This is a genomic window from Imperialibacter sp. (assembly GCF_040222385.1).
Lineage (GTDB): Bacteria > Bacteroidota > Bacteroidia > Cytophagales > Cyclobacteriaceae > Imperialibacter.
Window position 1 is genome coordinate 57,672 of the sequence record NZ_JAVKDF010000017.1, and the last position, 54,908, is coordinate 112,579.

Below are 54,908 nucleotides of genomic sequence, written 5' to 3' on the forward strand. Positions count from 1 at the left end.
ACGAGAAAGTTTACGCCCGCCAAGTAAAGGAGCAGATCGACAGCTTGCTTCAAATGGGTGTTGAGCCAGGCAAAATCACTGTCGTTGGAACGTCTAAGGGCGGATTCATAGCGCAGTATGTTTCGACCTATGCCAGAAATGAGCAGCTGAATTTTGTGTTTATCGGTAGCTCTTATGAAGGGCTGGTGGAGCAAATTCCTGACATTGACCTGTGCGGCAATATCCTGGCGATCAACGAAAAGTCTGATCGGGGATCGGTATCTCTGGCTGGCAGGATAGAGAAATCCACCTGCCACATCGAACACTTCAAAAACATAGAGCTCAACACTGGCAAAGAGCACGGTTTCCTCTTCCCGCTGATGAAAGAATGGTTTGAACCCACTGTGAAGTGGGCCAGGGAAGATTACCAATAGCATAACCGACGATGCGCTGGTGGGTGAAGACACCCCACCAGAACTGCGATATCATCCTGCCTCACTTCAAATACTTATCCGCAAAATTAATAAACTGCGCCCAGTCGTAGAAAGTAAGATCATGAATACCGGTGCGGTTGTGGTACGATAGCGGCCAGGCAATAATGGGACTATCCGGCTTTGGTAGTGTACCAGGCAGGTTCGACTGGGGGCTGTAAAGATTGAACACCGGCTCAGTATTTCGCATTGCCAGGTAGGTGCCCGTTGGGTCGGCCCAGAGGTCTTCCGTGGCATTGGTGGCATACACGGGCCGTGGGGCCGCCAGTGCAATCAGCATGTGCTGGTCGACAGGAAGCGCAGCCTCATTGCCGTTGTACTTTTTGTAGTTGGTGTTGAACCAATGCGGAAAGGCGGTATTGATGACCTCCACTGTTTCCCCAAAATTCCTTTTCGACAGCGCTGCTCCTGTGTTCCCTGAGCAATTAGTAACACACATGGCAAAGCGCTGGTCTTGCGCTGCTGCCCACAAAGAAGCTTTTCCTCCACGGGAGTGACCGACTACAATGACTTTCTTGTGATCCACCAAGTCTTCTTTCTCGAAATAATCCAGCACCCGACTGGCACCAAACGCCCAGGCGCCAATGGCTTTCATGCCGTTGTCTCTGGTGAGCTCATCAGGGAAGAGCCTCAGCAAGCCGTTCTGGTAAGTGTCTTTGTCATCTGGCGCAGCATCGCTGACGTGGAAAGCGGCAATGCCATAGCCCGCAGCAATCACCTGCTCGGCTGGCCAAAAGCCCATGATGGTATCTCGTGAAGCCAGGGTATTTTTTGGGCTGCGGTTATTGATCAGCAGAAAAGTGGGCACTGCCTTTTTAGCCTGCTGGGGTGTAAATAGCACCACATGGATGGTGGCCTGCTGTCCGTTGTTGTAAATGGTCACCTCGGTTTCCTTCAGGTGCGCCGCCCCCTGCATCACACCAGACTGATCATTGACGACCTTAAACGAAACACTGTCGAATACTTTCGGCATGGTGCCATACACATTATTCTCAAAGAGTTGCAGCACCTCTGCCCTTCTGGAGGCTTCCCATTGGTTCTTGTTCTTGACTGTCTTTCCCTGACTGTCGACCAGCAGTGGTGGGAGGGTGTAGGTGCCTGCTTTTGATTCGTCGTAGTTTTGGGCCAAAGCGGGTTGTAAAATGAGAAGGGCTAAGGAAATTAGAATTAGTGATCGGGTCATAGCGCATTTGGAAAGTGGAGGGTAAAAGGTACGAAAATAGCAGGAGGTTTAAAGGATGCACGTCACCGATCTGAAAGCCCCTAGAGCCGACGAGGCAATAAGAAAATGAACAAACTAGGTGATTTGGGCGGTTGCGCTATGTCAATTCGCAAACTTGAACACCCTAGCAATATCATGAATGACGCAAATAATATTAGAAGAGGTAGACAGTTCTTATATTCGATTTCTACTACCAATTCTTGCGAATGAAGAATAGCTTTTTGATTGCTTTGACTATGGCAGTCCTGTTTCAGGTTCGGGGCCAACCAGCTAGGTTCATTTATTCCGGTGCTGTGACTGACACAGTACACTATTTCACGCCAACCCTGAAACGCCTCATCTCTGAAGGAAAAATTGACACTGCGGAAAGGGTGGATGAAAAATTCGTATTCTGGTCAAACTTAGAGCGAAATAGGATCAGACTTTTGCTTTTTGAAGAGCCAGTAATTGAAGAGGCGGAGTCCGTAATGCTTCGAGTTTGTTATTTTCCGTGCCACGATGTCAGTAGAATAGTTAGAATTCAGAGTTCTCCAAATGGGTATCGGGCGGTTTGTAAGACCGAAACTGACAATTCATATAAACTATCATATTTCAATCAGGAAAAATTAACTAGCCGCGAAATCTCGAAATTGCGAAGGGAAATCAAAAAAATGGGAGAAGAAGTGTGGCCAACTTACAAGAATGACATTTTTAAGAAATCGGCGATCACAGATTCTCTGAAGTTTAGATTTCAGACCAGTGAATTTGTACTAGACAGTTCGCTATTTCAAAGAAATCTTGACCTCATAACTTATCTTAAAGCTAGGGAATTAGAGCCTTTCATTTCAGAAAATATAGAGATGTACAGCCGTTCGCATTTTTGCGCTCCCGAGTGGATCCTTGAATGGAAGGAGCATGGACAGTATTATGTGATTAAAAGAAGCAACCCAAGTTTTGACCTGGAATCCCTTCTCCATGAATTTCTTCGCATTTGCGACGGCGCAAACTAGTTGCCGAAACAGGAATTAAAAAATCCTACAGACCAGTTGAACACCACTTGCTCCAAAACCTTCCCCCAAATTCCTGTGTTTTCCCTATATTGAAACCCTACTTACTTCACCTACTTATGACACGCCGCTCCACCCTTTTTATCTTCCTGCTTCTTGCCGTTTCCAGTATTTACCAACCGGCTTTTAGCCAAGGTGCTCAGAAAACCTTCGTTTACGGCGATGCCCTGCCCGATGCCCCGGAGTTATCGACGAGAGGCAGCTATGCAGTAGGTGTGCAAACCATAGAGGTAGTCAACAAAAATCAGGTGGATGTGCTTAGCTATGCCAAAGACAGTCTGGCTCGGTACGACAGAAAGCTCACACTCGAGGTGTGGTACCCCACCGGTGCTCCGGCCGCAGTGATTACCTACGATGAGGTAATGGGCCAAAATGGCAACCCTAACCGCCCCATCATCCCTTTTACCTTTTTGGGCAGAGCTACCCGCAAAGCGGCACCGTTACTCAAAGATGGCCCTTACCCCCTGATCATTGTTTCGCATGGTTATACAGGTTCCCGCTACCTGATGACCTACCTCACCGAGAACCTGGCTTCGAAAGGCTATGTGGTGGTGGCCATCGACCATATGGAATCTACGTTTAAAGACGCCGCTGGCTTCCCCAGTACTTTGCTTAACCGCTCACTGGATGATCTTTTTGTGCTGAATGAAATCGCCAGACTGAGCAAGGACAAGAGCTCCTTTTTGGCGGGCCTTGTCAATACTGACAATACAGCCCTTGTTGGCTATTCGATGGGGGGCTATGGCGCTGTGAATGTGGCTGGAGGTGGCTACAGTCCGCAAGCAGTAGGGCTATTTGGGGGCATGACGGGTGGTAGCAAGGCCTTGTCAGTCCGAATGAGAGGCAATGCAGCCTTTGAAGCTTCCATCGATCCGAGGATCAAAGTGATTGTGGCCTTTGCGCCCTGGGGCATGGAAAGAGGGCTTTGGGATGCCGAAGGACTGGCTGGCATCAAGATTCCGTCGCTGTTCGTGGCGGGGAGTATGGACGATGTGTCAGGCTACGAGAAGGGCATCAAAGCTATTTATGAGGGAGCCGTCAATTCGGATCGCTACCTGCTTACTTATATTGACGCACGCCACAATGTGGCACCCAATCCTCCACCGGCAGAGGCCATGCAGCCTGGATTGAATATCGACGAGTATCTGCGCTATGCCGACTCCGTTTGGGACATGCGCCGGATCAACAATATCAACCAGCATTTTGTCACGGCCTTTCTCGGCATACATTTGAAGGGCATGGCCGACTACAAGAAATATCTGGATGTACCTGTTGAATCCAGCGCAGAAGTGTGGACGGGTTTCAAGCCGAGGACTTCCATTGGCTTGCAGATGGTGCATAACGCACCAGAAAAGTAACGAGCGCCCTTCTAGTCTTTCTTTTCAAACAGTAACTCCAGATAGTTTTTGAAGTGCTTGAGCTGTTCCGCCGTTATTTTAGGATCATTCAACGCCTTTGAAATAATGAAGGCCCCTTCGAGAATAACAACGAATTGATCGGCGAGTGACTTCTTATCGGCAGGCATTTTCATACCGTGCGTTTTGATGGTTTCATCCAGCATTTCTTCCAGGGCCTTTCTCCAGGTAAGTATAGCTGTCGATATTTTTTCCTTTATCTCATCACTGAACTGACTCGGCTCATAACTATAAGAACCATACAGGCAGCCGGGGTAGGGTGCCTCAAGAGCCGCCATCATATCTACATAACGCTGAACAAACTGAAGCAGTCGCTGCCGTGGGTCACCTATTAAAGAGGCAGTTTCCTTCAAGGCGTCGTTGAGGTCAGCCAGGTCTTCGGCTGAAAAAACATCCATTAAAGTCCTGGCCAGGTCGGCTTTCGATTTGAAGTGATAGAAGAATGCCCCTTTCGTTATTTGGCTGCGCTCCAAAATTTGGTCAACCGAAGTACCTGCAAAGCCGTTTTCCAGCACAAGCGTTTTCGACTCTGCCAATATTTTGTCTCTCGTGGGCTTTCCGTCTCTTGCCATTGAGGCAAAGTTAAAAAAATAAACAGACTAGTTGGTATAATTAAAATTGTATTTATATTTGCACCAACTAGTCTGTTTAGTTAATCTATTTTTTTACAATTAAAATTTTTTTTATGCCCAATCCTTTAGAAATCCTTCTTGACCCCGTATCGCTGATTGTTATCGGGGTTTACGTGCTGCTTTACACATGGGAGCAACTTTTTCCCAGGAACAAAAACATGCCCAAAATCAAATATGCAACGCTGAGAGGTTTCATTGCCTTTGCGATTTTTTTTTACCTGGGTTCCTACCTGCCTTATTTTACCGATGAGTTTTTAGCCAGTTATCAGCTGATAGACCTGGCATGGATGCCAACCGCTGCACAAGTAGGCATCGGGTTGCTGTTTTACCAGTTCCTGCTTTACTTCTATCACAAGGCCATGCACCAGTCGGATTTTCTGTGGAGGCTCATGCATCAAATGCACCACAGTGCAGAAAGAATTGATATTCCGAGCACCTATTACTTCAGTGTGATGGATATGGTCGGATTCACATTGCTGGGAAGTTTTTGTTTTGCATTTTTTATGGGCTTATCGGCCCCGGCGATCAGCATTGTTATTTTTTCGCTGAATTTTTTAAGCCAATTCCAGCATGCCAATATCAAAACCCCCATGTGGCTGGGCTATTTTATTCAAAGGCCTGAACAACATGCGGTGCATCACGCCAGAGGCGTGCACAAGTACAATTATTCCGATTTTCCGATTTACGACTACATCTTCGGAACGTTCAAAAATCCCGACGATTACCAGGGGGGAAACGGATTTTATGACGGTGCTTCGGCCAGAATTGGCGAGATGCTGCTTTTCAAAGACGTGTCTGCCCAACCTGAGGAAAAGCAGGTCGGAGCTTAGCTGGAAGGGTAGTTATACAGATATAGCTACCCTTTTTTCCGTCTTACTTTTTGCATACGCATCTCCATTGGGATGTTTTAAGCCTCCGCTTTTTTGGAAGGCTTTTTTTCTGTCACGGAAAAAATTTTCGACTCAATTATTGCGCAAGTAAATGCTTGCGTATATATTTGCAAGCAAACACTTGCATATTATGGAGGCCAGACGAGATGTATTTCAGGCAATAGCAGACCCTACCCGGCGGGAGATCATCGGCATGGTGGCCCACCAGTCGCTCAATGTAAATTCCCTGGCGGAGAAATTTGATGTGAGCAGACAGGCGGTGTCGCTTCACGTGAAAATCCTGCAGGAATGCGGGCTGATCTCTATCCGCCAGCAAGGCAGGGAGCGCTATTGCGAAGCGAGGCTGGAGGGCCTGGCGGAAGTGTCACAATGGATTGAACAATACAAGCAATTCTGGATGAACAAATTCGATTCACTCGATAAATACCTGACCAAAATTCAATCAGAGAAAAATACCGACAAATGAATGCTGCAACAATTTCAGACAAAGACAAGCTAAGGCTGTCTTATGAGTTCAATGCTCCCAAGGAGCTAGTTTTCAATGCCTTCAGCACAGCCCAGGCCCTCAACGAATGGTGGGGTCCTGTGGAAACTAAAAACAGTGCTATCAGCCTCGACTTCAGGCCCGGTGGTGTCTTCCATTTCAAAATGGATTTCAATGGCAACGTGAACTATGCCAGGTTTTTGTTCAAAACCATTGAGCCCTACGACTTGCTGGAGTTTTCCAATGCTTTTGCGGACGAACAGGCTAATCCAATTCCAGCGCCCTTCGACGTAACGCTTCCGGTGGAAATATTCTATAGCCTCCGTTTTACGGAAACAAATGGAAAAACTACGATTCACCTGACCGGTGAGCCCATCAACGCCAGCCAGGCAGAAATAGAGGGCTTTGTCTCGATCAATGAAAGCATGCACGAGGGATTTGGAGGCACATTCGGAGCACTGACGGCCTTCCTGGACAAACGAAAATAAACAGAACATGGCAGAGAAAATTACAGACACTTCGGACAGGGAGCTCCGTATTTCCCGGCTGTTCGACGCCCCCATTGAACTTATGTGGGAGGTGTGGACTGACCCCAATCACCTAAAAAACTGGTGGGGGCCTAACGGCTTCACAACCGACATCAGTCAGATGGACGTGGAAGTCGGTGGTCAATGGACGCTGGTGATGCATGGGCCGGACGGCACCGATTATCCCAACGAAAGTATTTTCAAAGAACTAGTCAAGCACAAAAAGATTGTGTATCAGCACGTCTCTTCTCCATCGTTTCTAACAACAGTAGAGTTTGAAAGCCAGGGGGCCAAAACTCTGATGAACTGGCACATGCTGTTTGAAAGTCGGGAGCAGTTTATACAGGTAGTGAAGGAGCACGGTGCCGACGAAGGCTTGAAGCAAAACGTCGAAAAACTTGCCGTTTATCTGACAAAGTTTGGCTCCAAATGATGACAACAATGAAAAAAATATTTCAACCAATACTGCTGGGCCTTGGTGTGGCGGTTGCCCTGCTGGCCTCCTGCGGCAAAAAAAACGCTCAACCGATGGAATCATCAACTCCAACTGAAAAGGCCGTATTTTTCGAAAGTGGCTATTCGGATGTCAACGGCCTGAAGATGTACTACGAAATTCACGGAGAAGGAGCACCACTCGTGCTCATCCATGGAGGCGGTTCAACTATCCAAACCTCTTTTGGCAACATCATCCCTGACCTGGCAAAAAACCACAAGCTCATAGCTGTCGAGCTGCAGGCCCATGGCCACACCAGCGACAGGGGTGCGCCGGAAACTTTTGAGCAGGATGCCGATGATGTGGTGACACTGTTGCAAAACCTGGGCATTGCTAAAGCTTCCTTTTTTGGCTTCAGCAATGGCGGCAACACCACCATGCAAATTGGCATCCGCCATCCGGAGATAGTAGACAAACTAGTTATTGCTTCGGCTTTTTTCAAACGAGAGGGTATGCTACCGGGATTTTTTGACAATATGGAGAACGCTACACTGGAGAATATGCCAGCTGATCTGAAGGCCGCTTTCTTAGAAGTAAATCCCGATTCTACCAAGTTGCTGGCCATGTTCAATCACGACAAGAACCGCATGCAGGGCTTCCAGGATTGGGATGAGGCTTTGCTGCAGTCTATTCAAGCTCCGTCGCTGGTCATCAACGGTGATCAGGACGTGGTGCAAAACAGCCACGCTGCACTGATGGCAGCACTCATTCCCGGAGCCAGGCTGATGATACTGCCTGGTAATCATGGCTCGTACATGGGACAGGTGGAAGGCGCTTACAAGGGCAGCAAAACTACCGAGCTGACGCTGGCAGTAATAGATGAGTTTTTGAATGGTGAGTAGCCCGGGTTTGTGGTGCCCAAAGCGCTAGCTGGTGGCAACACAGGAAAGGCTTGGAGGAGTGGACTTGTCTTAAAGTAGAAGATTCCTACGGGATGGCTGGAGGGGCGAGCGGTTTTTGCGACTGCAATAAAAATACCCCTCTGGTTCTATCAAAGAGCAGAGGGGGTTCTGGAAATCCTTTTATACAGCTTTTGGTTTAAAACCGATAGCCAGCTGAAAGGCCAAAGCCTGTGTTTTTTACGTTGGTTTTATTGTCCGATATTCTGTTATCGTCTGGATTGATCTTCACCATTCCAAGCTGCGAGTTGAGTTGAAAAAACAAACCGCCGACCATCTCATACCCAAACAGAATATTTCCCCCAAAATCGAGCGGCTTAAAATAGGGTGTTAACAATCCATCACCGTCATTAACTTCATTGGTGAATTCAATGTCATTATTGACTTCGACAGAACCAGATACGTACGTAGCCTTACCACTCACAGCATACCCCACGTAAGGCCCAAAGCCTAACATAATATAGCCATTGCCCACCTGGCTTTTGTACACCAGATTCAAAGGCAGTTCCAAATACGAGAGCCTGTAAGTGCTTGTCACTTGTCCCGTTGTGTTTTTGGCTCCTTTGGTGCTGAACATTAGCCCTGGCTGAAAGTAAAACTCCGGAGCAATAGGTATTTGAACATTGAGGCCAGCATGAAAACCCGCCAGCAAATCATTTTCAAGTTTGTCTCCGTTGAAATCTTTTCCATTAAAATTCTGGAAGTTGACTCCACCAAGAATGGCCACGCCGCCATTTTCTGATTCAGTGCTTTGAGCCATGGTCGCTGACGTGGCGAAGACCAGGGCAAGTAAGGTATATAATTGTCTTGCTTTCATTTTGTTGTCTTTTGATCGTTTGAATTAATTGGAAGCTTCTTTGGCAGCTTCTGCCTTCATTTTTTCGTTGGCAGTGATCAGGAATTCAACCCTGCGATTTTGAGCTTGTCCGCTAGACGTACCATTGTTGTATTTCGGTACCGATTCGCCAAAACCTTTGATGCGCACCCGGTTGTAGCTGATTCCCTGGCTCCTTATATAATTTGAAGAGGTGCTTGCCCTTCTTTCCGACAAGCCCTGATTATAAGACTCAGACCCTTTACTGTCAGTATGCCCCTGCACTTCAATATCAGTGTCGAGATAAGCGTTGAGCACCTTCACCAGCTTATCCAGCGAAGTCTTTGATTCAGAAGAAAGGTCGGATTTATCAAATCCGAAGAGCACGTCGCTGCTAAATTCGACCACAATGCCTTCTCCTACCCTCTCCACCTTAGCGTCGGGAACGGTTTTTTCCAATTCGGCCGCTTGCTTGTCCATTTTGTTGCCAATCAACGCACCAGCGGTACCTCCGACTGCTGCCCCGATTATGGCACCCAACGCAGTGTTTCCTGATGCCCTGCCAATAACGGCACCCATGGCACCTCCACCAACAACGCCAACAGCTGCCCCTTTCTTGGTTTTGTTGGCAGCGCAGCCAGAGAAAACTAAAGCCACGCTTAAAAAGAAGATCAAACTCTTACTTGAATTTTTCATACTTAGCTACTTAATGATTGATGCGGCAGGGGATCACCTCGAAGTATTCAGATTGGATAAGACCCCACCTTTGGAGAGAAGGAATATTTTTATCAAAAGTAGGCGCAATGACGCTGCTGCGAGTTACACATGTCCCCATTAGAGTTGTATAAATCACGCATTGATCGAAGCGCAGAGTGTGCGCTACTGCTAGAAAATCTCAGGGCCTTTTTGACGTGGCGGATTCCTTTGAGTGCTTGCCTTTGGAATGTTTGGCTACTTCGCTTCCGAAAACGACATAATAAAAGAGTTCGCTTTTGGAGTCATTGTGTTGGGCATCGGTTTAATTGGCATGCTGAAGGCTGCTATTGAGATGTTTGAAAACCATAGGAAGGACAAACAACGAAGCCCAATGAATGAGTAGTCCCTTTGGAAACTTACTTTGAAGAGCTTGGCCTAAAACTTATAGCCAAGCGACACCCCAAAGCCCATATTTTTTATGCTGGATCTGTCACCGGGATATTGATTGTATGTTGGGTTGATTTTGACAAGGCCTTGCTGAGTGTTAACCTGAAAGAACAATCCACTGGACATCATATACCCAACGAACATATTGGCACCAACATCCATCCGTTCAAAATATGGAGTCCAGGATAAGCCATCGTCTTTCGCCGGATCGGTAAACTTGATATCACGTGAGAATTCGACTGCACCACTACCAGTAGTAACATGGCCTCCGAAGCCACGAGCAACATATGGGCCAAAGCCAAGCATTATGTATCCGCTGCCCCACGGCTTTTTGTACACCAGATTCAAGGGCATTTCGAGGTAGGACAGCCGGATAGTGGTTTTTGTTTCCCCAACACCTTTGGATCCCTTGTTGATAATGAGAAATCCCGTTTGAAAATGGAAGTCGGAGCTCACAGGTATGTTAATATCCATGCCAAAATGAGCGCCTGGGAGTAAGTGATTTTTTTGAATGCGCCCATCGGAGTCTCTCTCTTCAAATTTCTGCAGATTGGCTCCGCTCCTGATGGCAATTGACACCCTTTCTGATTCAACACGTTGAGCCATGGCTAGTGAGGCGGTGAACATCAGAGATAGTGTAAGAATGTATAATCTTTCTCTCACTTTTGTGTTTTTTTGAGTCAGGTAGTAGCACTTATAAGCAGTCACCCTTTTGACCGTGTCCACAAATCTAATCATTTCCGAAAGCTATCTGTTTTGGAAGTCAACTGGCCTATCAGGCACAATAGTAGCATCATACGTCGCTCCCGCTGCCACCTGCACCATGGTGATACGCACTTTGGTGGGGAAAAAGTGTTCATGGTCGGCTCGCTTGTGGGCGTGGCCTTGCCCCCCGCTGTCGTCTTTGATCACGAGATCCATTTGTTTGATGCCTTCACTCCAAATAATGGATTCATTTTCCCAAAAAGAAGTCATGGAAACGTCCAATTCGTAAACGCCCTCCTTCGTATACAAGCCAGTATTAGTGCAACCGTAGCCGTTGCCCTGGCCTTTGTTGGGAATATAACACAGCGTCCACTGTGTGGGATAACCACCGGCAGGCTTTTCCATCACTTCCAGACGGATATGAACCGTACCATTGCGGTAGTCGACAGGGGAAGTCCAATCGGTGGGCCGCTGGGCATTCAGCATATCGCCTTTTACGTAATAGTGCGATTTGCTGGGGATGGAATTGTCGGCGTTCTCTTTGGTGTACGTGAATTCTGTGTCGAAAAGAAGGAATTGCTTCGGCTGCTGTGCCAGGAGTAGTGTGGGGAAGGTCAGGATGAACAGAAGTGAAAGTTTTTTCATAGGATGTTGCTTAAACAGGTAATGTGCAAGAAAGATAGTTAACAGAATTGATATACGAGGTAAAAACTGATCGATGAATGATGTCTTCTAAAGGATCGTTTGCAGATAGAACCCTCCAAAGTGTCGAAAGCATGTTGCAGTAATCGCTGCTATTTTATACCCGATTGGGTATATCTATTTCTGTCTTCATCAAGACTATACCCTAAAGGGTACAATCTCAAGCTTATCTAACTATTTTATACCCTTTCAGGTATAAAATTGAAAATGTTTCTTATATTTATACCCGAAAAGGTATAATTTATGAGCACAGACTTAAGCCAATTCGTTAAAGACAAAAGAAAATCGTTAGGACTTACCCAGGAGGAGCTATCTTTAAAGGCTGGTGTGGGACTGAGGTTTGTGCGTGAGATGGAACAAGGGAAGCAATCTTTGCAAATGGACAAAGTCAATCAGGTCTTGAAACTCTTTGGATATGAACTCGGGCCGACAGTTATTAACAGAAGCAAGCTACTCGATGAAAAAAGCTAGAATATACATGCATGACGAGTGGGCAGGGGTGCTGACGGAGGACAATGATGGCTACCATTTTGCCTACCAAAAGGAGTACGTCACTGAAGGAGGAGAGCCCATCAGCCTGACCATGCCACTTAAAGAGAAAGCTTACCACAGCGCAATGTTGTTTCCTTTTTTTGATGGCTTGATCCCTGAAGGTTGGCTGCTGGAAATAGCCGAGAAGAGCTGGAAAATCAATGCCCGTGACAGAATGAGCTTGCTATTGGCCACCTGCAATGACTGTATCGGGGCTGTTTCTGTTGAACCAGTAGACGCTGAAGAGAATGAATAGAAAATCATGCCTCTATTGCTACCAGCCTCTCAATGGAGAAGACCTGGCGACTCAAGCAGGGGATGCTGGTTTCCATCCATCGTGTAGTAAGAAGTTTTTTGGGACGGCTGCCCCTCCTGAACTACCCTTCACAGAGAACGATATGTTAAAACTTGCGGAACAGGTTATCAAAAGCCACAAAGCAGTCACTGGCGTTCAGCCGAAGCTCTCTCTGAATATTGAGAAAATAAAAAATAGTGAGGTTCCGGAAAGGTTTACCATAGTGGGGCTATGGGGAGAGTACATTTTGAAGCCGCAGACAGAAGCATTTAAGCACCTGCCGGAAAATGAAGACCTGACTATGCATATGGCAGCCCTTAGCGGAATCAATACAGTGGAGCATTCGCTAATAAGTCTCAAATCAGGGCAGCTGGCCTACATCACCAAACGAATAGATAGAAAAAAGGCATCAGGAAAAAGTGTCGCTGCCAGAAAACTGCATATGGAAGACATGTGCCAACTGACGGAAAGGCTTACCGAGCACAAATACAAGGGGTCTTACGAACAGATTGCGAAAACAATCCTTAGGTACTCAGCAAACCCAGGTCTCGATGTGATCAATTTCTACGAGCAGGTCATCTTCTGCTTTCTAACAGGCAACAATGACATGCATCTCAAGAATTTTTCCTTGTTGAAATCCGACGGAATGGATTATAATCTTTGCCCCGCCTATGACCTTGTAGCATCGGCCCTGGTGTTGCCGGAAGATGACGAAGAACTTGCGCTGACGTTAAACGGAAAAAAGAAAAAACTGAAAAAAGCTGATTTCGACACTGCTATGTTATCTGCCGGCATCAAAAAAAAAGCCGTAGACAATATTTACAGGAGATTTTCCAACTCGCTAGCCCGGTGGAGGAATTTCATTGAGATAAGCTTTTTGCCTGAAGACTTGAAGGTCAATTTCCAGGAGTTGATCAACGCCAAATCTAAAAGACTCGACCTGTGATTCGGAAAGCTGCTATGCTACCACCCCATCCTCTTCTTCAGCTCCGTAATATGCGCCAGGTGATGCCGACCATGCCACGAGTACATGGCCAGCACGGTGCCCAGCCTGGAGGTCTTTCCGGAGGCAGGGTGCACAAAAGTTCTCTGGTAGTCTTCTTCAGACATCGCTTTTAATAGCACCACCCATCGCTTGTGGAGCATTTCCAACAAATCGAGAGAAAGGTCTATTTCTCCATGGGCAGCATCAGGCAACTCCGCCCATAGCTGTTCTTCATAGGGCCTGATGGTTGGGTTGTCTTCGGTGAGCGCCAATCTGAAACGCATATACGAATTCATGTGGCTATCAGGGATGTGGTGCACTACCTGCCGCACCGTCCAACCGCCGGGGCGGTAGGGAGTTTCCAACTGGTTCTCAGAAAGGCCCACGACTGCAGTCCTCAATTGCGAGGGCAAATGGGTAATGTCTTCTATCCAGTGGCTGCGCATGCCGGACGAAGTGTCTTTTGGCGGGACAAAATCTCCTATGGGAAATTTGAGTGCTTCGAGGTTTTCCATAAAGAACCGATGTAAAAAATGATGGTGAAGTTAAAAAGAAAGGAACGAAGAACAGCCAGGAGTGGTTGTAATTTGAAAATACGATAGACTATCGTATTTTTGGATAAAGCAATACCAAATGAAAGTAACAGCCCTGATTTCTAATGACTTAATTGATGAGGTAAGAAAGTTCAGTCACGGTAAAAACATTACCGAAAGCATCACCATTGCCCTTAAAGAGTGGGTGGCACAAAAAAAAATTGAAGAAGTCACCCATTTAGTAACTGAAGCCCACCTGGTCTTTCAAAGCAATTTTTCGGCTGAAAAGGCACGAAAGCTCAACAGAACATCAGCCTGAAAATGATATTGGTCGACACGTCAGTTTGGATAGAGTTTCTCAAAGGCAAAACACCAGAACTCACGGATAAAATGGTGCTTGAGCTAAGAAATAGAAATGTATTGGCAGCAAGTCCTGTTTTTGGAGAGTTGTGGCAGGGAGTGAAAAATGACCGTGAGAAAAGCATTGTTGATACCTACTGGCGCAACCTCCCGAAAGAAGACGAAACCGAGCTTTTCATTGAAGCCGGAAAGCTGTCCAACCAATACAGGCTTTTCAGTAAAGGAATTGGGCTGATCGACTGTGCCCTCATTTCCCTGATCTTAAAAGGAAACCACCATTTGTGGACATTGGATAAGAAGCTCGCAACGGCTGCGATGGAAATTGTTGAGCGGTAAACCCTCAAACCACCTGCTTCTTCCCAATTTTCTCCATAATCACCTCCGCATGCACCCTGGAGTTTTCAATAAACCATTTGTTGGTTTTTAGGCCTCCGCAGATGACCCCTGCCAGGTAAATGCCCGGCACGTTAGTTTCCATGGTCTCGGGATTGTGCACAGGTGTTAGAAAATCATCTTTCCCAATTTCAATGTTCATGCTTTTGAGGAAGGTGAAGCTGGGCTGGTAGCCCGTCATGGCCAGCACAAAGTCGTTTTCCAGCGTCTTCATTCCCTCCGGCGTCATGATGTCAACTTCCGTTTCCCGGATGGCCACCACCTGCGACTTGAAATAGGCCTTGATGGAGCCTTCCTTGATCCGGTTTTCAATGTCCGGTTTCACCCAGTATTTCACACGGTCGCCAATTACCTCGTCCCGGATCACCATCGTCACTTCTTTCGCCCCCTTCCGGTAGGTTTCCAGGGCCACATCAACGCCTGAGTTGGCTGCTCCAATCACAAGCACCTTCATCCCAAAATAGGGATGCGCCTCTTTATAATAATGTTGCACTTTGGGCAAGTCTTCGCCTGGCACGTCCAACAGGTAGGGTAAGTCGTAAAAACCGGTAGCCAGGATTACATTGCGGGCCTCAAAGGTGGCTTTGGAAGTGGTGATGACAAAGTAGTCTCCCTTCTTTTCCACAGCATTGACTGGTTCGTACAACCGGACGTCCAATTTCCAGGAGCTGGTCACCCTGCGGTAATACTCCAGGGCCTCTGGTCGGGTAGGTTTGGGGTTGTGAGAAATAAACGGCACCTCCCCTATTTCCAACTTGTCGGAAGTGGAAAAGAAGGTCATATTGGCCGGGTAGTTGTAAATGGAGTTGACCAGGCAACCCTTGTCCACAATCACATAACTCAAGCCTCTCTTCTGAGCCTCAATTCCACAAGCCAGACCAATGGGGCCTGCCCCTATCACAAATACATCTAACATCAGTAATATTTAAGACCTAACCTTATGCCAACCCCAAATTGGGCCAACAGGTTTCATCTGCAATGTTCAATTAGCTATCGCCATAAATTTTATAGACACCCTGCCTCAAAGCATCGCCTTCCTCCGAGCAAATGAAGCCAATGGTCTTGGCAATTTTTTCAGGTTTCACCCACTTGTTGAAGTCGGCGTCGGCCATGTTCTTTCTATTGGGAGGCGTATCGATGATGCTGGGCACCACAATGCTTGAAGTGATATGTTTGCCTTTACCTGACTCGTTCAGGATGTCGGACAGATTGAACAGCAGCCACTTCGAAAGCGCATAAGGCAAGGTGTCTTTTCCGGCAGAAGCCTGAAGGGCTGGCCTGGCACCGACAAACACCAATCTGCCTCCGCCTGCTTTTGCCATCGCTTGAAACGCTGGTCTGGCAGTGAAATATGCCGTATGAAAATTCAAATGGAGCATTTTGTCAAGTTCGGCACCACCAGTGTCTTCAATATTCCCCATGGCAAATCCACCCACCAACATAATCACTGCATCGAGGCGGCCATGTTTGGCTACTACTTTATCAATGGCATCTGAGGCGGCTTTTTCGTCGGTCAAGTCGGCCTCGACAAACTCGGCTTTGGTCTCACCCACAGGCAAGCGACCTGGCACCGCAGTACCCACCACCTTGTAGCCTAAGCTTGAAAACTCATTTACAACAGCTTCGCCAAGATTTCCTCCGGCTCCTGTAATCAGCACAACTTTCTGCATAACAATTTCTGTTTTGCCTGGTCAAAATAAGATATTGCAAGATGTAATATTTGAGTCTCCCATGCCAGCAGACAAGACGTCGTTTTTCCAGGATGTGTATGAAGTAGCCCGGCTGATTCCCAAAGGGCGGGTGACCAGCTACGGCTCCATTGCTAACTATCTTGGCACCAAAGGCAGCTCCCGCATGGTGGGCTGGGCAGTCAACAGCGCTGGCATGCCCGATGATGTGCCTGCACACCGGGTGGTGAACCGGGTGGGTGTACTTTCCGGCAAACACCACTTTGGAGGTTCCAGAATGGAAGAACTACTGAAAGCTGAAGGCATCGAGGTGAAAAATGACAAGATTGTAGGGTTTGAAAAGTTATTCTGGGATCCGATGAAAGAACTAGAGTAAAGGGGGAAGCACCAAATGGCAAAAGACAAATAGCAAGTAAGCTCCAAGTACTAATTACTGAATTTCAAAACAACAACGCCTCCCTTCGTATCTATTCATCCACTTTTTCTAAGCACAAGCGGGCAAAAGACAAATAGCAAATAAGCTTCAAATACCAATCCCTGAAATTCAAAACCAGCGCTCCTGCATTTCTTGCCACCTGATGCGTCTTGTGAGTAAACATAGCCGAATACTAATTTTTATAGTAAATTATACCAATATTTTTTGCATATTGTTTTAGTGTTGCTAAATTTGATAGTAAATACTACCGCTATGAAAATGTTCTATAAAGTTCAGCTTCCTGCATCACAGCCTGTAGCTTCCTATGTGCACCAATGCAAGCTGTATATCCAGCAGAGAGCTGGGAAGTTCAAGTTCATTACCTCAGACGCACATATTTCACTTTTTTCCTTTGAAGCTGATGTGGCCGACGAGCAGCAGCTAATCAAAGCATTGAGAAAGGCCAGTACTTATCTGGACACTTTTGATGTGTCACTCAATGGCTTTTCGCACTTTCCACAAAGTCGCACGCTATTTATCAAAGTGGAGAACGCCAGGCTGTTGAAGGAAAGGAACAGACTTTTTCATGATACCTTTGTTTCCATCACAAAAGACATGGGCATCGACATCAGTAATATGACGTTTACCGATCATCCGCATATGACGATTGGTGCCGATTTTGATAGCAAAATCTATGGGTCTCTATACAATGCGTTTGTTCAGCATCGTTATCACCAGGACTTCAAAGCCGAAAGTGCCTTACTTGTAAAGTACATTGGCAGAGGAAAAAATAAGGTGCTTTCTAAAGCACCATTTCAAAAAGTTTCCAAACATCAACCACCTTTTAATGAAGCGCCAACCGCCTCAAATGAAAAAGGTCAAATGACATTGGAATTCAATTAGCTGTGTTAGTACCAGTGTGGGGAAGCTCACACTGGAACGCCTATTTTTTCGCCGTTCGTTGCGGGTGTGAAGACACACCCTCTAACGAATTAAACTACAGAAGCTGTGTTCTCGACCACATTCGCTATCGCTAGACTATCCTTTTAACACCTTTCGTTTGAAGGGGGTGTCTTCACACCCAAATAAAATGTCAACATTAGATGGAATTGAACAACATCTACTTTTACACCACGACTATCAAAGACTGGAATCTCCTCCTTGCGAACGACGGGTATAAAGACATAATCATTGATAGCCTTCGGTTCCTGGTTCAAAACAAGAAACTGGCCGTTTACAGCTTTGTTATAATGCCCAACCATTTACACATCATATGGGAAATGGTAGACACAAATGGAAAGGAACTTCCGTGTACGAGCTTTGTGAAATTTACAAGCCACATGATTTTCAAAGACTTGAGGACAACCAACCCTCAACTACTTGCTGGTTTCAAAGTTCAGGCAACTGATCGGTCGCATAATATTTGGATGGCCGATTATTTAGCGATCCATTTATACTCCGATAAATTCATCCACCAAAAGCTCACCTATATCCATAATAACCCTTTGCAGGAACATTGGCGGCTGGCAGAAAGGTCAGAAGACTATAAATACTCTTCGGCCAGGTTCTATGAAACCGGAATTGATGAGTTTGGGATACTGACCCACATTGGCGAAAGAATATGAACACTATGATCCAGTAAATCGCTGAACAGGTGGAAGTGTCGACCGGAACGGGTGTGAAGACACACCCGGAACCACCTCCTCACACGGAAACGTCTATTTTTCTCTTGCTGCTAATCACCCAAAGCCCCAGAAATGTCAGCAACCCATTCAAAAGCAAAATCTCAAACCCAAACTTGTATCCCCACAAAAGGCTTTCGGAACTGATGTTGATGAGGTAAGACAATAACGGCGAGAGCACACAGATCACCGGCACATATTTGTCAGTGAGAGGCCGCTTAGTAAACAAACCAAACGAGAACAGTCCGAGCAACGGGCCATAAGTATACCCCGCAGCCGTGAACACTGAATTGATCACACTCGAGTCGTTGATGGCATTGAAAATAAGGATGACGAAAAAGAGCAGGAATGAAAAGCCCAGGTGAACGAGCATCCTAACCTTATCATTGTTTTTTACCTCTTTTTTCTCAAAACCCAAAAAGTCGACACAGAAGGAAGTGGTCATTGCCGTGAGGGCTGAGTCGGCGCTACTGTACGCAGCAGCTACAATGCCCAGGAGAAAGAGCACCCCGGCGAAAGTATTAAAATGACCGAGCGCCAACATAGGGTAAAGATTGTCGGTGCGGTCAGGAATAGGAATGCCCGTGGCTTCCGCATACATAAACAGCAGCGCACCCAGGCTCAAAAACAAAAAATTAACGATAACCAACACCACGCAAAACCAAAACATGTTTTTCTGGGCATCGCCAATATTCCGGCAGGTGAGGTTCTTTTGCATCATGTCCTGATCGAGTCCAGTCATCACAATGGCAATAAAGGCCCCCGCAAAGAACTGCTTGAAGAAGTTCTTACTACTCTGCCAATCCCATTCAAATACCCGGAAGTAGTCGCTTTTCACGACGGTCGATCCAATGTCTGCTATTCCAATACTTAGCTCGGTGCTGATCAGGTAGATGCTAACGATAACTGCCAGGATCATGAACCCGGTCTGTAAAGTATCGGTCCACACTACCGTTTTTATTCCGCCTTTAAAAGTATAGAGCCATATCAACCCGATGGTGATAAGCACACAAGCCCAAAACGGAATGCCAAACGAATCAAAAATCGCTATCTGCAAAACACCAGCGACCAGAAACAGCCTGAAAGACGACCCAACTACCCGGCTGAGGAGAAAGAAGAAAGACCCAGTTTTGTAAGAAGCCACGCCAAACCGCTGTTCGAGATAGGTATATATCGTAACAAGATTGAGTTTGTAGTAAAGAGGCATTAATACTGTGGCAATGATTAGGTAGCCTGGCAAATACCCCAACACTACCTGAAAATACGTAAAGCCGCTGTTGCCCACCTCGCCTGGCACGCTGATAAAGGTGACCCCACTCAGAGAGGCTCCAATCATCCCAAAAGCCACCAAATACCAGGGAGATTCTCTGTTCCCAGTGAAAAATGTCGACGAAGTAGCGCCTCTGGAGGTAAAGTAGGAGATGACGAAGAGCAGTAAAAAGTAACTTCCAATGACTGCTAGAACAAGAGTAGGTGTCATATCTATCGGGATGTCAGTTTATTTTCCTAATTTTGCAGGATATTCGAACCAAATTAACGAACAGAACCTTACTCTGGCAAAGTAATTCATCTGGAATAATTAATTGGAATACTAAAATGGACTGCCTTCCAGAAACGTTCAAGGCGGCGACTGAGGCTGGAAGAACAACAATTCATTTAAATTACAAAAGACTATGAGTTATCAACCGCAAAAAGAAGATCTGGTTGAGGTAATGGAAGACCTTGAGTCAACCGATTTACAGGACTTAATTGTCTACAACGACGACTATAATACGTTCGATCATGTAACCAATACATTGATCAAGGTTTGCAAGCACGATAAGCTGCAAGCGGAGCAATGTACCTGGATCATCCACTACAAAGGCAAGTGCGGCGTGAAAAAGGGCTCTCTTCCCGAGCTAAAGCCTATGAAAGAAGCCATTTTAGAGGCTGGCATCAACGCTGAAATTCTTTAACCCCTGCATGGAATTTCCTTCTAAACTCATTGAAGAGGCCGTAGAACAGTTTTCGCAATTTCCTGGCATTGGCAAAAAGACTGCTTTGCGACTTGTGCTTTACCTTTTGAAGCAGGAAAAAGATCAGACCACCCGCTTTACCCAGGCTCTCAGTAACCTAAGAGAAAACATTCGCTACTGTGCAGAATGTCACAATATTTCGGACACCGAGGTATGTAGCATTTGCACCAGCCACCGCCGTGACCGCTCGCTTATTTGTGTAGTAGAAGATATTCACGACGTGCTGGCGATAGAAAACACCTCCCAGTATAACGGACTTTACCATGTGCTCGGCGGCATCATCTCACCCATGAACGGTGTGGGGCCTGATGAATTAAATATCCAAACTCTGGTAGACAGAATTGCCGGAAAAGACGGTGAAGTGCAGGAGGTGATTCTGGCGCTTAGTGCCACCATGGAAGGTGATACTACGTCGTTTTACATTACCCGCAAGGTGAGCGACAAAGGCGTAAAAGTCTCTACTATTGCCCGAGGCATTCCATTCGGTGGCGAGCTGGAGTACACCGACGAAATCACGCTTGGACGAAGCATTTTGACCAGGGTGAATTATGACCTTCCTGCATCATAAAGCCTGCCCATTACGAGAAGCTAAATATTCGCCCGCTTACGAAAGAATAATTTCGATAATCTCAACTGATCTGCTGCATATTTTTGAAAGTCCTAAAAAAGCCGGGGCGCTTGGCATAAGCGATTCATTATCTTTAATTTGCGCCGCAATTACACCCGATCAACATGAGTTTCTTATCTAAAAGAGTGAATGCCCTGGCCGAATCGGCCACACTAGCCATGGCCAAAAAGGCCAGAGAATTGAAGTCAACCGGCGTTGACATCATCAGCCTAAGCTTAGGCGAACCCGATTTTAAAACTCCCAAACATATCCAGGAAGCAGCCAAGGCAGCCATTGACGAAGAGAAATACTTCGCCTACTCACCGGTAGCAGGCTACCAGGATCTTCGTGAGGCTATTGCTGCTAAATTTAGAAACGAAAACGGGCTTGACTCCAAGCCGGAAAATATTGTAGTGTCAACAGGCGCCAAGCAGTCGATCTACAACCTGATGTCAAGCATCCTCGATCCGGGAGATGAGGTAATTATTTTTGCCCCTTACTGGGTGAGCTACTCTGATATCATTCAGCTTTGCGATGGCAAATCGGTATTGGTGTCGGGCACAATAGAAAATGGCTACAAGCCAACTGCTGAACAGCTCGAAGCAGCCATTACCCCCAGAACGAAAGCATTGCTTTATTCCTCTCCCTGCAATCCAACCGGATCGGTTTTCAGCAAGGAAGAGTTCGAAGGTTTTGTAAAAGTGCTGGCCAAGCACCCACAAATCCTTATCCTGGCTGACGAAATCTACGAGCACATCAACTATGTAGGCAAGCACATCAGCATCGGCACTTTCCCTGAAGTGAAGGATCGCACAGTGACCATCAACGGAATGGCCAAAGGCTTTGCCATGACGGGCTGGAGGATCGGGTACATCAATGCTCCCAAAGAGGTAGCGCAGGCTTGCGAAAAAATTCAAGGCCAGGTAACAAGTGGCACCAATACCATCGCTCAAAGGGCGACTGTTTCTGCTTTGACTGCGGGGCTTGAAGCTACTGAGAAAATGTCAGCGATCTACCGCAAGCGCAGAGACATGGTGTACGATCTGCTCAAAAGTATCCCGGGGCTAAAAGTCAATATGCCCGAAGGTGCTTTCTACTTCTTCCCGGATGTGAGCCACTACTTTGGCAAGAGCGATGGGGAAATGACCGTGAAAGATGCTGATGATTTCTGCATCTATATCCTGGCCAAAGCGCATGTAGCCCTTGTAACAGGCGGTGCTTTTGGTGCACCCAATGCAGTGCGTCTTTCATACGCAGCTTCAGAAGCGGAATTGCAAGAGGCCATTAAAAGGATAAAGACCGCTCTGGCGCTTTTGAAATAATTTGTCAGTCTGAGCTTGTCGAAGACGATTTCGGAGTGAACTCCCATTTCGACAGGCTCAGACGGACATCACTTTTTTAAACTTTCTTTTTTTAACTCATATATTTGGGTCGTTAACCCAATCATTTGTCCATGCCCTTCTCCTCCATTCAGGAAGTTTTCAAAGCTTTTGAAAATCTCAAAGTGCTCGTCATCGGTGATGTGATGATCGACTCCTACATTTATGGTAATGCTGCCCGCATCTCTCCGGAAGCGCCCGTACCAGTCGTTAGCGTCAACAAAAAAGAGAACCGTTTGGGCGGTGCTGCCAATGTGGCGCTCAACATCCAGTCGCTGGGAGCCACCCCCATCCTTTGTAGCATCATTGGGGATGAGCTTGACGGCGAAACGTTTTTTGAGTTGCTGAAGGCAAGAAACATCTCCTCCCAGGGCATCATCAAAAGCAGAGAGAGGATTACGACGGTTAAGACCAGAGTGCTCGCTGGCTCACAGCACATGCTCAGGGTTGACAGCGAAACCGACAAGTCCCTGACTGCTCTTGAGCAGCGAGCGCTCATGGATCACATTCGCAATCTGGCAACCGGTTGTGACGTCATCATTTTTGAGGACTACGACAAAGGTGTACTTAACCCGGCCATCATTTCACAAACCATTAATCTGGCCAACGAGCTGGGCATCCCTACGGTGGTGGATCCAAAGAAGCGAAACTTTCTGGCCTATAGCGGTGCCTCGCTTTTCAAGCCCAACCTGCGGGAGCTGAAAGAAGGCCTGAAGCTAGAATTCGATCACCACGACCTGGATCAGCTGTCTTCAGCAGTGAACCAGCTCAATGCGCACATGCCTGTTGAAAAAGCCCTCATCACCTTGTCGGACCGTGGTGTGTACCTCACCGACCACGTGCAGTCCATCCACTACCCGGCACACATCAGGCGCATAGCCGACGTATCGGGTGCAGGCGACACGGTTGTCAGCATTGCCGCACTTTGCGAAGCGCTCCATTTGTCGCTGGAAGTGCAGGCCGAGCTGAGCAACCTCGGAGGCGGGCTAGTGTGCCAGCACCTGGGCGTAATGCCCATAGAAAAGGAGAGCTTGCTTCAGGAAGCGCTGAAAAATGAGATGATTTTGAAGCACTTGAAAGGTTAGCCCTGAGTTACCTTTAATTCTAATCTCAGCCTTGCCACCAGCCGGGTTCACGCCATGTTGCTTCAAAAGAAACCCTTCAATGCGCTGAACCCAATCACTGAAATAACGCACGAGAAGACGAGCGCCAGCACCAGTCCGGTGTTTAACAACCAGCCTGCCCGGTGCTCACCCATTACCGCTTTCCTGTTGATCATGTAAATGATTCCGCCAATGACCAGCGGCAGCACAAACACATTGGCCACCTGGGTGGCTATCTGTGCCACAATAGGGTTGGCACCGAGTATCGGAACTGAAAGCCCGACCACGCAAGCCACCGCTGTAAGTCGTTTAAAAAGCTTCGACGTCAGGTCAAGTTCGCCGTTTTTATAGTCAGAAATCAATAGCGGCGCCACCATCAGAATGGGAAACACCGACGAAAGCCCCGCACTCAATGCCCCGGTCATAAACAGCGCCACCGCAAATTTTCCTGCCACAGGCTCCAGGGTGTACACCATGTCAATCACCCTGTTGATCGTCAGCCCCTTGTAGTAGAGGGCACCCATAGCAGTAACCATGATAGCGGCACTGATGACAAACATGAACAATGCCGATGACAGAGCATCTCTCGACTGCAGAGCTGTATCCTCCCTGGCCCAGCCCTTGCCCTTCATTAGCAGCGGCCGGACGACAAAGGTAGGCGCCGCCATAGTGGTGCCCACGAAGGCAGCCACGAGGAGGTTTCCTCCCTCTCCCTTAGGAATGGAAGGGATAAAGCCCATAACTATCTCACCAGGGGGAGGCAGCACGATGAACATGGAAATGAGAAATGACACGCCCATGATGGTGACGAAAAGGATAAGAATCTTCTCAAAAAATGAATACTTGCCTACTATCAGCAGAAAATAAAGGATAGCGAGAATGACGACGGCGATAGACAACACGGCCCAGTAACTCTCCGCAGGCAAGCCGGGCAGAAACAAGCGGGCGATCTCATAAAGTGCATTGGCCGAAAGCCCCACGATGCCCGACAGCGAATTCCACTGACCGATCACGATGCCGATAATAAGCACCACTGCCAGCACCTTGCCAAACTTCAGCTCTGTTTTGAAGCTATTCACGGCCGTTCGGCCCGTCACCACGGCATATCTTCCGTATGCCTCCATGAGCGCCCACGAAAAAATGCAGCTAAGCGACAGTACCCAAAGCAGTTGGGAGCCGAACTGGCTGCCGGCTTTGGCCATGGAGGTGACACTGCCTGTGCCCACCGTGTATCCTATGCAAAAGAGCCCTGGCCCAATCGACAATAAAAAAGCAGCGATCTTCTTCATACGTTCTCTTACCAGTTGGTGAATGATCCGTCAGCTCTCCTGAAGCCTGGGTGGTTGTAGTCGCTGCCTTTGGTGATCTCGTTGATGAGTTCAACGTTTTTGGGATTGAACTCAACCCCCAGACCTGGCCTTTGAGTTGGGTAGAGTTTGCCATTTTTGAAGTTCAGGTAATCGTCGTTCAGGTAGTCAGTTTTTGTTGCGGAATTGCCCAGTATCTCTGTGAGCACAAAGCCAGAGGATGCCCCAAGCGTATGCACAATGGCGGCTGTTGAGATTGGACCGGTAAAGTGGGGAATCAAGCCGACATAATGCGTTTCGCAAATGGCGGCAATTTTCATGAACTCAGTAATGCCGCCTGTGTTGGGCAGCGTCACCCGTGAAAAATCGATCAGGTGATCTTCCACCAGCTCGTTGATGTCCCAGCGGTCGCCAAACTGCTCACCCACGGCAATGGGCACATTCACTTTGGTACGTAGCGTTTCATAAATGCCAGGATTTTCGGAGCGCACCAGGTCTTCCACAAACAGCGGCCGAAGTGGCTCTATCATATTGCACACCGTCACTGCTTCGGCGGTGTCGAAACGGGTATGCAGGTCGATGCACCACTGGCCATCTTCCCCTACGCCATCACGAACCTGCTCACAATGTTTGCGGTAGTTGTTCAGCCATTTGTGCACGTCAAAAACGTCTCTTGACCCCACACCCCCATCCGTGCGGAAAGCATAAAAGCCAGCTTCCATGCAAGCTTTTGCCGTTTCCTTCACCGAGCCCTGGCCGGGAAAACCGGTGGAGTAGCATGGAATATAATCACGGGTGAGGCCGCCAAGCAATTCATACACTGGCACATTCAACGCTTTGCCTTTGATGTCCCACAGAGCCATGTCGAGCGCACCCATGGCGTGCAGCCGCTCACGACCCGAAGGATAGAAATAGCCCCGGTTCACCTTCTGCCACAGGTGCTCGATTCGAAACGGGTCTTCACCAATGAGCATTTCGGCCACGTTCTGGATCATCTCTTTGGAGCCGCCCTCTCCAATACCTATGATGCCACCATTGGTTTCCACCACTACAATGTCCCGCATCTGAGCAAAGGCCGGTTTGGTATAATCGGGGTCACGGTAGTGCCGGATTTTTGTGATTTTGAGGTCGGATTGGGTATGGGCATTCAAAAATGGAAGCCCCATGGCGAGGCCGCTGGCCGTCAACAGGCTTTTTTTGACAAAGTCTCTCCGGGTGGTCATGTGTAGGTAGTTTAAGTGGTGGTTACAATGTTCAACCGACAACAGAAGGTCTGATGTCAGGTAAGGGAAATTAGTACAAAATGCGGAGAAACCGTGAGGCTGACAGCTTTCAGTTGAGAATCCGGTATTTCTCTTGTCGGATTATGCGGAGAAGTCTACAATATCCCGGTTAAAACTAGGGCCTTTGATTTTTATAACTCACTCTATATCAAACTCCTGCACTACTGCTACAGCCTTGCTCAACCTGAGCAAACTTAAAACAGACTTGCGGGAGACTTGCTCAGCTTGAGCAAAGGCATTACAAACCTGCGGCAGACTTGCTCAGCTTGAGCAAGTCCGCTACAAATCTGCACGAGATACTCTTATATTCAATACAAATGGACGCCTGCTTTAGTGGAGGAATTCAGTCTACTGTGGCACCCCTACCCATGCCACCTCACTCAATCTTCCTGGCTACTCCACCGCCGCCGCCTTGAAACAGCGTTAAGCTCTCTATCACTCCATTATCGGCCTGAAACGATATCTTAGCCCTCACCTCAGGCTGGAAAAAAACTGTGTCATTTTCGGCGTAAATCTCAAAGCGCTCCTCGGCGGTAGGCTGCCCATAGAGCTGCCCGCCTTCTCTCGTGATGGTGATCATGAAGCCGGGCTGTAGCTCGTACACCCCCACATACTTCTCCAGTACCGACTCAGACACCTGCACCGCATCACTCTTAAAGTACTGCTCTGCCAGCTCCGAGCTGGAATCGAGCAGGTTGAAGCCGATATCGTCGGCACCTGTGCTGGAATTGGTCAGCAGTACAACCCCTTTGCCTGTCTCCTTCACAAACCCGGCAAAGGTTCTGTAACCTCCTGTTCCGCCATTGTGCCAGATCACGTCTCCTTCCCTGCCATTCTTAATATGCCAGCCCATGCCCACCTGCATGCCGCCGGCCTTGTCATGCCGCATCGTGTGCGACATATCCATGGCTGCCCGCAAGGGAGTATCCACATAGCCCAGGTTGGCCGAAATGAATTTGGCCATGTCCGAGGTGGAACTCCTGATGGCTCCTGCACCTGCCAGCGTAGGAATATCCCAATTCTCCACCACATAGGGGCCGGTATGCCCCAGCGCCAGGTTTTGTTTCATTGTTTCGGTGAAGGCAATTCTTGTATCGTTCATTCCCAGCGGATCAGCAATGGTTGCTACCATCAGCGCCTCATAAGTTGTGTTCTTGTTTTGAGCGAGCAGGTGCCCCAATAAGCCCTGGGCCAGGTTGGAGTATTCATACTCGGAGCCAACCGTTCTGCTTGGCTGGTAGTTAGAAATGAACTCGTACATCTGTTGAACAGTGTAGTCAGCATAGGGATTATTGGGATTGGCCGGGGCAAAATTGGTGGGCATTCTTGGGATGCCCGACGTATGATCAGTGAGGTTGCCAAAGGTGATGGGCGCATCTCCCATTACGGGCACTTTCACACTATCGGGAAGGTAGTCGTTGATTTCGTCCTCCAGCTTCAGGTCACCCTCCAGCACCTGGCGGGCAAGCAGGGTAGCCGTAAACACTTTGGAAATAGAGCCTATTTCGTAGATGGTATTTTCATCCACTTCCTTCCCATCCTGAGTGGTTTTACCAAAATTGTAATATTGAACACCCGACGAGTCGATAATAGCCAGGGCCATGCTGGGCATTTGTCCGTTCTGAATGCGTTTTTCAATAGTGGCTACTACTTCGGGTGGCAAACCATCTGTGGCTTCCTTGTTTGATTTGTCGGTGCACTGGTAGCTAACAACACCAACAAGAAGAAGGGCGAAAACAATTCTGAGCTGCCTCATAGAGGTGGATAGGTTTAGGTAATCAAGATGAAAAAACAAGCGCTCGGGTTGCTTGCGGGTGTTGGCAAACCAAGGCGGTAGTTAAAGATAAGTGTTTTTGTGGTTTTTGAAGGTAGAGAAAGGGGCTTTTTCAATGGGCAATCTCCATAAGCGGACGCTGGAGCGGTGGGGTGCTAGTGGAGGCGTCAAAATACCGTATTAAAAAAGTCTGCACTGAGTAAAAAAGACAGTGCAGACTTTCTGATTTTAAAACATTGTTACGCTGCGACGTTTACACAGCACATGGCAACATCACTCAGTTGCGATTGAATCACGGGTGTTTTTTTGTACCGCAATCACCCCAAAAAGTGAAAGGATAAAAGAGAACGCATAAAAACCCTTTTCGCTGGAAAGCAAATCAGCATTCCACAAGCCGATGGTAAGAAGTACTAAGCACAAAATGGTGCAGAACCAGCAAATGGAATAGTACAAATCAGTTACTGGAATATTTTCCAGTTTGTCACGCACTGCCTTTTGCAGAGAAATCACGGCAAACAAGCCAAACATCAACACAGTAAAATAATAACCCTTCTCATTGAGCATCATCTCTGCTCTGAAGAGACCTACCAGATACCCAATCATACCTGTGAGCAGTGCGATCCATGACGCTGCTACAAATGAGTTCGATGGTTTTTGATTCATGGTTTTGTCGTTTTAGGTTAGAATAAAAATGAACCTGATGCATTCAACGAGGTAATTTGCCTACTTTGTTTGTACAATAGTGTACAGAGCATTGGTTGCAGCGGCTATCTGACATGGAGAAAACAAGTGAAAACAAACTAAAATGGATAGAATGCGGGTATTCGCTATTTGCGTCGATAGGCCCGGAAGCACTTAATGTCGAGCGGCTGTCGGGCCTGGTGTCGCTGGCCAGGTCGAGTTTCTACTATTACTTTGGCGACCTTGTCAATTTTGAGCACGAACTGCTGAAAACCCACATCAAACACTATGAAAAGTTTGGCGATCTCATGCGTGACTATGTTGAGTTCGAACAGCTGTTTTCCGACGAAATCATGGCCAACAAAGTCGCTCTTGCTTTCCAGCGGCAGTTGCTCATCAACAAGTCAGTAAAAAGATACCTGGAATGCTCGGACAAGGCCAGGGAGTTTACCGAACGGAAGACCTACGAACTTTGGACAAAGGCCAAAAACGTGGACGCCGACTCAGAAGCCGAATGGGTACTGTTCAGGGCCATCAGGGATTTCTATTTTGTGCAGTTCGGGCAGTCAGGCCAGGATCCGCAGGATGTACTGGTGTTACTTTATTCTTATTTGGGGAAGTTGAAGGAGTAGAAGAGGGTTAGTGTAAGCAAGTTGAAAGCTTGACTATTAGTGCCCACAAGCCTGCCCGGCCGGGTCCGCTGTCGCTAAACCTGCGGGATTGGGGTTAGCAATATCTCCTTTCCGGGTCTCAAGGCACATACTCATTTCTAGCATTCGTGGTGGGGAGTATTTCATCCGGAGGAATGGCTACTACTTTTCCGTTCCTCGAAACAATCAAGGGGCTGTTATTTCTCTTTTTGAATTCCACCATTTTTCTGTAAGCCTCTTTTAGTCCCAGGCTTACTTGTTCTCTCAGTTCCCGTAGCTCCTCGTTGTTATCCATTGTATTCTTTGTTTAAAAAAGACCACTTCCGTTCACTTCTTACCACTACTTCACCGCCGTATCCTTCGGCGATAAATTCGAAGTTCTCGGTTGAATTATCAACTAAAATCCACCTATCGACGATCAACCGATAAATTTTAAAGAAGTTCAATAAGCCTTTAGAGTATCTTCTTTCAATAGTCTCAATAGGAATGTTGTGTCCTCCTTCCTTCACCCTGATTTGCACTCTTTGAATAGCTAGTTCGACGGAATCAAGCGTCAGAAAAAGCAAAGTTACATCATAACCCAGGAGTCTTGCCTTTTTTATTAAACCTTGATAAGATCTTGTCGATAACGTAGTCTCAAAAGCGAATGACTCTCCTAGATCCAACAATTCTTTTATTCGCTGTAGCATCAATCTGCCAGCCCTGATCCCTGCTTTCTCTGGGTTCAGTGGGGAAATGCCTTTTGCTATTTCGTCAGCGTTCACAAACTCGTCGCAATCAAATATTTCAGGAAGGATTGTATAGGAAAGTGTTGTTTTTCCCGCTCCATTTGGCCCAGCTATGATGTACACCCTTTTCACATCTCAAAGATAGGCTAAATCAGTTAACGCTTAGCAACATTCCCATGAGGCCTAGGGCTTTGGCGTAAGAAAGCTGGAAGCTTGACAATGGATACCCACAAGTTACGCTCGGTGCTAAACTTGCTGGATGGGGGGGCTTCCACTAATGCACTTGGACAATACTTACCTGTGCATCAAGACAGTTGGGTGGTTTCTTAAACTTCGCTGATGTTTTTTGAGCGTTTGTGCATTCAATTCTAGGTCTCCGTTATCCAAATGTTTGCAGAAATTTTCAGTTTCATCAGGATTAAACCCAATTTTATGATAGTCTGTTACTAAGAATACCCATCTTGTCTTTTGATCTCGATACCTTGTTCTGACTCCATTTTCGTGGAGGTTTATGGTTTCTTGTCCAATTACTGCATATCCATTAGAGTCTTCATTTTCGCTAACTATGGTCCCGTCACTTAGAATACCAGCGGTGTATCCCTCGCCTCCAACATCAGATTGATATATGAATGGCGGAAGACCGACGGATTTAATGAGAATAAAGTCGTTTTGTGGTTCATGTCCCAAACCGATCCAAATATCTTCAATCTTTAGTTCCCAAATACCGCCTATTAGCCAGTTCCCGGTTGGAAGCTTGAGTAAGCTATTGACATAGAAATCACCTCCAGAATGCTGGTACCATAATTGATTTAAAAACTCTGCTTTGCTAAGGTTAATCAGTACATCACGTCGTTGTTTTTGGTCGGTGATTTCATGAATCCCAGGGAGCAGCGTTGGTATAGATTTTCGCAGTATTTCATTGTAGGGGAAAAGATGCTGATCAAAGCAATCCGACCATTCACTCTTTTCTAGAGTAGCACTAGGTTCCCCATTGGACTTACCCGGTTTTGGCTCAAAATCCTGTACAGCGGCTAAAAATCTCTTTATGTGTTGATTCACTAGTTCAAGATTAAAATCTGGGTTTAGCTCCTGTCTGTTATCTTGAACCAACTTATACAAATCTTCACTTTTGTCAATTTTTAAAGCTATTCTACTTATGTCTAAGAACCCCAGTCTATCAAATCCAACTTCAGGTAGCAATAATGGAATTACATTAGTCCTTTCTAATGTAACCCAAGCTGCACCAACTTCATTAAGACAAACTTCACTGGTTCTATAGTTGTCCGATATGAATAAAATTGCCAGGCACGATTTTCTCATTTCCTCCTTGAGTCGGTCAGGAATATATTCACCGCTTTGAACTCCATGACCTTCCATACTGGAACAAAATATTCTTTCATGTGAAATTCCGAGCCCTAGCTGTAAAATCGATTCGACAAACTCCTTAACGAAATCTATGTCCTTAGAAGAGTGACTTATGAATATTTTATCATTCATATGTAATAAGAATTGACATTGCCCAATACCGAGTCAAAATCTTGATTCAGACCCACCTTATATCCTCCTCAAGTTAATTCCTTTTTCAGTGCAATTGCATACAATCCCTTATTCTCAACTGAAAAAGGCGCTATGCCTTCTACCCAATTTATCGTAAGTTCAACCCATTAAACATACCTAATGCCTACTATGCATAAACTTTCTGCTTCTCTTCTATCTGTAGCCCTCTTTTTAGTGCTGCTTACCAATTGCACACAAAAAGAACCCCTGCAAGCCACCAAATGGGACAAAATCACCCTCAGTTTCGCAGGCCCCGAAACAGCTGAAGACGCTGCTGACAACCCCTTCACCGACTACCGGCTGAATGTTGTTTTCTCCAAAGGGCTGAAGAAAATGCTGGTGCCGGGCTACTATGCAGCCGATGGCAACGCTGGCGAAAGCAGCGCCACGGCTGGCAACGTGTGGAAGGTGCATTTCCGCCCCGATGAAGAAGGAGAATGGACCTACCAGGTTTCGTTTCGCAAGGGTGCCAACATAGCCGTGGATGATGATCCACAGGCAGGAGAACCCTTCGCCGTTGACGGTGAGGAAGGCAAACTCATTGTGTCGGCGGGCAACTACCAGTTGCCCGACCTCCGGGCAAAAGGCCGACTTGCCTACGTGCGGGAGCGCTACCTGCAATTTCAGGAAACTGGCGAATTCTTCCTCAAAGGCGGTGCCGACAGCCCGGAAGACCTGCTCGGCTATGCCGACTTCGATGGCACCCATAAGGAAACCGAAGGCGAAAACAGATCGGGTGAAGCCGAGAACAAAGCCACCTTGCACCAGTATGCCCCACATGCTGCAGACTGGAAGGATGGCGACCCCACCTGGCAGGGCAGCAAAGGCAAAAACCTGATCGGCGGCATCAACTACCTGGCCAGCAAAGGCATGAATTCCATCTACTTCCTCACCATGAACATTGGCGGCGACGGCAAAGATGTGTGGCCCTACACCGGTTACGATGAGCGCAGCAGGTTCGATTGCAGCAAGCTCGACCAATGGGAAGTGGTGTTCGACCACATGGAGCGCAAGGGCATCATGCTGCATATAGTGACACAGGAAACTGAAAACGAAAAGCTGCTCGACGATGGCGACACCGGGCCGCAACGTAAGTTATACTACCGTGAGCTGATCGCCCGCTTTGGTCACCACCTGGCTGTGACGTGGAACATGGGCGAGGAAAATGGCCCTGCCAGCTTTACCCCCAACGGGCAAACTCCAGAGCAGCAGAAGGCCATGACCGACTATTTTAAAACCCACGACCCCTACCAAAACTACGTGGTGATTCATACGCACTCCCACAAAGAGCTGCGTCACGAAATGTTCGACAGGCTGCTGGGCCACCCAAGCCTCGATGGGCCGTCTATCCAGATCGGTTACATCGGCGATGCCCATGAGGACACCAAACGTTGGGTGGCTAAATCGGCAGAAGCTGGCCAGCCGTGGGTAGTGAATATCGACGAAATAGGGCCCGCCAACCGTGGGCTGGATCCCGACGACCGGGAGGACAACAACCAGGACACCGTGCGGGTGTCGGTGCTCTGGGGCAACCTGATGGCCGGCGGTGGTGGCGCAGAATGGTACTTCGGCTACCTTAACCACGACAACGACCTGGGCTGCGAGGACTGGCGATCCAGAGACCGTATGTGGGACTATACAAAAGTAGCGCTCGACTTTTTTCAGACTCACCTGCCTTTTGATGAGATGGAAAGTCACGATGAATTGTCGGGCGAAAACACCTACTGTCTGGCCAAGCCGGGAGAAGTCTATGCGGTGTTTTTGCCGCTTGGCGGCGAAGCCTCTATCGACCTGACAGGCGCCGAAGGAAGCTATACGGTGAGCTGGTACAACCCCAGAACAGGAGGTGCGCTACAGCAAACAGAAGTAACGACGGTAGAAGGCGGCGACGTTCGCACACTTGGGCCCCCACCTTCAGAGCCGGAAAAGGACTGGGCGGTGTTGGTAAAAGCGGGCGGGTGAAAATCGGACTGGTGAGTGTCTTCACTCACCAGAACAGCTAGGGCTGGAACAACCGTCCCACTAACCCCTCTTGATAGGAAAGGTTAAGCAGTGAGGCCCACCACTGCCACGGCTGAGCTCACCGGCGGGAATGGTGATGATGGTGGTTTGAATCCTCTCCTTGTCAACCTTGCCTTCGGCGGCCTGCTGAAGGAACTGCTCGGCGGGGATCACAGTATAGCCTAGCTGCTGGAAGCCCTCGATGGTTTTGGTGTTTCGGCGGTAGGTTACTGTCACCCCTGGCTTTACGGCCACGAAATTGCAAGCGCTGCTCCATTGCTCCCGCTGGTCGAAGGGATGCTCTCCATTGCCGCATGACACAAACCTGGCCTCGGCATCCTCGGCTAGTATCAAATCCTTTATGGTATCAAATCGCTGGGAGGTGTTTCCCTGCAAATCGAAGCTTTCAATGCTGATCTGTGTGGGGTCTTGTAGCACATGCTCGTAGAGCACATAGTCGTGGTCATTTACCTTCGAAAAAATAGTGTCGATATGCATACAATACTCTTCCTTGGGAATGTCGACGATTGTAAATTTCTCTACGACCTTGTGCTCACGTAGCTGCTCCCTTATTCTCCAGAGTGCCACCATGTTTGTTCTTTCGCTGCACCCGATAAGCAAATGTGATGGGCTTAAATGAATGATGTCGCCCCCCTCAATTGTCTCCGCTCTGTTGGAAAGCGTTGTAGCCAGGTGATCCGCTGACGTGCACAAGTCAAGATATTTGTAGCCCACTTTAGTAAAGACCGGGTGATGATGGGTAATGAACCATGTAAGGATATTCTCCCTTTTGCGAGGCATTTTTTCCGCCTGGCAAGTAATCACATAATTGTTCACCACCGCCCCAATGTCCCGGGTGAAAATGAGGTTGGGCACTGGGTTGAGCAAAACATTTCCGCTCGTCTTGTATCCACTAATAAGGGCCTTGGCCAGGTTTTCTGCCGATAACTGCTGTATCGCTAACTGTGTGTCGGATGGCAGGCTCTCCAGCTTAAATACCTCATCAAGCAACTGTGACCTTAACTTCGCATCAGTCAAAATATCTGTCAACAGGTCTGTGAACTCCAGCACATTTTCCTTTCCCGCAAAAAACGAAAGCACGCCGGTAAGCAAGCTGTGCTCCTCCTGCATTTTAGGTAAGAAAACAATGTCATCGTACAGTAGCTCAGCCTTGTTGAAGGGAGTTACCCATTCTATTCCCTGATCAGGGCGATGGACTATTACCTTTCTTAGTATGTCTATGTCTGAAGTAACCATGGGTTGATCTGCCGTTAGGTATTCGTCGAAAACAATTATATTCGGAACTTATTCAACCAGCGCTCTAAACAATTTGTTGAACTATTAAGCCTATATTGAATTTCTTTAAGGGGCTAAGATGTCGAGATTTTTATTTTTTGTTGGAGTCCTCACCACTTTTATTTCATTTTCCCTAAAGGCAGATGTTGAAAAACCGACAGCAGTTCAGGGAACATTGGACTTGAGAGGCTGGGATTTTTTACGGGATGGCCCAATAAAGCTGGATGGAGAATGGGGCTTTTACTGGAAGGAATTGCTCGTACCAGAAGGTGTTGAGTTGGCCAAAAAACCTCCCCATTACTTCTACTTTCCCAGGATTTGGAACAACGCAGAGGTAGACAGTGTGGAACTGAACAGAGAAGGTTATGCCACCTATTCTCTCACCGTGCTTTTGCCCAAAGACCACCCTGCCTTGCTCATGTGGGTAGAAGACTTTTTTTCCAGCTACCAGCTATTCATTAATGGAGAGGTTTTTTCAAAAAATGGCATTGTTGGAAAAACGAAGGAAGAGTCGCTGCCTCAGTACTACCCAAAAACAAAGCCGCTGAGAGAAAGGTCAGATACACTTCACCTGGTACTTCAAGTCTCCAATTTTGTTCATAGAAAAGGCGGAAGCTCTCAAAGCATTACGCTCGGTGAAGAAATGGAATTGGCCCGGGCCAAAGAAGTAGAGCTGGCTTATGACTGGATTTTGGCGGGTGCCATGTTCATGGGTGGGTTTTTCTTTTTTGGACTCTACCTATTCGGGCGGCACGACAAGCCCATGCTTTACTTTGCGCTGTTTTGCCTGGTATACGCCTACAGAAATATCGGTTCGGATATCTATGCTATCAACGCATTATGGGAGATGCCTTTTTCTCTATTGCTAAGGCTCGAGCACCTCAGCGTATTTATGGGTCTCTATTTCTTTGTCCGTTACATCGTCAGTCTTTATCCCGAAGAGGTATACAAGCCCATTTTCTCTGTCTTTCTATGGGTCACGTTGGGAATAAGCTTGTTGACAGTAGCGGGCCCTGTACTTTTGTTTACCTCCATCCTACCCTACTATCTCTACGTTCTTCTGCTGGCTATTTGCTACGGAATATACATAGTGGTGATGGCTGTCATACACAAGAGGCCGGCAGCAGTATATGCTCTTGTGGCAAAACTGATCGTTTTTGCGATAGTGGGCTATAATGTATTGGTATACTTCGACCTGACACCGAGAATTGTCCTGTTTAATTTCATCGCCCACATCCTCTTCTTCTTTTTTCAGGGTCTTATCCTGTCGTTTCGGTTTGCCCAAAACCTTAAGGAAGCCAAAGAACAAACTGAAAAGGCTTCCAGAGCCCGCACTGAGTTTCTTTCGACCATGTCTCACGAAATGAGAACCCCATTGAATGCCGTATTGGGCATGACCAACTTCTTGATTCAGGACAAGCCCAAGCAGACGCAAAAGGAAAGCCTGAATACACTTAAATTTTCTGCGGAGCGACTCATGAACCTGATCACCGAATTGCTTGACTTCAGCAAAATAGACTCGGGTCAAATAGCCTTTTCTACAGAAAAAATATCCCTCAAAGAATTCCTTGACTCGGTTCACAGTCCATTCGAAAAAACAGCACAGCAGAAGCAGCTAGACTTCCAGCTTAAAATAGCTGACAACGTGCCCGACCACATCCTTTGTGACAAAGCACGGCTGTCGCAGGTGTTGGTCAACCTTTTAGATAATGCTTTGAAGTTCACTGCGTCGGGCTTTGTCCATCTTAAGGTTTCGCTGGAGGAGAAAGAAAGCGACAGTGTCAAGCTGCTATTTGAGGTGGTTGATAGTGGCATTGGTGTAAAAGAGAGTCAGAGTGAATTGATTTTTGAAAGCTTTTCCCAGGGTAACGCTTCCACCACCCGAGAGTACGGAGGAACAGGCCTTGGCCTCAGTATTATCAGGCGGCTGCTGAGGCTGCAAGGCTCCGACATTCAGTTTGCCAGCACGCCTGGAGAAGGCTCCCGCTTCTACTTCAGCCAATGGTTTGGCGTGGTGAAAACGGCAGAAAAATTACCCGCCCCTGTCGTGCCCAAAGTAATCGACAGAAATATTGTGGAGGGCAAAAAAGTATTGGTGGTGGAAGACAATAAGGTAAATGTATTGGTCATCAAAAAGTTTCTCCAAAAGTGGGGAGCCAAGATAGAAATTGCTGACAATGGCCAGATAGCCGTTGAAAAGCACGCAGCCACACCTTTTGATATTATCCTAATGGATCTTCAGATGCCAGTCATGGACGGTTACAAGGCCACCGAAAAAATTAGGGAAATGGATGCAAAAACGCCCATTATCGCCATTACCGCCGCCATCCCATCAGACATTCGGGATCAGATTTTCACTGTTGGGATGAACGACATTGTCACCAAGCCGTTTGTACCCGAGGATCTCCACGAAAAACTGATCAAATACCTTTCGCTGGCAAACTAGCCTTGTCGGTACTCCTTTACTGTTTCAATAAAGCACTTCACCTTTTCAGGATCAGTATCCGGATACACGCCATGACCCAGGTTGGCAATATGACGCTGAGGCCCGAAGGCTTTTAACATGTCTTTTGTTGCCTTTTCTATCTCTGCAAAACTTCCGTAGAGGGCACACGGATCGAGGTTGCCCTGTAGTGTCTTGCTGGCTCCCACTTTTGCTCTCGACTCAGCCACGTCCATGTTCCAGTCGAGACCGACGGTAGCGCAGGGCAGTTGGCCAATTTCTTCAAGCGCAAAAAAGGCCCCCTTGGCAAAAACTGTGACCGGCACCTCGGGAATAGCCTCGCATATTTTCCTGATATAAGCGAGCGAGAATTCTCTGTAGTGGTCAGGCGGCAACACACCGGCCCACGAATCAAAAATCTGCAACATGTGGGCACCAGCCTTTACCTGCGCCTTCAGGTAGCTGATGGTACTTTGGGTGATCTTTTCGAGCGCCTTATGCGCCAACGCCGGTTCGGTGTACAAAAAACCTCTGGCTTTTGAGAATGTCTTGCTGCCAGAGCCCTCCACCATATAAGAAAATAGTGTCCATGGGGCGCCGGCGAATCCTATTAAAGGTACTCTGCCGGCCAGCTCTTTATTGGTAAGCTTGATGGCCTCTATCACGTAACCTAGATCGGTTTCTCCGTCGGCTACACGCAATTCGTCTATATCCTTTTCTGTTTTTATTGTCTTGGGAAATGTTGGCCCTCTCTTCTCAATCATTTCGTAGGGGCATCCCATAGCCTCCGGTATCACCAAAATGTCGGAGAAAATGATCGCTGCATCTACTCCCAGTATGTCTACCGGCTGCACGGTCACTTCTGCAGCAAACTGCGGTGTTTTTACCAATTCGATGAATCCACTCAGGCTGTTCCGTACGGCCCTGTATTCTGGCAAAATTCTTCCTGCCTGTCGCATCATCCATACAGGCGTTCTCTCCGTTTTCTCTCCTCTGGCAGCCCGGAGGATCAGGTCGTTCTTCAGTTGCATGGGGCAAAGTTAGTCAGGCTTACCATATTTCCACCCAGATTTTGTCAAGACAAATAGAGACTTTGGGGCAAAACGTTTCCAGGTTCCTTTTTCGCTATCTTTGTTGAACAACAAATGACCCATTATGAGTATCTTATTTGAAAGCTTCGCCAGCTGGAAGAAAGATTGCCAGGACAGAAGTATTAAGCTTTTTGAGCCTGTAATCGAATACGAAATCCAGCAAAAAAATAAAACAGAAGAGGAAATTTGGGACGGACTCCAAAGGGCCTATGAGGTGATGAAGGAGGCCGTCCAAACGGGGCTTACGGAGAATATGACATCCCGTTCAGGGATGATCAACAACGGAGCAAAAAAAGTATACAATAACCCTATCACCGTCCTTTCGAAGGAGTTTCAAGTGCTTATTTCAAGAGCGCTGGCCGCCAAAGAAGTTAATTCCTGCATGGGCCGGGTAGTGGCAGCACCTACAGCGGGAGCTTCGGGCATCCTGCCCGGAACGCTGGTTACGTTACAAGAGCTTCACCGCCTGGACGATCGGAAAATTTTAGAAGGCTTACTCGTAGGAGCAGGCATTGCATTGATTATGGAGCAAAAGGCTTCCATTTCAGGGGCTGTAGGCGGATGCCAGGCTGAGACAGGAAGTGCCGGGGCTATGGCCGCAGGAGCCATCGTTTATTGTCTTGGAGGCAACGTTGACCAGGTTTTCAATGCCGTGGCCATCACCGTTCAGTGCATGCTGGGCCTCGTGTGCGACCCGGTGGCTGGGTTGGTGGAGGTGCCCTGCGTGGTCCGCAATGCAAGCGCAGCCGCTATTGCCAACTCCTCGGCGCAAATTGCTATTTCCGACGTAAGCAGTGTCATCCCCGTCGACGAGTGCGTGGAAGCCATGGGCGAAATAGGTCAGGCCATGGAAAGCCGTTACAAGGAAACAGCAGAAGGAGGACTTGCCACCACACCTACCGGCCGATCAATAGCCAAAAAAGTACTCATCCACGATATTGAGATATTAGATGACGATGAGGCTAATTAATATCAGGAATTTCTCTTGTTGAACGACGGGATGGCCAGAAAAACAGCCACGACCGTGATGATGGCAGCAGCCAGAAAGGCTGCGCCCGGAAAATAAACGATCGGGTTTTCGCCGGTGAAGTAGGCAAAGAGATTTGTCATCAGGGGCGGCCCAATAATGGACGTCACGCTGGTCATGCTGGTCAACGCTCCCTGTAGCTCCCCTTGTTCGTTGGATGGCACCTGTCCAGAGATAAGGCTTTGGAGCGAAGGGCCAGCAAAGCCACCCAAAGCAAAGGGCACCATAATGGCGAACATCATCCAGCCTTGTGACGCAAATGCAAAAAGAGTAAAGCCGAAAATATAAAAAAACATGCCGACGAATACGGCATTCCACTGTCCTATTTTCGGCACCACAATGCGGATAAGCCCTCCCTGCACAATAGCCACTGTCAGCCCAACAAAGCCGAGCGAATAACCTACCCAGGCCTCGTTCCAACCAAACTCAAGCATGGTGAAATAAGCCCAGGTGCTCTGGTTGACATGTCCAGCCAGATAGATAAAGAAGAAAGCGCCTACCAGGCCCAGCACCTTGGGATACTTTTGCAGCGCTTTCAATGACCCCAGCGGGTTAGCCCGACGGATACTGAAAGGCCGTCTTTTATCGGGCGGCAATGACTCAGGAAGCACGAAGTAGCCATACAACCAGTTGAGTAACGCTAATGCGGCAGCGGCAAAGAAAGGGACTCTTGAACCGTACTGGCCCAGCAAACCACCTATAACTGGCCCAATAATAAAGCCAAGGCCAAATGCAGCCCCTATGATTCCGAAGTTCTGCGCTCTTTTTTCCGGCGTGCTGATGTCTGCAATGTAGGCCGATGCAGTAGTGAAGCTGGCACCGGTTACGCCAGCCAGTAGGCGGCCGACAAACAGCCACCAGATATTAGGAGCGAAGGCCAGCAGCAAATAGTCGAGCCCAAATCCAAACAAAGAGGCAAGCAGGACAGGTCTGCGTCCAAAATGGTCGCTCAGCCCACCCAGCACCGGAGCAAACAGAAACTGCATACCAGCGTAAGCAAACAGTAACCAGCCGCCATACTGGGCAGCCTGGCTCAGGTCGCCGTTGATAAGTTCTTTGATAAGGCTTGGCAGCACTGGTATAATGATGCCCAGCCCGGTAACGTCTATAAGAAGCGTAATAAAAATAAAGCCGAGGGCGGCCGGACGTTTTTCGGACATGTACTTAAAATTACAACAGCGAAAGGTACAAAATAAGCGGATAGTCCAAACCGCTTTTTTGGTTAAGCACTATACAAAAGGCCTGCAAGGTTCTTTGACCACTAAATCGTATTTTAGAGGAAATATTGGCGCCAATGGATCAAAGGCTCTATATCCTTCTTTTAATCATTTTTCTGCGATATGCCCTGATCGCCAGCCTCGCCTTTTTTATCTTCTATAAAATTTTAAAAAGCCGTTGGGCTTCCCGAAAAATCCAACAGGTCTTTCCGAAAAGAAATGACTACTTGCGTGAAATTGGCTATAGTCTGCTAACGATCCTTATTTTCTGGATCGTGGCCCTTAGCACATTTACGCCTTTTATAAAACCCTACACCAAACAATACGCCGAAATTGGGGATTATGAGTGGGGCTACTTCGCTTTTAGCATCGTGCTGATGCTACTCATTCATGATGGCTATTTTTACCTGATGCACCGTATTATGCATCATCCCAGGCTTTTCAAGACCTTGCATAAGGTACATCATATGTCTACCAATCCTTCACCATGGGCGGCGTTGGCATTCCAGCCAGCTGAGGCGGTGATAGAGGCGGGCGTTATCTATGTCATTGTATTTTCCATTCCTACTCATCGGTCGGCCGTCATGATTTGGCTCGCACTCATGATGCTCTACAATGTGTACGGCCATCTTGGCTATGAGTTCTATCCAAAAAACTTTCAGCGATCATGGCTAGGTAAGTGGTTCAACACGTCGGTGAATCACAATCAACACCATAAGCACTTCCAAGGTAACTACGGTCTGTACTTCCTTTGGTGGGATAGACTTTTCGGCACAATTCGCAAAGACTACGATGAAGAATTTGACCGGGTAAAATCTTTGGCCAAATAAGCTTCCAACGAGCCGTTTCGAAAAGGGAAGGCATAGGAATGCTAGTGTTACCTTATTTTTTTCTAAATTTGACCATATTAGCTTGCTATCCGCCCCCTGGAATATCTTTGGCACCGGTAATAACTCCCTGAGTTAAAAATAATTAAGGGCCAACTTCATTAGTGAATTTATCTTTTATATACTTTTGCCTCGCAATTTTAAAAATGCACCAAACTATTATGAAAAATCAATTAGCAGTGCTGGTTATTGTTACCTCACTCATGGCTTCTTGTGGCCTTAAACAGGAAAATGAAACACTTGTGGCAAAGATCGACTCCCTTAACACGGAGCTTGCTTTCCAGCGTCAAATGTCGGCGGTACTTGAAAACGTCGGCGTGTTACTCGATTCGATCGATCAAAACAGGAATGCGCTTAAGGTGAACATGGAAATGGGCACTACTTACGATGACTTCAACACTCGTTTAAGTGAATTGAATCAGTACGTAAAGGACTCTGAAAAGAAAATCGACGAAATGGAGAAGAGCCTTGCGAAGTCGAATTCTTCAAACAAAACATACGCAAACTCTATCGCAAGGTTGAAGAAGCAGTTGGAAGACAAAACGGCTCAAATAGCTCAGTTGGAAGCAACAGTAGCGGAATACAAAGAGAAGAATGAGCAACTAGGCACCTTGGTTGAGCTTCAAAACACTGAGTTGGAAGACAAAGCGCTACAAATTGAAGCTAAGCGTCAGGAGTTGACCATGCTGGAAACCAGAATCACTGAACTGCTCACTCAGTCTAAAGTTTCGCAGGCCGACTCTTACTTTATGAGAGCTCAGGCAGCGGAAGAGGCAGCCCGTCGTACACAGCTGGCACCCAAAAAGAAGAAAGAATCGTATAAAGAAGCTTTAGACTTGTACCAGAAAGCTTTCGATCTTGGCCGTGAAGATGCCAAAGCAAAAATTGAAGAGATAAGTAACAGACTTAAGTAATAGTGAAAGAGAGGCCCTCAAATTTGAAGGCCTCTCTTTTTTCATGTCTATTATCCCCTCTTTGTTGCTACTATTATCCCTGTTGACCAGGATTGTTTTGTAAGCAGCAAGCTTCCATTCTTTTCGAGTTCTTCCACCAGCCCAAGCGCTTTTTGGTGATGGCCTTCAGGCCAGTTAGGCTGAGGCAGCATGTCGTCGATAATATAGAGCCCGCCAGGTTTAAGCATCGCCAACACGGCCTCCAGCATCAGGTATTTCCCGTGCCATGTGTCGGCAAAGATGTAGTCAAATTGTAGGCTGCTGTTGGCTAACAACCACTCCTCTCCATCGGAGCACACAAGCTGCAAACGGCTATCATGATCGAGAAAATCGGCCGCTATGCCAATAAGGGTCTCGTCGTTGTCCAGTGAGACCAGAGACGATTTTTGATCCATGCCGCTCAATATCCATGAAGTAGAAAGGCCCGTTCCGGTTCCAAGCTCTAGAAAGTTCCCCTGGGGTTTTGATGCTGCGAGCGTTCGCAGCAATGACCCTGTAAGCGGGTCGGAAGCCATTGTGAAGCCAGCCTTCTCAGTGGCCACAGCAATTCCCCGATACGCAGCAGGTATCGCTTGTTTGATCTCGTCGGTCATAGGGGGTAACGTTTACAGAAATTTCCTGTATTAAAAATTTGCCAGTATCGACTTAAAATTTGAGGTGACCGGGAAATCAGTGGGCCCGATGCAACAAAGAATCCGCCTGATTATAGCACGTCCTTGCCTTTTCCAGTTTTGGTGCTCAACAAAGCTTCCACCTCGTCAATCTTCACCAGTTCAAACAAATCCTCGTCTTCGATTTGCTTTTTGCGGTCGGCCATTTCAAGGAAGTGCATGTAAATTACTTCCATCTCGTCTTTGTCAAACTTATAGCCAAGCACCTGAAGGCGGTGGGTAAGCGCAGCCCTACCACTGCGTGCAGTAAGAAGGATCAATGACGAAGGAACGCCAACATCCTCCGGATCGATGATTTCGTAATTCTCTCTGTGTTTAAGGAAGCCATCCTGGTGGATGCCTGAAGAATGTGAAAAAGCATTTTTGCCCACAATCGCTTTGTTAGGCTGCACAGGCATGTTCATCATGTGCGACACCATTTTGCTCATCGCATAAATGCCTTTGGTGTTAATATTTGTCTCCAGATTCAGGTATGGGTGCGACTTCAACGTCATCACCACTTCTTCCAATGAAGTGTTACCTGCTCTTTCTCCAATACCATTGATAGTGACTTCCACCTGGCGGGCGCCGTTGGCCAAACCAGAAATTGAATTTGCAGTGGCCATGCCGAGGTCGTTGTGGCAATGCACTGAGATAATGGCCTTATCGATATTGGGCACATGGTCGTACAAATACTTGATGCGCTCACCAAACTGCCATGGCAATGTGTATCCAGTAGTATCGGGAATATTGACCACGGTAGCTCCGGCGGCAATCACGCCTTCTACCATCAATGCAAGGAACTCAAGGTCAGCACGGCCTGCATCTTCGCAGAAAAATTCTACGTCGTCGACAAAGCGGCGGGCGTATTTTACTGCAGATATGCCCTGCTCAAGCACCTTCTCTCGGGTCGACTTAAGCTTATGTTGAATGTGGATATCGGACGATCCAATTCCAGTATGGATTCTTTTTCTTTTAGCCAAATGGAGAGCCTGAGCAGCACAATCAATGTCAACCACTTTGGCCCTGGTAAGCGCACAAACCACCGGCTCAGTTACATTTCTGGAAATTTCCACTACGGAGTTAAAATCTCCAGGGCTTGACACCGGAAAACCAGCCTCAATTACGTCAACGCCGAGGGCTTCGAGTTGCTTGGCAACAATTACTTTTTCTTCAGTATTCAATTGACAGCCTGGAACCTGCTCGCCGTCTCTAAGGGTAGTGTCGAAAATGTAGACTCGATCTTTGCTCATACTAAGGTGTGTATTTTTTTAACGAGAATCCCATTTCTGGTATTCGATAATTGATTCTATGCAACAAATCTACTTTAACTGTGGGTCTGCCAAAGGATAAAATTCAAAATCGCTACGACAGCCAAAAGCATCTATTTGTCAACAAAAAGGCTCAAATTGCAAATTAACGGCTATATTGCCATGCAGACAATACAATGGCCAAACAAGAAACAGACCCCTTATTCCAGCTGATTAAGTCGCTCACTAAGGCTGAAAAGCGAAATTTCAAGCTGTATGCGAAGCGAATCAACGGCAAGGAAGACAGTAAGTTTATCACCCTTTTCGACGTGATGGACGATGTTGATGTTTATGACGAAAAGGTGATCCTTAAAAAGGCTCCATCATTGATTCCTCAGCAACTTTCCAACCTGAAAAGTCATTTGTACGGGCAAGTGCTGAAAAGCCTCCGGCTTATTCATATCAACTACGACTACCCCATTGAAGTGCGGGAGCAAATTGACTATGCGAGGGTGCTTTATAACAAAGGGCTCTATAAGCAAAGCCTCCGGATTCTCGACAAGCTCAAACAGAAGGCCGCTGAAAACAATGAAGAGATTCTGCAGCTGGAGATCATCGACTTCGAAAAGCTAATTGAAGGGCAGTACATCACCCGAAGCATCGGCAACAGAGCAGAGGAGCTGGTGAATGAGTCGAGGCATGTAACCAAAATAATTGCCAAAACACAGGAGCTGTCGAACCTGTCCATTTCTCTTTACAGCCTTTACATCAAGCTGGGCTATGTGCGAAATGAAGAAGACTACAGGGTTGTGCAGCATTATTTCAAAAGGAACCTGCCCGACTACGAATATGACAGCCTCAGCTTCAACGAGAAGGTGTACCTCTGCCAATCGATGGTTTGGTACTACTACATCGTGCAGGATTTTGTGAAGTGCTACCGCTACGCTGACCGCTGGGTGGAGCTTTTCAAAAGCCATCCGGCGATGATCAAAAGGAAGCCCGACTTGTACATCAAAGGACTACACAATCTTCTTGCGGCACTTTTCAATATTCAGCATTATCCGAAGTTTGCAGAAAAACTCCTGGTACTGGAAGAACTGAAGAACTCGGCATTGTTTTCCCAGAATGAGAACATCCAAAGCTTGCTGGCTTTCTATTATTATAATGACAAGATCAACCTGTTCTTTATGGAGGGTCGGTTTACCGAAGGGCTAGTCATTGTTCCTGATGTATTGGAAATCATTGATAAGTTTGACAACAAAATCGACTCGCACCGGGTACTGCTTTTCTATTACAAAATCGCCTGCCTCTATTTTGGCAGCGACGACAATAAAAACGCTGTCAAATACCTCAACAAAATCATCAATCTCAAAGATGTTAGCCTTAGAGAAGACATTCATTGCTTCGCACGAATCCTTAACCTGATTGCCCACTACGAAATGGGTAACAGCGATTTGCTTGAATACCAGATCAAGTCAGTGTATCGGTTTTTAGTGAAAATGGACAACCTGCAGGGGGTGCAAAAGGAGATCATCAAATGGCTGCGAAAAGTGCCGGGTATGCTGCCGGAAAACATAAAAAAGGAGTTCCAGGCACTGAAGGAAAGGCTTGAGGAAACTCTGAAAGAGCCTTTTGAACTACGAGCATTTCTCTATCTGGACATCATTTCTTGGCTTGAAAGCAAGATAGATGGAGTGCCGGTTCAGGTGGTGATCAGGAGGAAGTTTGACGAGAGAAATCGTTAGTCTTCAGGTACTTCCGACTTTTTTCGACGGCCGAATACGTAACCCACGTTTATCTGGACAACCGGATATCTGCCCTTTCTAAAATTATCAACATACTCCCTGTTTTCTTCCCAGCTCTGGTGGTTATTGTCCCAATCGTTGTATCGCCAGTAAGAAGGATTGCTGGTGATTTTATCGGTATTGAAAGTGTTGAAGTAGTGTCTGTAACCCACCAGGGTAGTCAAAGTCACCCGCTTGAACATGGTAATTTTAGCGCCAAAGTTTATTTCGGGTCCTATCATTACTCCTTTCATTTGTAGAGAATCGGTAGGCACAAATGCGCCTTCTCGAATAGCCAGTTTTCCAGCTTCAAGGTTTAAGTTGGCCGTTGCGAAAGCCTGCATCCAACGAAACTCCGTAGGCATATAGAATCTGTGGCCAAGGTCAAGCCGGTAGCCTTTATAATTTCCATTTCTAAAAAAGAGCTCCCATAGCTCCCCGCCTTTGTAACCAGCCGTTGCTATCCAACTTCGTTTAGGTGTTACATACAGTTCCGACTGTAGGTAGTAATTTTCAAATGTCCGAACAAACGGGTGCAAAGGAGCTGCTATTTCTATTCTTTGGTAAGCCTCCTGTCCGTTTGCGAAAAAACTCATGCATGCAAAAAGTAAAGTCGTCAGTGTGAAAATTTTACCGGCTCTCATCTGAAAAAATTTAAGTCAATGACCAAAGTAAGTAAAAAAAGACCCTCTTTTTGAGAATCATGTAAAATAAAACACAAAAAAGCCCCTCAGTTTCCTGAGAGGCTTCGTGATCTATGATGTAGGGCAAACGATTACTTTTTGGTATCGTCTACCTCTTCGTATTCTACGTCAGACACATCACTGTCTGCTTTTGCCTCGCCTCCGGCTGCTCCGTTAGCTTGCTGTCCGGGGTCTGCACCTGGCTGCCCACCTTCAGTAGAAGCATACATTTCCTGAGAGGCTGCTGCCCATGCCTGGTTCAAAGCCTCAGTTGCAGTATCTATACCTGCGATGTCCTGAGCCTTGTGAGCAGTCTTCAGATTTTCAAGGGCCGCTTCAATAGCAGTCTTGTTACCTTCAGAAAGTTTCTCACCGTACTCCTTCAGCTGTTTCTCAGTCTGGAAGATCATAGAGTCCGCACCATTCAGCTTATCTATTTTCTCTCTTTCAGCCTGGTCAGTGTCAGCGTTAGCTTTGGCTTCAGCTTTCATCTTTTCGATTTCAGCATCAGTCAAACCAGAAGAAGCCTCGATCCTGATTTTTTGCTCTTTGCCAGTTCCTTTGTCTTTAGCAGATACGTGAAGGATACCATTCGCATCAATATCGAATGTCACTTCGATTTGAGGCACGCCACGTGGTGCTGGCGGAATGCTGTCCAGGTGGAAACGACCGATGGTGCGGTTGTCTCTCGCCATTGAGCGCTCACCCTGCAAAATGTGTATCTCCACAGATGGCTGGTTATCAGACGCCGTTGAGAACACCTCAGACTTCCTTGAAGGGATAGTTGTGTTTGACTCAATCAGCTTGGTCATTACGCCACCCATTGTTTCAATGCCCAATGAAAGAGGAGTTACGTCAAGTAGAAGTACGTCTTTCACTTCGCCAGTCAACACACCACCCTGAATAGCTGCTCCTACGGCCACCACTTCGTCGGGGTTAACACCTTTAGAAGGCTTTTTGCCAAAGAACTTCTCTACCTCTTCCTGAATTCTTGGAATACGGGTGGAACCACCTACAAGAATTACCTCATCAATTTCTGTAGGATTCATGCCGGCATCTTTCAATGCTTTGCGACATGGCTCCAGCGTACGCTGCACAAGGCTGTCAGTCAATTGCTCAAACTTAGAGCGAGAAAGTGTGCGAACAAGGTGCTTGGGTATGCCGTCAACTGGCATGATATAAGGCAAGTTGATCTCGGTGCTGGCTGAGCTTGAAAGCTCAATTTTTGCTTTTTCAGCTGCTTCTTTCAAACGCTGTAGCGCCATTGGATCTTTGCGAAGATCGATATTCTCGTCTTTCTTGAACTCCTCGGCCAGCCAGTCGATGATCAGTGAGTCAAAGTCGTCGCCACCCAGGTGAACATCACCGTTGGTAGATTTCACTTCAAACACGCCATCGCCAAGCTCAAGCACAGAAATATCGAATGTACCACCACCAAGGTCGTACACCGCAATGGTCATGTCCTTGTTTTTCTTATCAAGACCATAAGCCAACGCAGCGGCGGTAGGCTCATTGATAATTCTTTTCACATCAAGGCCAGCAATCTGTCCGGCCTCTTTGGTAGCCTGACGTTCCGCATCGTTGAAGTAGGCAGGCACGGTGATTACCGCTTCTTTCACTTCAGTGCCCAGGTAATCCTCAGCTGTAGACTTCATTTTCTGAAGAATCATTGCTGAAAGCTCTTGCGGAGTATAGTTACGATCACCAATTTTCACTCTTACAGTGTCATTGCTGCCTGATTCAAGACCGTATGATACATTTTTACGCTCGGCAGTCACTTCTGAGTATTTCTTACCCATGAAGCGCTTAACAGAGCTAACTGTATTTTGTGGGTTGGTGATGGCCTGACGTTTAGCAGGATCGCCAACTTTGCGCTCACCCTTGCCATTGTCCAGGAAGGCTACAATTGAAGGGGTTGTCCTTCTTCCTTCGCTGTTAGGAATCACCACCGGCTCATTCCCTTCCATTACAGCGACGCAGGAGTTAGTCGTTCCTAAGTCAATTCCAATAATTTTTCCCATGATTATGTATTTTATTCCTTTTAATTTTCAATCTGTACTCACTTAGCTAAACAAGGGTTGTGCCAAGTGGTTTTCGGGGCAATAGTTGTGACAAGATGTCAGAATTACCTAAAACTGAAGATTAACGATGGCAGCCCCATCTGCAGGAATTTCAATCATTTCGGGCTTGCCTTCAGATAGCACAAGGGGGTTTCCATCGGTACCAAGGTCCCATAGCTGGCCCCTAAGAAAAATGTTGAGCCCCGTTTGGATGCCAAATTCCGGCGCCCGACCGAGCATGCCATATTTCTGCCAGGCTTGACCTTCTGTCAGTGTGCCGATGTCATCGGGACTGACATTGGCAGGAGGTTGGCCTCCATTGTACCCCTTCCATGGTTGGTTCCACACATTTTCACCGGCCAAAAAAGAGGGCACCACCACAAAATCAACTTCTTGGTTTGCTATGACCTTGTATGCATCGCCATACCAAGAGTCTGCGCAGATCAACGTCGCTACCTTCCCGGCCGCCGTATCAACTACCGGTGTTTGGTCACTATTTCCGGCCCTGGAGAAAGCTTTTTCCTCGGATGTCAAAAAATTCTTCACTGTCAGGGGGCCTGCCAACTTACCCGTGGCATCGAAGGTGGCTGACACGTTAAACAAGGGGCCATTGCCTACGTGCAGCACACCGGCTTCTATTAACGGAGATGGCAGAATAATGGAACCTGCTACCACCGTAGCCCGGTATTCTGCCGCCAGTCTGCTGAACACCCGCTGATAAGCTTCTGCCATTTCAACTGCCTTCAATGAAAAAAGAGCCGCAGTTGCCCGACCTTTAGCATCCGAGGCAAAATAGTTGGCCAGGAAAGAAATTGGATGAGAAAAAGCCACAGTACTCAGTGCATCTTCAGTCGTTTCCGCCGTATATACTGAGGCCTTTTCATTGATGGCCACCAGCCATGTTCCGATGTATTCTGGAAAAACGACCACCGTTGCCGATGTGAAGCAACCGTTTTTCTTTGCAATCGAAAGATAGCGATTCAGCTTAGCGTAGAGCGCATCGGCTGATCGGTAGTCGGCCGGCACCATATAGGGCTGAATGCCAACAATATTGCCCGTGGCATAGGTGCCTGCTTTGATGAAAACCGAACGCTCAGATGTCATTTCAAATTCAGCGTAAGATCGGCCGGACTGAATCCACCAATAATAGGCTCCACAAAGAACTAAAAAAACCAGCACAGCGCTGACCAATAAATTTCTACCTTTGATCATTAGAAAAAACTTGTGGATTTTAGAAAACTAATTCTGTTCGAAGATAACCACCTGCTCATCGTGAACAAACCCGGGGGCATGTTGGTGCAAGGTGATGAAACTGGCGACCAGTCGCTTGTCGACTATGCAAAGGACTATGTTAAGGATAAATACAACAAGCCAGGAGCAGTATTTATGGGGCTGGTGCATAGGATAGACCGGCCGGTAAGCGGAGTGGTAATGCTCACCAAAACGTCAAAGGCCCTGGAGCGTATGACCAAAGCTTTCAGGGAAAGAACCATTGAGAAGATTTACTGGGCAGTAGTTACCAGAAGGCCTCCCAAAGAGGAAGCTACGCTGGTTCACTGGCTTGAAAAAGACTCTAAGAAAAATACGGTAACAGCTTACAACAAGGAAAAAGGCAGTGCACAACGGTCTGAGTTATCATTCAAGATTTTGACGGTATTCAACGACTATTGCCTGCTTGAGGTCAGGCCCGTTACCGGCCGCCCTCATCAAATACGAGCCCAGCTAGGAAAGATGGGCTGCCCTATCAAAGGAGATCGTAAATATGGTCATCAGTTTCCCAACGAGGATTCTTGTATCAACCTGCACGCAAAAACGTTGATATTTGCTCATCCGGTCACAAAGGAAATAATGGCCATAGAAGCGCCGTTACCTATCAAAAGTTATTGGCAGGCAGTTTCATGAGTGAGCAAAAAGAAAGCTGGGTAAACCGACTCCGGGATCGTTGGAACTTGAAAAGCGGCTGGCAGGTCGCAATCGTGCTGATTGTATTCGCCTGCACGGGATTTACAGTGCTTTTTTTGAAAAAGCCCCTCTTTCGTCTTATCCACGCCTCAGAGGAATACTACACCCTACTGACTATTCTTTACTACATCCTGATACTGCCTATCTACAACCTCATCCTGCTTTTTTACGGCTTCCTTTTTGGACAGTTCAATTTCTTTTGGGAATTCGAGAAAAGAATGTTTAGAAGATTTAGCGGGAAAAGGCCTCAGCAATAATCATGCACCCTCGTAACAACGAAGGCCTGTAACTTCTCGCCCTATTTCGCTATTCCCTGAGACTTAAGGTATTCGACCACTTCTACTGCCGCCTCTCCTCCCATCACAGCATGTTTCATCAAAGTAATGCCATGAGGCCCGGCGCTGGTGAGTGAGGCTGGATAGGTAGCCACAATCAACTTCACTAAATCTAACTTTCCCATCATGGCTGCCGTGAAGATATCCAGTCTTGCTCCTTTGTCTATTAAGTACTGAGCGATGTCAGGCCTCCCCATGTGGGAAGCCCCACCTAATGCCGTTTCGTAGTCGCCATTCCCCCAATCCCAGGTAGCGTTGAGTATGGTCGGTATTTCCGCCAACATCTGTTTGGTCCCGTCCAGGTCGGTATGGCCTTTAGAAACGAAATCTTTCACAAGCGCACTATCGATAGGTCCTGGCTGATCCTGTGTTACCTTGTTGGCCAACAACATTCCAGGAATCAAGAACATTGAGCTTGTAGCCGCCCTTTTAATAAAGTCCTTCCTTGTAAGCATGATTTTAAGAGATTAGTCCTTATATCTATACAGCATTGACTTGTAGCAAGTTAGCATAATTACAGGAAAGGCATATATCTCCTTGAAAGTGACAGTATGTCGGTGCTGATCATGCAGCGACCCCATTGAATGGATTGAAACTTCTTCTCGACACTCCCATGCCCACAGCACGCACGACAGCATTGTCCCCATGCTTTTGCCGAAGCTTGTCCATTGCCTGGTAAAGCTTGATGCCCTCTTCGGTGTCTTCAAAAAGGTTGATCTGGTAATTGCCATGCACCAGACTGCTGAACCTAACCCCAATCAGGCGAATAAGCATCCTTCGGCTATATGCCTTTTTAAAAAGCTCTTTGACCATCGGAATCAGCACGTGGTCTGCCGAGGTGTAGGGCATTTTCCGCTGCAAGGTATGGGTATCAAAATCAGAATAGCGAATTTTGACGGTGACACAAGATGTGAGCTGCTGTTCCTTCCTAAGCTTAAATGCCAGCTGCTCAGTCATAGCAACAAGTATCGACTCCAGCTTCTTCACATCAATGGTATCCTGTCCAAAGGTGTTTTCTGTAGAAATAGACTTTCTCTCCGAGTAGGGCACAATCGGCGTCCGATCTATGCCGTTCGCCTTTTCTGAAATCACAATGCCCATCTTTCCAAAAACCGCTGCCAACATCTCCACGGGTACCTGCTGTAGCGTATGGATCTTTTGAACACCCATTTTTCGCAATGTGTAAGCGGTCTTCTCACCCACCATCGGAATTTTATCTACTGTGAGAGGAGAAAGAAATCCCTTCTCGGTGCCATAAGCTATTTGCCTCTGCCCATCAGGCTTCGACTCGTTGGTGGCTACCTTTGAGACAGTCTTATTTTCAGAAAGCCCAAAGGAAATAGGCAAACCGGTTTCTTTTCTGATCCGTGCTTTTAGTTCGGTGGCCAGCTTCATGCAGCCGAAGAACTTTTCCATGCCTGTTAAATCAACATAAAACTCATCGATAGATGATTTCTCGTAGGAAGGTACAGCTTCATGTACAATCTCGGTAACCATCTGAGAGTACTGAGAATATCTCTCCATGTCGCCACGAACGACGATGGCTTCCGGGCACAACTGTTTCGCCAAGCGCATGGGCATGGCAGAGTGTACACCAAATGCCCTGGCTTCGTAGCTACAAGAAGCCACTACGCCACGGTCGCTACCGCCGCCGATGAGCAGCGGCTTCCCGACAAAATAGTCGTTTTGCAGGCGCTCCACGGATACGAAGAAGCTATCCAAATCCATATGGATGATAGAGCGATGATCAGTTGCAGGTGACCACATAGTAGCCATATAGTTAAGGGTGAAAGACTTCTGGAAAAGAGCCGGCTAAAAAATAGATGTGTTCGTTAGGCTACATGCGAAAACAAAGACATCTGTGGCTCATTTACCATCCAAACTTTCTCTTCCGGCCACTTCAAACTGATAGCAGCTTTCTCTAACAGAGCAATGGCTTCTACCGAGTCATTTTTGCCATTGCCTATGTCTCTGAGTAAGCGCACCTGATCAACCTGAAAGGTCTCCTTATATTTTTGGTCAACGAACGTTTGGTGTATTTTTAAAAAGGCCTTCTGCTCAAACTCACTTCCAATAATCATGTGCGGATATTTAGCAAACACAGGATCGATCACCCTAACACCGAAGCTTTTGGCAGACTCTCTAAATTTCTGATAAAATAGCTGATTAATATGGGCGACTTGAGACCCATTTCCGATCTTGAGGTAAATAGCTCGATTGCTTTTCAGGTAGGCAAATCCATTAAGTGCGATGTCGAATGCGTCGACAAAAACAGACGCCTCCTTTAGTGCCTTAGTGATAAGATGTTCGTGAGAGATGTCTGCCTGAAAAGAAAACAAACTAACGTGAGGATGGGAATTGTAAAACTTGTACTGCCCAAACTCGTCAAGTATTTGTGTTTTACGATCCCTCACATAGTCCGTTATGGACTGGGAAGGATATATCTGAATTTTGTATGTCACCATAATAACCTCCTTTTATACTATCAAATATAGCAAGCGACAATTATAATGTCAACATATTTAGCTCTAATTAGTAAAATATTTAGCAAAATAGGTTTTGCAGCTATTATGACTGGCAAATGGTCTAAAAAGTCACCTATCAACCTCTCCCAGCACAAAATCTACTGAGCCAACTATGGCAATGAAGTCGGCAATAAGGACGCCTCTCGATATTTCAGGAACGACTGACAAGTTAGAAAAACAACAAGAGCGAGCCTTGCAACGAACTGGCGCATCATTCCGGCCATCGGCACGGAAATAGAAGCCAAGCTCTCCCTTTGGGTTTTCGGCACGAACATAAAAGTCCTGGGCCTGAGGCCTGATCTTTTTTGGCACTATTGCTCGTGGGTCATAATCACGAGTTCGCTTATGTTCCTTTGTGAGCATTTCAAGACACTGTTCAATAATCTTGACGGATTCCTCACATTCCCTGTAGCGCACCCACGTCCGATCCCAGCAGTCGCCCACTGTTCCGACGGTCCCTTCCCCAACCGGAACTTCAAAATCAAGCTCCGGGTACACGCTATAGCCGTCTATCCGGCGCAGGTCAAACCGCAAACCGGAAGCCCTGAGCATCGGCCCGGTCACTCCGTAATTGATGGCAAGGTCACGGGAAAGCACACCTACATTGGCAGTACGCTCGACATAGATTTTATTGTTCAGCAGGAGATCTCTGGTCTCTACCAGCTTCGGCTTCAGGTAGGTTACAAATTCCTTGCAGCGCTCTTCGAAACCTACAGGCAGGTCGTAGAACAGGCCGCCTATCCAGATGTAATTATAAAGCATGCGTGCACCGCTCACCCACTCGAGCATGCGCAGGATGTGTTCCCGGTCACGCATCATCCAGAGGAAGGGGGTTACGGCACCAATATCAAGCCCATAGGTGCCAATAGCGACAAAGTGAGAGGCCAGGCGGTTAAGCTCGGCAACGAGCACCCGGATGTATTCAGTCCTTTTTGGAATATCATTTTCAATCCCCAGCATACGCTCCACTCCCATTACATAGGCATGCTCGTTATTCATTGCCCCCACGTAATCGAGCCTGTCTACGTAAGGAATGACTTGGTTGAAAGGCATGCTCTCAGCGTGCTTTTCGAAGCAGCGGTGCAAATAGCCCAGGTGAGGCACAACGTCGACCACTACTTCACCATCGGTAATCACCTCAAAACGCAGAACGCCGTGAGTAGACGGGTGTTGCGGGCCGATATTGATCAACATTTGCTCCTCGGTCAGGTCTGCCGGCTTGTACTTTGTAGGCTCGGAAGCTTCGAGGTGTTTGGCGTCGTATGTGTACTGAACGGTGCTCAAGTGGTTATTTATCAATCGTGTTTTGATTCTCTTTAGTAGTCAACTTTCATTC

At 47.2% G+C, this 54,908-nt stretch carries 60 protein-coding genes (2 of these 60 cut by a window edge); 30 read left to right on the top strand and 30 right to left on the bottom strand.

The features are described from left to right. Positions 1 to 413: the 3' portion of a lipase family protein gene (locus RIG68_RS03945; RefSeq protein WP_350118843.1), read on the top strand. The gene continues 220 nt to the left of window position 1, outside the view; 413 of the gene's 633 nt are visible here — the last part of the coding sequence; its start codon lies off the left edge, out of view; its stop codon occupies positions 411 to 413. A 61-nt stretch (positions 414 to 474) separates the two neighbouring features. Here RIG68_RS03945 and RIG68_RS03950 read toward each other — a convergent pair whose 3' ends face one another. Next, a complete protein-coding gene (locus tag RIG68_RS03950; RefSeq protein WP_350118846.1) occupies positions 475 to 1,653 on the bottom strand; it encodes an alpha/beta fold hydrolase in 1,179 nt (392 codons plus the stop codon). Between the two features lie 245 nt (positions 1,654 to 1,898). On the opposite strand from RIG68_RS03950, the gene RIG68_RS03955 reads away from it, so the two are divergent. Continuing rightward, a complete protein-coding gene (locus RIG68_RS03955) occupies positions 1,899 to 2,681 on the top strand; it encodes a hypothetical protein (RefSeq protein WP_350118849.1) in 783 nt (260 codons plus the stop codon). Between the two features lie 116 nt (positions 2,682 to 2,797). Further along, on the top strand, positions 2,798 to 4,096 hold the full coding sequence (locus RIG68_RS03960) for an alpha/beta hydrolase family protein (protein WP_350118852.1): 1,299 nt from the start codon (positions 2,798 to 2,800) through the stop codon (positions 4,094 to 4,096). 11 nt (positions 4,097 to 4,107) lie between these two features. Here the strand turns inward: RIG68_RS03960 and RIG68_RS03965 are convergent, their stop codons facing one another. After that, entirely contained in the window at positions 4,108 to 4,725 is a 618-nt protein-coding gene (locus RIG68_RS03965; RefSeq protein WP_350118855.1) for a TetR/AcrR family transcriptional regulator, read from the bottom strand. A 113-nt stretch (positions 4,726 to 4,838) separates the two neighbouring features. Here RIG68_RS03965 and RIG68_RS03970 point away from each other — a divergent pair, with 113 nt between their 5' ends. The 5 genes from RIG68_RS03970 (at position 4,839) to RIG68_RS03990 (ending at position 8,021) form a co-directional block, all read left to right on the top strand. Then, positions 4,839 to 5,615 (top strand): sterol desaturase family protein, encoded by a 777-nt coding sequence (locus RIG68_RS03970; protein WP_350118858.1) that lies wholly within the window; start codon positions 4,839 to 4,841, stop codon positions 5,613 to 5,615. Positions 5,616 to 5,805: 190 nt separating this feature from the next. Then, positions 5,806 to 6,141 carry an ArsR/SmtB family transcription factor gene (locus RIG68_RS03975; RefSeq protein ID WP_350118861.1) on the top strand — a complete coding sequence of 112 codons (336 nt, stop codon included), beginning with the start codon at positions 5,806 to 5,808 and terminating at the stop codon, positions 6,139 to 6,141. Further along, entirely contained in the window at positions 6,138 to 6,647 is a 510-nt protein-coding gene (locus RIG68_RS03980; RefSeq protein WP_350118864.1) for an SRPBCC family protein, read from the top strand. The genes RIG68_RS03975 and RIG68_RS03980 overlap by 4 nt, the downstream gene beginning before the upstream one ends. A gap of 7 nt (positions 6,648 to 6,654) precedes the next feature. After that, positions 6,655 to 7,119, top strand: coding sequence for an SRPBCC family protein (locus RIG68_RS03985; protein WP_350118867.1), 465 nt, complete (start codon positions 6,655 to 6,657; stop codon positions 7,117 to 7,119). Positions 7,120 to 7,127: 8 nt separating this feature from the next. Further along, a complete protein-coding gene (locus tag RIG68_RS03990) occupies positions 7,128 to 8,021 on the top strand; it encodes an alpha/beta fold hydrolase (protein WP_350118870.1) in 894 nt (297 codons plus the stop codon). Between the two features lie 196 nt (positions 8,022 to 8,217). On the opposite strand, the gene RIG68_RS03995 is transcribed toward RIG68_RS03990, so the two are convergent. Together RIG68_RS03995 and RIG68_RS04000 are read right to left on the bottom strand one after the other, a co-directional pair. After that, entirely contained in the window at positions 8,218 to 8,895 is a 678-nt protein-coding gene (locus tag RIG68_RS03995) for a porin family protein (RefSeq protein WP_350118873.1), read from the bottom strand. Between the two features lie 24 nt (positions 8,896 to 8,919). Beyond that, complete coding sequence (locus RIG68_RS04000; RefSeq protein WP_350118876.1) at positions 8,920 to 9,588, bottom strand: YiaD family glycine zipper/OmpA-like lipoprotein; 669 nt, start codon at positions 9,586 to 9,588, stop codon at positions 8,920 to 8,922. Between the two features lie 247 nt (positions 9,589 to 9,835). Here RIG68_RS04000 and RIG68_RS04005 point away from each other — a divergent pair, with 247 nt between their 5' ends. Continuing rightward, positions 9,836 to 9,991, top strand: coding sequence for a hypothetical protein (locus RIG68_RS04005; protein WP_350118879.1), 156 nt, complete (start codon positions 9,836 to 9,838; stop codon positions 9,989 to 9,991). A 32-nt stretch (positions 9,992 to 10,023) separates the two neighbouring features. Here RIG68_RS04005 and RIG68_RS04010 read toward each other — a convergent pair whose 3' ends face one another. Together RIG68_RS04010 and RIG68_RS04015 are read right to left on the bottom strand one after the other, a co-directional pair. Further along, complete coding sequence (locus tag RIG68_RS04010) at positions 10,024 to 10,698, bottom strand: outer membrane beta-barrel protein (RefSeq protein ID WP_350118882.1); 675 nt, start codon at positions 10,696 to 10,698, stop codon at positions 10,024 to 10,026. 84 nt (positions 10,699 to 10,782) lie between these two features. Next, on the bottom strand, positions 10,783 to 11,385 hold the full coding sequence (locus RIG68_RS04015; protein ID WP_350118885.1) for a hypothetical protein: 603 nt from the start codon (positions 11,383 to 11,385) through the stop codon (positions 10,783 to 10,785). Positions 11,386 to 11,685: 300 nt separating this feature from the next. Here RIG68_RS04015 and RIG68_RS04020 point away from each other — a divergent pair, with 300 nt between their 5' ends. The 3 genes from RIG68_RS04020 to RIG68_RS04030 are packed head-to-tail and all read left to right on the top strand — an operon-like array spanning position 11,686 to position 13,214. Continuing rightward, positions 11,686 to 11,913 (top strand): helix-turn-helix transcriptional regulator, encoded by a 228-nt coding sequence (locus RIG68_RS04020; RefSeq protein WP_350076157.1) that lies wholly within the window; start codon positions 11,686 to 11,688, stop codon positions 11,911 to 11,913. Continuing rightward, positions 11,900 to 12,229 (top strand): HipA N-terminal domain-containing protein, encoded by a 330-nt coding sequence (locus RIG68_RS04025; RefSeq protein ID WP_350076155.1) that lies wholly within the window; start codon positions 11,900 to 11,902, stop codon positions 12,227 to 12,229. The genes RIG68_RS04020 and RIG68_RS04025 overlap by 14 nt, the downstream gene beginning before the upstream one ends. Beyond that, a complete protein-coding gene (locus tag RIG68_RS04030) occupies positions 12,222 to 13,214 on the top strand; it encodes a HipA domain-containing protein (protein WP_350118889.1) in 993 nt (330 codons plus the stop codon). The genes RIG68_RS04025 and RIG68_RS04030 overlap by 8 nt, the downstream gene beginning before the upstream one ends. A gap of 17 nt (positions 13,215 to 13,231) precedes the next feature. On the opposite strand, the gene RIG68_RS04035 is transcribed toward RIG68_RS04030, so the two are convergent. Beyond that, positions 13,232 to 13,768, bottom strand: a complete 537-nt coding sequence (locus tag RIG68_RS04035; protein WP_350118892.1) for a YfiT family bacillithiol transferase — start codon at positions 13,766 to 13,768, stop codon at positions 13,232 to 13,234. A gap of 118 nt (positions 13,769 to 13,886) precedes the next feature. On the opposite strand from RIG68_RS04035, the gene RIG68_RS04040 reads away from it, so the two are divergent. Together RIG68_RS04040 and RIG68_RS04045 are read left to right on the top strand one after the other, a co-directional pair. Further along, on the top strand, positions 13,887 to 14,105 hold the full coding sequence (locus tag RIG68_RS04040; RefSeq protein WP_350118895.1) for a DUF2191 domain-containing protein: 219 nt from the start codon (positions 13,887 to 13,889) through the stop codon (positions 14,103 to 14,105). A gap of 2 nt (positions 14,106 to 14,107) precedes the next feature. Further along, entirely contained in the window at positions 14,108 to 14,482 is a 375-nt protein-coding gene (locus tag RIG68_RS04045; protein ID WP_350118898.1) for a PIN domain-containing protein, read from the top strand. A 4-nt stretch (positions 14,483 to 14,486) separates the two neighbouring features. On the opposite strand, the gene RIG68_RS04050 is transcribed toward RIG68_RS04045, so the two are convergent. Both RIG68_RS04050 and RIG68_RS04055 read right to left on the bottom strand, forming a co-directional pair. Beyond that, the gene (locus tag RIG68_RS04050; protein ID WP_350118901.1) at positions 14,487 to 15,455 is read right to left on the bottom strand and encodes a YpdA family putative bacillithiol disulfide reductase; all 969 of its coding nucleotides are present in this window, start codon (positions 15,453 to 15,455) and stop codon (positions 14,487 to 14,489) included. Between the two features lie 70 nt (positions 15,456 to 15,525). Further along, complete coding sequence (locus RIG68_RS04055) at positions 15,526 to 16,209, bottom strand: SDR family NAD(P)-dependent oxidoreductase (RefSeq protein ID WP_350118904.1); 684 nt, start codon at positions 16,207 to 16,209, stop codon at positions 15,526 to 15,528. Positions 16,210 to 16,270: 61 nt separating this feature from the next. Here RIG68_RS04055 and RIG68_RS04060 point away from each other — a divergent pair, with 61 nt between their 5' ends. The 3 genes from RIG68_RS04060 (at position 16,271) to RIG68_RS04070 (ending at position 18,267) form a co-directional block, all read left to right on the top strand. Continuing rightward, on the top strand, positions 16,271 to 16,603 hold the full coding sequence (locus tag RIG68_RS04060; protein ID WP_350119782.1) for an MGMT family protein: 333 nt from the start codon (positions 16,271 to 16,273) through the stop codon (positions 16,601 to 16,603). A gap of 312 nt (positions 16,604 to 16,915) precedes the next feature. Next, positions 16,916 to 17,545 (top strand): 2'-5' RNA ligase family protein, encoded by a 630-nt coding sequence (locus RIG68_RS04065; protein ID WP_350118907.1) that lies wholly within the window; start codon positions 16,916 to 16,918, stop codon positions 17,543 to 17,545. A gap of 200 nt (positions 17,546 to 17,745) precedes the next feature. Then, positions 17,746 to 18,267 (top strand): transposase, encoded by a 522-nt coding sequence (locus tag RIG68_RS04070; RefSeq protein ID WP_350118910.1) that lies wholly within the window; start codon positions 17,746 to 17,748, stop codon positions 18,265 to 18,267. Positions 18,268 to 18,346: 79 nt separating this feature from the next. Here RIG68_RS04070 and RIG68_RS04075 read toward each other — a convergent pair whose 3' ends face one another. Then, positions 18,347 to 19,804 (bottom strand): sodium:solute symporter, encoded by a 1,458-nt coding sequence (locus tag RIG68_RS04075; protein ID WP_350118913.1) that lies wholly within the window; start codon positions 19,802 to 19,804, stop codon positions 18,347 to 18,349. Positions 19,805 to 19,997: 193 nt separating this feature from the next. Here RIG68_RS04075 and RIG68_RS04080 point away from each other — a divergent pair, with 193 nt between their 5' ends. The 4 genes from RIG68_RS04080 (at position 19,998) to RIG68_RS04095 (ending at position 23,410) form a co-directional block, all read left to right on the top strand. Beyond that, a complete protein-coding gene (locus RIG68_RS04080; protein WP_151998179.1) occupies positions 19,998 to 20,279 on the top strand; it encodes an ATP-dependent Clp protease adaptor ClpS in 282 nt (93 codons plus the stop codon). Between the two features lie 7 nt (positions 20,280 to 20,286). After that, positions 20,287 to 20,907 (top strand): recombination mediator RecR, encoded by a 621-nt coding sequence (gene recR, locus RIG68_RS04085; RefSeq protein ID WP_350118916.1) that lies wholly within the window; start codon positions 20,287 to 20,289, stop codon positions 20,905 to 20,907. A gap of 164 nt (positions 20,908 to 21,071) precedes the next feature. Further along, the gene (locus RIG68_RS04090) at positions 21,072 to 22,268 is read left to right on the top strand and encodes a pyridoxal phosphate-dependent aminotransferase (protein WP_350118919.1); all 1,197 of its coding nucleotides are present in this window, start codon (positions 21,072 to 21,074) and stop codon (positions 22,266 to 22,268) included. Positions 22,269 to 22,399: 131 nt separating this feature from the next. Next, positions 22,400 to 23,410: a bifunctional heptose 7-phosphate kinase/heptose 1-phosphate adenyltransferase gene (locus RIG68_RS04095; RefSeq protein ID WP_350118922.1), complete on the top strand. Its 1,011-nt coding sequence runs from the start codon at positions 22,400 to 22,402 to the stop codon at positions 23,408 to 23,410. A 62-nt stretch (positions 23,411 to 23,472) separates the two neighbouring features. Here RIG68_RS04095 and RIG68_RS04100 read toward each other — a convergent pair whose 3' ends face one another. From RIG68_RS04100 to yiaA, 4 genes are all read right to left on the bottom strand, one after another. Continuing rightward, positions 23,473 to 24,717, bottom strand: coding sequence for an Nramp family divalent metal transporter (locus tag RIG68_RS04100; RefSeq protein WP_350118925.1), 1,245 nt, complete (start codon positions 24,715 to 24,717; stop codon positions 23,473 to 23,475). Positions 24,718 to 24,725: 8 nt separating this feature from the next. Further along, positions 24,726 to 25,958 (bottom strand): mandelate racemase/muconate lactonizing enzyme family protein, encoded by a 1,233-nt coding sequence (locus tag RIG68_RS04105; protein WP_350118928.1) that lies wholly within the window; start codon positions 25,956 to 25,958, stop codon positions 24,726 to 24,728. A gap of 436 nt (positions 25,959 to 26,394) precedes the next feature. Then, positions 26,395 to 27,774, bottom strand: coding sequence for a serine hydrolase (locus tag RIG68_RS04110; RefSeq protein WP_350118931.1), 1,380 nt, complete (start codon positions 27,772 to 27,774; stop codon positions 26,395 to 26,397). Positions 27,775 to 28,065: 291 nt separating this feature from the next. After that, complete coding sequence (gene yiaA, locus RIG68_RS04115) at positions 28,066 to 28,455, bottom strand: inner membrane protein YiaA (protein ID WP_350118934.1); 390 nt, start codon at positions 28,453 to 28,455, stop codon at positions 28,066 to 28,068. 113 nt (positions 28,456 to 28,568) lie between these two features. Here yiaA and RIG68_RS04120 point away from each other — a divergent pair, with 113 nt between their 5' ends. Then, positions 28,569 to 29,105, top strand: a complete 537-nt coding sequence (locus tag RIG68_RS04120) for a TetR/AcrR family transcriptional regulator (protein WP_350118937.1) — start codon at positions 28,569 to 28,571, stop codon at positions 29,103 to 29,105. A 118-nt stretch (positions 29,106 to 29,223) separates the two neighbouring features. Here the strand turns inward: RIG68_RS04120 and RIG68_RS04125 are convergent, their stop codons facing one another. From RIG68_RS04125 to RIG68_RS04135, 3 genes are all read right to left on the bottom strand, one after another. After that, the gene (locus tag RIG68_RS04125; RefSeq protein ID WP_350094399.1) at positions 29,224 to 29,418 is read right to left on the bottom strand and encodes a DUF8506 family protein; all 195 of its coding nucleotides are present in this window, start codon (positions 29,416 to 29,418) and stop codon (positions 29,224 to 29,226) included. Beyond that, positions 29,411 to 29,983, bottom strand: coding sequence for an ATPase (locus tag RIG68_RS04130; protein WP_350118940.1), 573 nt, complete (start codon positions 29,981 to 29,983; stop codon positions 29,411 to 29,413). Before RIG68_RS04130 ends, RIG68_RS04125 begins: the two co-directional genes overlap by 8 nt. Positions 29,984 to 30,145: 162 nt before the next feature. Continuing rightward, on the bottom strand, positions 30,146 to 31,348 hold the full coding sequence (locus RIG68_RS04135; RefSeq protein ID WP_350118943.1) for a toll/interleukin-1 receptor domain-containing protein: 1,203 nt from the start codon (positions 31,346 to 31,348) through the stop codon (positions 30,146 to 30,148). A gap of 189 nt (positions 31,349 to 31,537) precedes the next feature. On the opposite strand from RIG68_RS04135, the gene RIG68_RS04140 reads away from it, so the two are divergent. Continuing rightward, positions 31,538 to 33,370, top strand: a complete 1,833-nt coding sequence (locus RIG68_RS04140; protein ID WP_350118946.1) for a DUF5060 domain-containing protein — start codon at positions 31,538 to 31,540, stop codon at positions 33,368 to 33,370. 60 nt (positions 33,371 to 33,430) lie between these two features. Here the strand turns inward: RIG68_RS04140 and RIG68_RS04145 are convergent, their stop codons facing one another. Then, positions 33,431 to 34,666: an arginine deiminase family protein gene (locus RIG68_RS04145; RefSeq protein WP_350118949.1), complete on the bottom strand. Its 1,236-nt coding sequence runs from the start codon at positions 34,664 to 34,666 to the stop codon at positions 33,431 to 33,433. A 118-nt stretch (positions 34,667 to 34,784) separates the two neighbouring features. Between RIG68_RS04145 and RIG68_RS04150 the strand changes: the two genes are divergently transcribed. Continuing rightward, complete coding sequence (locus tag RIG68_RS04150) at positions 34,785 to 37,151, top strand: hybrid sensor histidine kinase/response regulator (RefSeq protein ID WP_350118952.1); 2,367 nt, start codon at positions 34,785 to 34,787, stop codon at positions 37,149 to 37,151. Here the strand turns inward: RIG68_RS04150 and hemE are convergent. Further along, positions 37,148 to 38,179 (bottom strand): uroporphyrinogen decarboxylase, encoded by a 1,032-nt coding sequence (gene hemE / locus RIG68_RS04155; RefSeq protein ID WP_350118955.1) that lies wholly within the window; start codon positions 38,177 to 38,179, stop codon positions 37,148 to 37,150. The genes RIG68_RS04150 and hemE overlap by 4 nt on opposite strands. 124 nt (positions 38,180 to 38,303) lie before the next feature. Here hemE and sdaAA point away from each other — a divergent pair, with 124 nt between their 5' ends. Continuing rightward, positions 38,304 to 39,209, top strand: coding sequence for an L-serine ammonia-lyase, iron-sulfur-dependent, subunit alpha (sdaAA, locus tag RIG68_RS04160; RefSeq protein ID WP_350118958.1), 906 nt, complete (start codon positions 38,304 to 38,306; stop codon positions 39,207 to 39,209). Positions 39,210 to 39,211: 2 nt separating this feature from the next. Here sdaAA and RIG68_RS04165 read toward each other — a convergent pair whose 3' ends face one another. Next, positions 39,212 to 40,426, bottom strand: coding sequence for a TCR/Tet family MFS transporter (locus tag RIG68_RS04165; protein WP_350118961.1), 1,215 nt, complete (start codon positions 40,424 to 40,426; stop codon positions 39,212 to 39,214). Between the two features lie 134 nt (positions 40,427 to 40,560). Here RIG68_RS04165 and RIG68_RS04170 point away from each other — a divergent pair, with 134 nt between their 5' ends. Beyond that, positions 40,561 to 41,313: a sterol desaturase family protein gene (locus RIG68_RS04170; RefSeq protein ID WP_350118964.1), complete on the top strand. Its 753-nt coding sequence runs from the start codon at positions 40,561 to 40,563 to the stop codon at positions 41,311 to 41,313. Between the two features lie 218 nt (positions 41,314 to 41,531). Then, positions 41,532 to 42,284, top strand: a complete 753-nt coding sequence (locus RIG68_RS04175) for a hypothetical protein (protein WP_350118967.1) — start codon at positions 41,532 to 41,534, stop codon at positions 42,282 to 42,284. Positions 42,285 to 42,334: 50 nt separating this feature from the next. Here RIG68_RS04175 and RIG68_RS04180 read toward each other — a convergent pair whose 3' ends face one another. Both RIG68_RS04180 and RIG68_RS04185 read right to left on the bottom strand, forming a co-directional pair. Then, entirely contained in the window at positions 42,335 to 42,916 is a 582-nt protein-coding gene (locus tag RIG68_RS04180; protein WP_350118969.1) for an O-methyltransferase, read from the bottom strand. A 110-nt stretch (positions 42,917 to 43,026) separates the two neighbouring features. Further along, the gene (locus RIG68_RS04185) at positions 43,027 to 44,226 is read right to left on the bottom strand and encodes a 2-isopropylmalate synthase (RefSeq protein WP_350118972.1); all 1,200 of its coding nucleotides are present in this window, start codon (positions 44,224 to 44,226) and stop codon (positions 43,027 to 43,029) included. A gap of 194 nt (positions 44,227 to 44,420) precedes the next feature. On the opposite strand from RIG68_RS04185, the gene RIG68_RS04190 reads away from it, so the two are divergent. Beyond that, entirely contained in the window at positions 44,421 to 45,968 is a 1,548-nt protein-coding gene (locus RIG68_RS04190) for a hypothetical protein (protein WP_350118975.1), read from the top strand. Here the strand turns inward: RIG68_RS04190 and RIG68_RS04195 are convergent. The 3 genes from RIG68_RS04195 to RIG68_RS04205 all read right to left on the bottom strand — a co-directional run bounded on the left by RIG68_RS04195 (position 45,965) and on the right by RIG68_RS04205 (position 49,962). Then, a complete protein-coding gene (locus RIG68_RS04195) occupies positions 45,965 to 46,603 on the bottom strand; it encodes a hypothetical protein (RefSeq protein WP_350118978.1) in 639 nt (212 codons plus the stop codon). The genes RIG68_RS04190 and RIG68_RS04195 overlap by 4 nt on opposite strands. 179 nt (positions 46,604 to 46,782) lie before the next feature. Beyond that, entirely contained in the window at positions 46,783 to 48,711 is a 1,929-nt protein-coding gene (dnaK, locus tag RIG68_RS04200) for a molecular chaperone DnaK (RefSeq protein ID WP_350118981.1), read from the bottom strand. 108 nt (positions 48,712 to 48,819) lie between these two features. Continuing rightward, entirely contained in the window at positions 48,820 to 49,962 is a 1,143-nt protein-coding gene (locus RIG68_RS04205; protein WP_350118984.1) for a nitrilase-related carbon-nitrogen hydrolase, read from the bottom strand. A gap of 12 nt (positions 49,963 to 49,974) precedes the next feature. Between RIG68_RS04205 and RIG68_RS04210 the strand changes: the two genes are divergently transcribed. Together RIG68_RS04210 and RIG68_RS04215 are read left to right on the top strand one after the other, a co-directional pair. Next, the gene (locus RIG68_RS04210) at positions 49,975 to 50,652 is read left to right on the top strand and encodes an RluA family pseudouridine synthase (protein WP_350118987.1); all 678 of its coding nucleotides are present in this window, start codon (positions 49,975 to 49,977) and stop codon (positions 50,650 to 50,652) included. Continuing rightward, positions 50,649 to 50,969 (top strand): DUF6787 family protein, encoded by a 321-nt coding sequence (locus RIG68_RS04215; RefSeq protein WP_350118990.1) that lies wholly within the window; start codon positions 50,649 to 50,651, stop codon positions 50,967 to 50,969. Before RIG68_RS04210 ends, RIG68_RS04215 begins: the two co-directional genes overlap by 4 nt. Before the next feature lie 41 nt (positions 50,970 to 51,010). Here RIG68_RS04215 and RIG68_RS04220 read toward each other — a convergent pair whose 3' ends face one another. From RIG68_RS04220 to RIG68_RS04240, 5 genes are all read right to left on the bottom strand, one after another. Beyond that, positions 51,011 to 51,502 (bottom strand): ankyrin repeat domain-containing protein, encoded by a 492-nt coding sequence (locus RIG68_RS04220; RefSeq protein ID WP_350118993.1) that lies wholly within the window; start codon positions 51,500 to 51,502, stop codon positions 51,011 to 51,013. Positions 51,503 to 51,611: 109 nt separating this feature from the next. Then, entirely contained in the window at positions 51,612 to 52,814 is a 1,203-nt protein-coding gene (gene dinB / locus RIG68_RS04225) for a DNA polymerase IV (protein WP_350118996.1), read from the bottom strand. A 65-nt stretch (positions 52,815 to 52,879) separates the two neighbouring features. After that, on the bottom strand, positions 52,880 to 53,512 hold the full coding sequence (locus tag RIG68_RS04230) for a 2'-5' RNA ligase family protein (RefSeq protein WP_350118999.1): 633 nt from the start codon (positions 53,510 to 53,512) through the stop codon (positions 52,880 to 52,882). Positions 53,513 to 53,641: 129 nt separating this feature from the next. Next, positions 53,642 to 54,871 carry an NADH-quinone oxidoreductase subunit D gene (locus tag RIG68_RS04235; protein ID WP_502880615.1) on the bottom strand — a complete coding sequence of 410 codons (1,230 nt, stop codon included), beginning with the start codon at positions 54,869 to 54,871 and terminating at the stop codon, positions 53,642 to 53,644. A 17-nt stretch (positions 54,872 to 54,888) separates the two neighbouring features. After that, positions 54,889 to 54,908: the end of an NADH-quinone oxidoreductase subunit C gene (locus tag RIG68_RS04240; RefSeq protein ID WP_350119002.1), read on the bottom strand. It continues 481 nt past the right edge of the window; the window shows 20 of its 501 coding nt (coding positions 482–501); the start codon falls outside the window, past its right edge; the stop codon is at positions 54,889 to 54,891.

Bases quoted from the DNA above. Each gene is read 5' to 3' on its own strand.
- RIG68_RS04165 (WP_350118961.1), bottom strand. From the start codon at position 40,426: ATGTCCGAAAAACGTCCGGCCGCCCTCGGCTTTATTTTTATTACGCTT.
- RIG68_RS03985 (WP_350118867.1), top strand. From the start codon at position 6,655: ATGGCAGAGAAAATTACAGACACTTCGGACAGGGAGCTCCGTATTTCC.
- sdaAA (WP_350118958.1), top strand. From the start codon at position 38,304: ATGAGTATCTTATTTGAAAGCTTCGCCAGCTGGAAGAAAGATTGCCAG.
- RIG68_RS04100 (WP_350118925.1), bottom strand. From the start codon at position 24,717: ATGAAGAAGATCGCTGCTTTTTTATTGTCGATTGGGCCAGGGCTCTTT.
- RIG68_RS04025 (WP_350076155.1), top strand. From the start codon at position 11,900: ATGAAAAAAGCTAGAATATACATGCATGACGAGTGGGCAGGGGTGCTG.
- RIG68_RS04175 (WP_350118967.1), top strand. From the start codon at position 41,532: ATGAAAAATCAATTAGCAGTGCTGGTTATTGTTACCTCACTCATGGCT.
- RIG68_RS04205 (WP_350118984.1), bottom strand. From the start codon at position 49,962: ATGATCAAAGGTAGAAATTTATTGGTCAGCGCTGTGCTGGTTTTTTTA.
- RIG68_RS04195 (WP_350118978.1), bottom strand. From the start codon at position 46,603: ATGAGTTTTTTCGCAAACGGACAGGAGGCTTACCAAAGAATAGAAATA.
- RIG68_RS03960 (WP_350118852.1), top strand. From the start codon at position 2,798: ATGACACGCCGCTCCACCCTTTTTATCTTCCTGCTTCTTGCCGTTTCC.
- RIG68_RS04045 (WP_350118898.1), top strand. From the start codon at position 14,108: ATGATATTGGTCGACACGTCAGTTTGGATAGAGTTTCTCAAAGGCAAA.
- RIG68_RS04060 (WP_350119782.1), top strand. From the start codon at position 16,271: ATGCCAGCAGACAAGACGTCGTTTTTCCAGGATGTGTATGAAGTAGCC.
- RIG68_RS04150 (WP_350118952.1), top strand. From the start codon at position 34,785: ATGTCGAGATTTTTATTTTTTGTTGGAGTCCTCACCACTTTTATTTCA.
- RIG68_RS04230 (WP_350118999.1), bottom strand. From the start codon at position 53,512: ATGGTGACATACAAAATTCAGATATATCCTTCCCAGTCCATAACGGAC.
- RIG68_RS04075 (WP_350118913.1), bottom strand. From the start codon at position 19,804: ATGACACCTACTCTTGTTCTAGCAGTCATTGGAAGTTACTTTTTACTG.
- RIG68_RS04135 (WP_350118943.1), bottom strand. From the start codon at position 31,348: ATGAATGATAAAATATTCATAAGTCACTCTTCTAAGGACATAGATTTC.
- RIG68_RS03990 (WP_350118870.1), top strand. From the start codon at position 7,128: ATGAAAAAAATATTTCAACCAATACTGCTGGGCCTTGGTGTGGCGGTT.
- RIG68_RS04180 (WP_350118969.1), bottom strand. From the start codon at position 42,916: ATGACCGACGAGATCAAACAAGCGATACCTGCTGCGTATCGGGGAATT.
- RIG68_RS04215 (WP_350118990.1), top strand. From the start codon at position 50,649: ATGAGTGAGCAAAAAGAAAGCTGGGTAAACCGACTCCGGGATCGTTGG.
- RIG68_RS04030 (WP_350118889.1), top strand. From the start codon at position 12,222: ATGAATAGAAAATCATGCCTCTATTGCTACCAGCCTCTCAATGGAGAA.
- RIG68_RS04020 (WP_350076157.1), top strand. From the start codon at position 11,686: ATGAGCACAGACTTAAGCCAATTCGTTAAAGACAAAAGAAAATCGTTA.
- RIG68_RS04000 (WP_350118876.1), bottom strand. From the start codon at position 9,588: ATGAAAAATTCAAGTAAGAGTTTGATCTTCTTTTTAAGCGTGGCTTTA.
- RIG68_RS03950 (WP_350118846.1), bottom strand. From the start codon at position 1,653: ATGACCCGATCACTAATTCTAATTTCCTTAGCCCTTCTCATTTTACAA.
- RIG68_RS04140 (WP_350118946.1), top strand. From the start codon at position 31,538: ATGCATAAACTTTCTGCTTCTCTTCTATCTGTAGCCCTCTTTTTAGTG.
- RIG68_RS04190 (WP_350118975.1), top strand. From the start codon at position 44,421: ATGGCCAAACAAGAAACAGACCCCTTATTCCAGCTGATTAAGTCGCTC.
- RIG68_RS03975 (WP_350118861.1), top strand. From the start codon at position 5,806: ATGGAGGCCAGACGAGATGTATTTCAGGCAATAGCAGACCCTACCCGG.
- RIG68_RS04120 (WP_350118937.1), top strand. From the start codon at position 28,569: ATGGAGAAAACAAGTGAAAACAAACTAAAATGGATAGAATGCGGGTAT.
- RIG68_RS03965 (WP_350118855.1), bottom strand. From the start codon at position 4,725: ATGGCAAGAGACGGAAAGCCCACGAGAGACAAAATATTGGCAGAGTCG.
- RIG68_RS03970 (WP_350118858.1), top strand. From the start codon at position 4,839: ATGCCCAATCCTTTAGAAATCCTTCTTGACCCCGTATCGCTGATTGTT.
- RIG68_RS04005 (WP_350118879.1), top strand. From the start codon at position 9,836: ATGTTTGGCTACTTCGCTTCCGAAAACGACATAATAAAAGAGTTCGCT.
- RIG68_RS04035 (WP_350118892.1), bottom strand. From the start codon at position 13,768: ATGGAAAACCTCGAAGCACTCAAATTTCCCATAGGAGATTTTGTCCCG.
- RIG68_RS04170 (WP_350118964.1), top strand. From the start codon at position 40,561: ATGGATCAAAGGCTCTATATCCTTCTTTTAATCATTTTTCTGCGATAT.
- RIG68_RS04050 (WP_350118901.1), bottom strand. From the start codon at position 15,455: ATGTTAGATGTATTTGTGATAGGGGCAGGCCCCATTGGTCTGGCTTGT.
- RIG68_RS04125 (WP_350094399.1), bottom strand. From the start codon at position 29,418: ATGGATAACAACGAGGAGCTACGGGAACTGAGAGAACAAGTAAGCCTG.
- RIG68_RS04145 (WP_350118949.1), bottom strand. From the start codon at position 34,666: ATGGTTACTTCAGACATAGACATACTAAGAAAGGTAATAGTCCATCGC.
- RIG68_RS04095 (WP_350118922.1), top strand. From the start codon at position 22,400: ATGCCCTTCTCCTCCATTCAGGAAGTTTTCAAAGCTTTTGAAAATCTC.
- RIG68_RS04090 (WP_350118919.1), top strand. From the start codon at position 21,072: ATGAGTTTCTTATCTAAAAGAGTGAATGCCCTGGCCGAATCGGCCACA.
- dinB (WP_350118996.1), bottom strand. From the start codon at position 52,814: ATGTGGTCACCTGCAACTGATCATCGCTCTATCATCCATATGGATTTG.
- RIG68_RS04080 (WP_151998179.1), top strand. From the start codon at position 19,998: ATGAGTTATCAACCGCAAAAAGAAGATCTGGTTGAGGTAATGGAAGAC.
- RIG68_RS04220 (WP_350118993.1), bottom strand. From the start codon at position 51,502: ATGCTTACAAGGAAGGACTTTATTAAAAGGGCGGCTACAAGCTCAATG.
- hemE (WP_350118955.1), bottom strand. From the start codon at position 38,179: ATGCAACTGAAGAACGACCTGATCCTCCGGGCTGCCAGAGGAGAGAAA.
- RIG68_RS04065 (WP_350118907.1), top strand. From the start codon at position 16,916: ATGAAAATGTTCTATAAAGTTCAGCTTCCTGCATCACAGCCTGTAGCT.
- RIG68_RS03955 (WP_350118849.1), top strand. From the start codon at position 1,899: ATGAAGAATAGCTTTTTGATTGCTTTGACTATGGCAGTCCTGTTTCAG.
- RIG68_RS04070 (WP_350118910.1), top strand. From the start codon at position 17,746: ATGGAATTGAACAACATCTACTTTTACACCACGACTATCAAAGACTGG.
- RIG68_RS04105 (WP_350118928.1), bottom strand. From the start codon at position 25,958: ATGACCACCCGGAGAGACTTTGTCAAAAAAAGCCTGTTGACGGCCAGC.
- RIG68_RS04015 (WP_350118885.1), bottom strand. From the start codon at position 11,385: ATGAAAAAACTTTCACTTCTGTTCATCCTGACCTTCCCCACACTACTC.
- RIG68_RS03995 (WP_350118873.1), bottom strand. From the start codon at position 8,895: ATGAAAGCAAGACAATTATATACCTTACTTGCCCTGGTCTTCGCCACG.
- RIG68_RS03980 (WP_350118864.1), top strand. From the start codon at position 6,138: ATGAATGCTGCAACAATTTCAGACAAAGACAAGCTAAGGCTGTCTTAT.
- RIG68_RS04040 (WP_350118895.1), top strand. From the start codon at position 13,887: ATGAAAGTAACAGCCCTGATTTCTAATGACTTAATTGATGAGGTAAGA.
- yiaA (WP_350118934.1), bottom strand. From the start codon at position 28,455: ATGAATCAAAAACCATCGAACTCATTTGTAGCAGCGTCATGGATCGCA.
- recR (WP_350118916.1), top strand. From the start codon at position 20,287: ATGGAATTTCCTTCTAAACTCATTGAAGAGGCCGTAGAACAGTTTTCG.
- dnaK (WP_350118981.1), bottom strand. From the start codon at position 48,711: ATGGGAAAAATTATTGGAATTGACTTAGGAACGACTAACTCCTGCGTC.
- RIG68_RS04055 (WP_350118904.1), bottom strand. From the start codon at position 16,209: ATGCAGAAAGTTGTGCTGATTACAGGAGCCGGAGGAAATCTTGGCGAA.
- RIG68_RS04185 (WP_350118972.1), bottom strand. From the start codon at position 44,226: ATGAGCAAAGATCGAGTCTACATTTTCGACACTACCCTTAGAGACGGC.
- RIG68_RS04110 (WP_350118931.1), bottom strand. From the start codon at position 27,774: ATGAGGCAGCTCAGAATTGTTTTCGCCCTTCTTCTTGTTGGTGTTGTT.